The sequence below is a fragment of the Radiobacillus sp. PE A8.2 genome, assembly GCF_045635475.1.
In the GTDB taxonomy this organism is placed as follows: domain Bacteria; phylum Bacillota; class Bacilli; order Bacillales; family Amphibacillaceae; genus JBJGXI01.
In genome coordinates, this window is sequence record NZ_JBJGXI010000047.1 from 1 (window position 1) to 42,047 (window position 42,047).

The 42,047-nt window shown below is 37.2% G+C and carries 26 protein-coding genes and 1 pseudogene; 2 read left to right on the forward strand and 25 right to left on the reverse strand.

Going from position 1 to position 42,047, the window contains the following annotated elements; genetic code table 11:
• Positions 1–70: 70 nt before the first annotated feature.
• From ACI6MV_RS19890 to ACI6MV_RS19910, 5 genes are all read right to left on the reverse strand, one after another.
• The gene (locus tag ACI6MV_RS19890) at positions 71–1,465 is read right to left on the reverse strand and encodes an L-cystine transporter (RefSeq protein WP_407272070.1); all 1,395 of its coding nucleotides are present in this window, start codon (positions 1,463–1,465) and stop codon (positions 71–73) included.
• Between the two features lie 652 nt (positions 1,466–2,117).
• Positions 2,118–4,391: a glycoside hydrolase family 65 protein gene (locus tag ACI6MV_RS19895; protein WP_407272071.1), complete on the reverse strand. Its 2,274-nt coding sequence runs from the start codon at positions 4,389–4,391 to the stop codon at positions 2,118–2,120.
• 32 nt (positions 4,392–4,423) lie between these two features.
• Complete coding sequence (gene pgmB / locus ACI6MV_RS19900; protein ID WP_407272072.1) at positions 4,424–5,101, reverse strand: beta-phosphoglucomutase; 678 nt, start codon at positions 5,099–5,101, stop codon at positions 4,424–4,426.
• Positions 5,102–5,264: 163 nt separating this feature from the next.
• Positions 5,265–6,578, reverse strand: coding sequence for a sulfatase family protein (locus ACI6MV_RS19905; protein ID WP_407272073.1), 1,314 nt, complete (start codon positions 6,576–6,578; stop codon positions 5,265–5,267).
• 210 nt (positions 6,579–6,788) lie between these two features.
• Positions 6,789–7,166 carry a hypothetical protein gene (locus tag ACI6MV_RS19910; RefSeq protein ID WP_407272074.1) on the reverse strand — a complete coding sequence of 126 codons (378 nt, stop codon included), beginning with the start codon at positions 7,164–7,166 and terminating at the stop codon, positions 6,789–6,791.
• Between the two features lie 316 nt (positions 7,167–7,482).
• On the opposite strand from ACI6MV_RS19910, the gene ACI6MV_RS19915 reads away from it, so the two are divergent.
• Both ACI6MV_RS19915 and ACI6MV_RS19920 read left to right on the forward strand, forming a co-directional pair.
• The gene (locus ACI6MV_RS19915) at positions 7,483–8,223 is read left to right on the forward strand and encodes a helix-turn-helix domain-containing protein (protein ID WP_407272075.1); all 741 of its coding nucleotides are present in this window, start codon (positions 7,483–7,485) and stop codon (positions 8,221–8,223) included.
• A gap of 256 nt (positions 8,224–8,479) precedes the next feature.
• Positions 8,480–8,728 (forward strand): hypothetical protein, encoded by a 249-nt coding sequence (locus ACI6MV_RS19920; protein ID WP_407272076.1) that lies wholly within the window; start codon positions 8,480–8,482, stop codon positions 8,726–8,728.
• A gap of 403 nt (positions 8,729–9,131) precedes the next feature.
• On the opposite strand, the gene arfA is transcribed toward ACI6MV_RS19920, so the two are convergent.
• The 20 genes and pseudogenes from arfA to ACI6MV_RS20020 all read right to left on the reverse strand — a co-directional run.
• A complete protein-coding gene (gene arfA, locus ACI6MV_RS19925; RefSeq protein WP_407272077.1) occupies positions 9,132–10,643 on the reverse strand; it encodes an arabinosylfuranosidase ArfA in 1,512 nt (503 codons plus the stop codon).
• 59 nt (positions 10,644–10,702) lie between these two features.
• Positions 10,703–11,539 carry a sugar phosphate isomerase/epimerase family protein gene (locus tag ACI6MV_RS19930; RefSeq protein WP_407272078.1) on the reverse strand — a complete coding sequence of 279 codons (837 nt, stop codon included), beginning with the start codon at positions 11,537–11,539 and terminating at the stop codon, positions 10,703–10,705.
• 117 nt (positions 11,540–11,656) lie between these two features.
• Positions 11,657–14,779 (reverse strand): beta-galactosidase, LacZ type, encoded by a 3,123-nt coding sequence (gene lacZ, locus ACI6MV_RS19935; protein WP_407272079.1) that lies wholly within the window; start codon positions 14,777–14,779, stop codon positions 11,657–11,659.
• Between the two features lie 23 nt (positions 14,780–14,802).
• The gene (locus ACI6MV_RS19940; RefSeq protein ID WP_407272080.1) at positions 14,803–16,533 is read right to left on the reverse strand and encodes a hypothetical protein; all 1,731 of its coding nucleotides are present in this window, start codon (positions 16,531–16,533) and stop codon (positions 14,803–14,805) included.
• 24 nt (positions 16,534–16,557) lie between these two features.
• Positions 16,558–17,661: a glycoside hydrolase family 88/105 protein gene (locus tag ACI6MV_RS19945; RefSeq protein ID WP_407272081.1), complete on the reverse strand. Its 1,104-nt coding sequence runs from the start codon at positions 17,659–17,661 to the stop codon at positions 16,558–16,560.
• Positions 17,662–17,680: 19 nt separating this feature from the next.
• Positions 17,681–18,514: a carbohydrate ABC transporter permease gene (locus ACI6MV_RS19950; protein WP_407272082.1), complete on the reverse strand. Its 834-nt coding sequence runs from the start codon at positions 18,512–18,514 to the stop codon at positions 17,681–17,683.
• A complete protein-coding gene (locus ACI6MV_RS19955) occupies positions 18,507–19,451 on the reverse strand; it encodes a carbohydrate ABC transporter permease (protein WP_407272083.1) in 945 nt (314 codons plus the stop codon). Before ACI6MV_RS19955 ends, ACI6MV_RS19950 begins: the two co-directional genes overlap by 8 nt.
• On the reverse strand, positions 19,408–21,909 hold the full coding sequence (locus ACI6MV_RS19960; protein ID WP_407272084.1) for a hypothetical protein: 2,502 nt from the start codon (positions 21,907–21,909) through the stop codon (positions 19,408–19,410). Before ACI6MV_RS19960 ends, ACI6MV_RS19955 begins: the two co-directional genes overlap by 44 nt.
• 93 nt (positions 21,910–22,002) lie before the next feature.
• Complete coding sequence (locus ACI6MV_RS19965) at positions 22,003–23,238, reverse strand: ABC transporter substrate-binding protein (protein WP_407272085.1); 1,236 nt, start codon at positions 23,236–23,238, stop codon at positions 22,003–22,005.
• A gap of 826 nt (positions 23,239–24,064) precedes the next feature.
• On the reverse strand, positions 24,065–26,413 hold the full coding sequence (locus ACI6MV_RS19970) for a glycoside hydrolase family 95 protein (RefSeq protein ID WP_407272086.1): 2,349 nt from the start codon (positions 26,411–26,413) through the stop codon (positions 24,065–24,067).
• A gap of 149 nt (positions 26,414–26,562) precedes the next feature.
• Entirely contained in the window at positions 26,563–27,567 is a 1,005-nt protein-coding gene (locus tag ACI6MV_RS19975; RefSeq protein WP_407272087.1) for a LacI family DNA-binding transcriptional regulator, read from the reverse strand.
• 203 nt (positions 27,568–27,770) lie between these two features.
• Positions 27,771–28,667, reverse strand: coding sequence for a myo-inosose-2 dehydratase (gene iolE, locus ACI6MV_RS19980; RefSeq protein ID WP_407272094.1), 897 nt, complete (start codon positions 28,665–28,667; stop codon positions 27,771–27,773).
• Positions 28,668–28,684: 17 nt separating this feature from the next.
• Positions 28,685–30,610, reverse strand: a complete 1,926-nt coding sequence (iolD, locus tag ACI6MV_RS19985; protein ID WP_407272088.1) for a 3D-(3,5/4)-trihydroxycyclohexane-1,2-dione acylhydrolase (decyclizing) — start codon at positions 30,608–30,610, stop codon at positions 28,685–28,687.
• A 78-nt stretch (positions 30,611–30,688) separates the two neighbouring features.
• Entirely contained in the window at positions 30,689–32,137 is a 1,449-nt protein-coding gene (locus tag ACI6MV_RS19990; RefSeq protein ID WP_407272089.1) for a CoA-acylating methylmalonate-semialdehyde dehydrogenase, read from the reverse strand.
• An 11-nt stretch (positions 32,138–32,148) separates the two neighbouring features.
• A complete protein-coding gene (locus ACI6MV_RS19995; RefSeq protein WP_407272090.1) occupies positions 32,149–33,015 on the reverse strand; it encodes a class II fructose-bisphosphate aldolase in 867 nt (288 codons plus the stop codon).
• Positions 33,016–33,033: 18 nt separating this feature from the next.
• Entirely contained in the window at positions 33,034–34,035 is a 1,002-nt protein-coding gene (iolC, locus tag ACI6MV_RS20000; RefSeq protein WP_407272091.1) for a 5-dehydro-2-deoxygluconokinase, read from the reverse strand.
• A 42-nt stretch (positions 34,036–34,077) separates the two neighbouring features.
• On the reverse strand, positions 34,078–34,881 hold the full coding sequence (gene iolB / locus ACI6MV_RS20005) for a 5-deoxy-glucuronate isomerase (protein WP_407272092.1): 804 nt from the start codon (positions 34,879–34,881) through the stop codon (positions 34,078–34,080).
• A gap of 31 nt (positions 34,882–34,912) precedes the next feature.
• Positions 34,913–35,950: an inositol 2-dehydrogenase gene (gene iolG, locus ACI6MV_RS20010; protein WP_407272093.1), complete on the reverse strand. Its 1,038-nt coding sequence runs from the start codon at positions 35,948–35,950 to the stop codon at positions 34,913–34,915.
• A 551-nt stretch (positions 35,951–36,501) separates the two neighbouring features.
• Positions 36,502–39,135: an LPXTG cell wall anchor domain-containing protein gene (locus ACI6MV_RS20015; protein WP_407272095.1), complete on the reverse strand. Its 2,634-nt coding sequence runs from the start codon at positions 39,133–39,135 to the stop codon at positions 36,502–36,504.
• Positions 39,112–41,238 (reverse strand): annotated as a pseudogene (locus tag ACI6MV_RS20020) (rhamnogalacturonan lyase); the annotation flags it as partial. The gene ACI6MV_RS20015 and the pseudogene ACI6MV_RS20020, both read right to left, overlap by 24 nt.
• Between the last annotated feature and the right edge of the window lie 809 nt (positions 41,239–42,047).

Here is a 42,047-nt window from a genome sequence, read left to right on the forward strand (position 1 = left end):
TTATAAAAAGCGGCTATCCGTTCACTCATGAACGAAAAGCCGCTTTTTATTTTGATTTATTTCCGTATAGTTACATCCCGACTTCCTTTTCAATTGCGCTCGGGTTGTTAAATGTTTTAAGGTTAAGCTTTTTCATAATTCTTGACGTTAATGTTCCCGATACCATCGCATCATTTACATTCAATGCGGTACGGCCCATGTCGATTAACGGTTCAACTGAAATTAATAGACCTGCTAATGCAACTGGTAGGTTCATCGATGAAAGTACGATTAATGCAGCAAAAGTTGCTCCACCACCGACACCGGCAACACCAAATGAACTAATTCCGATGATTAAAACCAACTGTGCAATAAAACCTGGTGAAAGTGGATCAATACCTTGTGATGGTGCAATCATCACAGCTAGCATTGCAGGATAAATTCCAGCACAGCCATTTTGCCCGATTGTAGCACCAAATGAAGCAGACATGTTTGCACTGCCCTCATCTACACCTAAGCTGTTCTTTTGCGCAGAAATATTAAGTGGAATCGTACCCGCGCTTGAACGTGATGTGAAAGCAAATCCTAGTACCGGTAAAACCTTACGAAGGTACGTTAATGGATTTAAACCAAAAACTGCAATTAAAATTAAATGAATAACAAACATTGCTAATAGCGCGACATAAGATGCACCAACAAATTTTCCTAGTTCAAGAATTCCCGCAACATCTGTGCTTGCTACTGTGTTGGCCATTAATCCTAAAATACCAAAAGGTGTTAATCGTAAAATTAGCGTCACAATACGCATGACTACTGCATAAATAGCATTAACTCCAGAAACAAATTTAGCTGCATGCTCTGGTTGTTTTCTACGTACACCAAGTACTGCAACTCCAACAATGATTGAAAAGATTACGACTGCAATCGTCGATGTCGCGCGCGCACCAGTCATATCCGCGAACGGATTACTTGGAATAAAGCTTAAGATTTGCTGTGGAATAGATAAATCCTCCACCGTTCCTAACCGTTCTTCTAAAGCAATCCCTCGATCATTCTCTGCTTGCCCTGCTTCAATTTGACTAGCATCTAGATTAAATAGATTAGCAGAGATGATCCCAACAATCGCTGCAACCATCGCAGTTGTTACTAAAATACCGATGATCCATGCTGACATTTTTCCAAGCTCAGCTGATTTTTCAAGGTTAATAATCGATTGGATAATCGATACCATAATTAAAGGAATAACAATCATCATTAGTAGACTAACATAGCCACGGCCAACTATATTGTACCATTCTGTTGTTGTACTAACGATAGCAGAATCAGGTTGATAAGCAAGCTGTAGGAAGGTACCTAGTAATATACCAAGACCTAGACCAGTAAACACACGCTTACCAAAAGACACATGCTTTTTTTGCATGTAAAATAGAATGCCAATAAGTGCTAACATAATAATAATATTCAAGACAATATATAAGGTATCCATCGTGTTCCATTCCTCCTAGACTTCAATAATATTAAACCAATTCGCATAAAGCCGATTAGTTTACTCAGAATTATATTACTGCTTTCTTATAAATATGTCAAAGAATTTGTGTTAGAAGTTCTGACAAAAAGTAGTGTGCCTTGAGCACTTATTTCAATGATTGTTTGACAGAATATAAATGAATTTTCCAGCACTAATTTATCATTAAATAGTAGAGAATACTCCTGTCATTCACATTTCATGGATCGGACACAGACATACTGCAAATGGTGGGAAAGTTACCAACAGAATCAGAGTAGTATTTTGCCGCACGTGGTGGATTAGAACAAAATATACACATGGGGTAGCATGGGGAAATTAACTTAAACCCAAGTGTTGCATCGAAGCATCATTTGACAAGGGGCTTTTCCAAAGACGAACATGCGCATAGATGACTACATAGGAAATGGAAGTGTAATGTGTAAAGGGGTTATATTTATGCTACAAATCTTATTGTAATCGCTATCGTGCTGTAGCACGCAGCTATAACATCACAGATTTTTCGATTGGTAACCTTGGATTCCTATATGTTCAGATATATAGGAATCCAAGATTATATCAAATACCGGATGAATTCATCCGGCACTATATATATAGCTTTCTGTACTTTTAATTATGCAATCTTTACGTCCTGTCCCAACTCTAAGTGAATCGATTTTCCTCTGTGGGAAATAGTTAATTCTTCACCTTCTAATAATGTGTAAGTTACACCATTCTGAGACATCTTCACGCTTAGCAAGCTTCCTTGATATTTCAAATGGAATTTAAGCGAGTTCCATTCATTGGGAAGGGCAGGAAATAACGACAATCCAGTATCTTTCACTCGTAATCCAGCGAATCCATACACAAGGGCAAGCCAAGTCCCGCCCATATTAGCCATATGAAGACCATCCTTTGTGTTTCCATGGGTGTTATCTATGTCCAAGCGTGCGGTTTCGTTGAAATAACGATATGCTTTGTCATCGTATCCTAACTTAGATGCCATAATACTATACACACAATATGACAAAGATGAATCATGCGTTGTTAATTTCTCATAGTAATCATAGGAGTTCTTGATCGTTTGGAAATCCTGTTGATCCTCTAGTAAAAAATGAGCTAAAACCGTATCTGCTTGCTTACAGACTTGATAGCGATAAAGTGTTAATGGATGATAGTTAAGTAAAAGCGGGAATTTATCTTTTGGTGTATTCTCCAAATCCCATAGTTTCTTAGATAAGAAACTATCATCTTGCGCACTAATTTGATACGTTTCATCGTATGGAAGATACATTCTTTCTCCTGCATCTTTCCATTCCTTCACTTCTTGCTCTGATAGTCCAATCTTATTTACTAGAACATCTAAGCTCTCTTTATTTTTCTCGCTATATATCTGAAAGGCCTTAGCAGCCCACAACAAATTGTTCTTTGCCATCGCATTCGTATAATAATTATTATTAACAATACATGTATATTCATCCGGTCCTGTTACATCATCTATCCTAAATTGATCATCCTTCATGTGACCAGTGTCAATCCACAAGCGTGCTGTTTCGAATAATAGCTCTGCCATATATTCTTGTAAAAAAACATCATCTTTCGTAACTAAATAATATTGAATATAGCTGTATGCAATATCCGCACTAATATGATACTGGGCTGTTCCGGCTGGGAAAAAGGCCGAACTCTCCCCTCCAGTAATTGTACGCCAGGGGAATAACGCTCCTTGTGTATGACCAACTTCTCTCGCTCTTTCTTTTGCACTGTCCAACAAGGAATAACGATGAAGTAATAAGCTACGTGCCATTTCTGGATTGGTCATTAAAAAGAAAGGTAACATGTAGATTTCTGTATCCCAAAAATAATGACCTTCATAGCCTTCGCCAGATAAACCTTTTGCAGCTATGTTACTGACAGCATCTTTACCTGCAGATTGGATAAGATGGAATATATTAAAGCGAATGCCTTGTTGAAGCTGTTCATCACCATCAATTTCAATATCTGATGTTTGCCAAAAATCGTTTAAGTATTGTTTCTGAACAGTTAATAATTGATCAAAATTTTTTTCTTTTATGTTGTCTTGAATCTCTACAGCTTGTTCAAACAAGGCCTGTCCGTGCCGCAACGTATCCGTGTAAACATTGTACTTTGTAAATCTAATTGGATTTCTACCATCAACCACATATACTTCTTCAACATGACTATTTGTGGTTTGACTATCATACGTATATTGTTTCGCTTCGATTTTAGTAGACGTCACACATGCAACCTCAAGCTCAGATTTATATGTTATATTTTTCACCAAACTATAGTCATTATCTTTTTTAACGTCGATTATATTTAATCGTTTGGCATGGCCAGAGGCGACACGAGGATCATCTTTATCAACAAAGTTTGATACACCACCATTAACGTACGACACAATTCTAACTTGATCTACATGGCTTATCGGCTCTATTTTAACGTCAATAGCGAAAAGTTCTCTCGTCACAAAAGAGGTGAATCGTCTAAATTGGATATATGCTTCTTTTCCACTAGGAGATTTCCAATGAATAATACGGTCCAAAAATCCTGCATCAAGGTGTAAGTGTCGATTAAAATCAATCACTTCCCCTTCAAAAAGTGAAAAGCGGTCATCATCCAAATAAATTTCAATCGTTTGCCCGTCAATTACATTTAACAATTTCTGCTGTGTTTCAGGAAATCCATGTAATTTTTCGCCATAACTAATATCCGTGATATCGTGAAAAGCATTAATATATGTCCCACGAATTGATTGAAACGAATCGGTATAACCCTCTTCAAAGTTACCTCGAACCCCTAGATATCCATTACCTAAAGAAAGAAGGCTTTCATCAACAAGTAAGCTGGGATTATCCAAATTCTGTTTTGTTAATTTCCATGTCATAGTTAGCACCCCGTCTAAGATAATGTTCGGGTTCATCTTTCACTTACCCAATCCTGATAACGATCAATAATTTTTTGAAAATCTAACTCATTTGTACTCATCACTTTATAATCTGCACCAATTAATTGTTCTCCAACACCCACGGAAAACATTTCAGCTCCATTAATGGCCTCTACTCCAGATTGCGCATCCTCTATACCGACACAATCTGAGTACGCTACCTCCAGCGCTTCTGCAGCTGTTGTAAATGTTTCAGGATCAGGTTTACCTTTTGTCACCTTAGCAGCATCTACTAGATAATCGAAATGGTTAGTAAGTCCTAGTTGCTCTAATACTGCAGGTGCATTTTTACTTGCTGAACCCAAGGCGACCTTGATTTCATACTTTTTAATTTTATTCAGTAAAACTTCAATACCAGGTAAGATGTCATTTGAATTTATTTTATCTATTAATTTTTTAAAATGATCATTCTTCTGCGTGGCATATTTTTCTTTCTCTTGTTCCGTCATTTCAGCTAAAGAAGGGGCTAATGATAAAATTCGTTCTAGCGATTTTATTCGACTGATGCCTTTTAACTGCTCATTGAATGCTCGATCAATCGAAACACCTAATTCTTCCCCTAATTCCTTCCAAGCTAAATAGTGAAACTCTGCCGTGTCGGTAATGATGCCATCTAAATCGAATATAAATGCTCTTGGATATCTCGTCATTGGTGATGCTCCTTTAAACTGCAAAATGTCATTTTCTTAGCTTGTTGTCACAACCTACATTTAAAACATACATAATACTGAACACGTACACGTTCTGATTTTTCAATTCATAAATATAGTACAAGTATGGAAGTGGGCTCATCTACTCACACACTAGTACACCTCATTTCTTTTTATACGTATTTCCTTTTTCTTCTTCATCCTTCCATCCTGGAGCCACTTCTCCATGAACAGGACCTTGTAACAATGGATCATTCGTTTTGACCATCCATTCGTCCACTTTCGCTCGCAATTTCTTAACAACATCTGCATATCGTTCGTTATAAGCAACATTGTTTTGCTCTAGTGGATCATTTTGAAGGTCATATAGTTCTTCTTCTATATTAGCTACGTAATATTCTTCTCTCACATCTTGACCTGCTAAGCTCTCATGTATATCTAAAGGAAGATATACTTTAGGTCCATCCTCAAAATTATGAATATATTTATAATCGTTAGTGCGAACTCCACGCATCGGATGATATCTATCATGCCAAGTTAATTCACAGAAAAAGCTTTCCCGCGGTTGATATGCTTCCTTTCTTAATAATGGTAAAAAGCTATAGCCATCTATTTCTTCCGGTATATTTGCTTCTGCTAATTCCAACAAAGTTGGCATTAAATCAACATTGCAAAGGAGCTCATCCCTATTAACTCCCTCTTTAACCATTCCATTTGGAAATTTCATAATTAATGCAGTCTCTAAACCAGATTCAAGCAAAGTCCCTTTCGCTCGTGGGAATGGTATACCATGATCGGTTGTATAAATGATAATTGTATTTTCAGACAATCCTGTCTCTTTCAATTTATTCTTAATTCTTCCTATCGCACGATCCAACTCTTTTACTGAACCATGAAAATGCGCAATATCATTTCTAATCCCTTCCTTATCTGGTAAGTAGGAGGGGACTTCGATCGAATTTATTGGATCTGGCTTAAAATGATCAACAGGTAAATGGGTTTCCTCAAAACCAACTGATGCATAAAAAGGTGAATCATAATCAGCGTCAGCTTTTTCCTCTAAAAAGACTTCAAATTTTTCTGTTACACGACTAGCAGTATTGCCAGGAACTTTCACTACATGTTGATAGCCTAACTTTTCTCCATCTCGTTCGCCGTCAATCGACTCATGGAAAAATCCAAATAAGTGTGTTTCATACCCTGCTTTGCTCATTTCTGATGGAATTGTTTTAGTATCTTTTTCCATCGTGTGTCCCATGTGTGCTAATCCTAGCATTCCGTGGTTATGTCCATACTTCCCAGTTAAAATGCTAGCTCGACTTGGACTACATTGAGGTTGAGAACAAAAATAATTATCAAATCGAATGCCTTCTTCAGCTAATTCGTCTAATTCTGGGGTTGCTATCTTTTTGCCATAGGTACCTAAATATCTACCCGTATCATGAGAAATCACCATAATAATGTTTGTTTTTTTCAAAGTTATTTCCTCCATAAGTCAAACGCCTGCGTTTTAAAAGTAGTAAAAATCGATTGTCCAAACTACCTAAAGACCGGTTAATATATTTCCAGATGAAAAAAATTATATAATTGCTTTTTATTTGGAAGCAATAGGATTTTATAAGCGAGGTTTGTTCCTTAAATTAAATCACCAATTAAGTTAGGCATAAAAAACATCACTCGAGCTAAGTTAACCGTACATAACTTTGACGTAACCAGCAATGCAAACATTAACCCGATTAAATTTACTGAGATAACCGATAGAACAGTAAATTTCACTGTCATCCACATAGAAGCTAAAAACCGTTAAAGGATCTAATCCCTCCGCTTCAATATTTGTTAGAGCAGAAATAAATTTGAACTCATTCACAATATAGTCATGTCCTGTCTCACTTGTATGCAACCAGTTAATGAAATCATTAGCTGCTTGAATTTCAAGCATCACATTTTTTGAGTTAATTGCCCAGTTATTCTTCCCCACACCAACTGGCAACTTATCGTTATCCTTGAACGGTAAAGGTAACATTCCTATCTCGAAGTCTAAATCATAATCCTCGAACATTCCCATGACCAGTTTCCTTGGTGAATCGTCGCTGTATTTCCTGCAGTGAGAATGGCTAGTTACTTAAGTGGCCAATTAAGAAATATGCTTCTTGACCAAGACTAAGTCATTTATACCTTGATCATTGGGATCTTCTAAAGTATAAGAAAAATACGACGCCAGTAATATTAATACTATTTTTTTTATCTTTTTTTCTGAAATTAGTAATGGTATATGGAACCAACCTTGACTAAATCACTTTTATTTTAAAATAAAATCGCTTACAATTATATTAATATTTTTAGGTGTGTGATAATATTTTTGTTACTTAGGAGGAAATATGATGCACAATGGAACCAGAAATAAACTACATTCTCAATTTTTGAAGCTGCAATTAATTAACAAAAAAGAAGAGTATATACACCCTTCCTTTTTAATGGAAACCAGATTACAAGAAGCAATTATGCACGCTGACTTGTCTCAGGCATTAAATATTTTAGAAAGTATAAATAAAGATCAACGCCCTTCATTAGCAACTACTTCTATAGTAAGGTCATTAAAAAATTCACTGATTTGCTCCTGCACTTTATTTACAAGAGCGATCATTAATGGAGGAATAAATCCGGAGAAGGCTTTTACGTTAAGTGACGTGTATATTCTCGAAATTGAATCCCGGGAAACTGTGGAGTCTTTGAGTAATCTAGAATATGACATGCTCAAACATTTTATAGATGTTTTAGGTAATGAAGATATTTCTCCATATAGCAATACAGTCAACCAATCCGTTGCTTATATTAGCGAAAATATACTGCAAGACTTATCTCTTAAATCCATAAGTGATTATTGCTATGTGAATTCAAGTTATTTATCACACATTTTCAAGAAAGAGGTTGGATTGTCGATCGTAAAGTATATTAATAAAAAACGAGTTGAGGAAGCCAAACATCTACTGTTGCATACAACAAGTTCAATATCTGAAATAGCCTTACTATTTCGATTTTGCAACCAAAGCTATTTTACTCAACAATTCAAACTATACGAGGGTTTAACACCGAAGGAATTTAGGGATAAAAGGTTTTTATAGAAGTGCTGAAGTTGTGAAAAACTAAAAATTTCAGTTGTATTAACCCATTAACCCTTATGCAATTAGTACTCTTCTTACATAATTTTCACAATGTCTCACTGTGTTAAGTGAACGTAATTGATTGTAGATCAATTACAAGCGGATATATCGAAGCCAAGCTAGGATCATACCTTTTTTCGTTATACCCTGTACAATAATGCTATTTTGTTGTATTAGTCTGGTAAGATGACTCTACTTAAAGTTAGCTTTCAGCATAGTGAATTCAACATCTGAGATGATACTTATCCTTATATTGTATTTTATAATTGGACTTGTTGCTTCTATACTCGGCGCAGTTGCTGGCCTAGGCGGCGAGGTAATTATTAAACCTGTGCTAGATTTATTTGGACATTTTGACTTACCTACAATTGGGGTGCTGTACGCTTCAATTGTTTTATCGATGGCGACAGTGTCCTTACTTAAAATAAGGAAAGAGGATGTTAAGCTTAATAAGCCGTTAGTTTGATGATTGCTGTTGCTTCCATATTAGGCGGCATCATCGGAAAAGAAATCATAAATTTTATTGCTATATCTCTTGACATTCCAACTACGCAGCTATTATTCAATCTAATTTACTAGCCACCCTACTATCTCTGATCTATATTTATTAAAAAAAGAAGCATAAATTAAAATCTTTAGTACTAAAAAATAATTCCATATATTTTCTATAGGGTTCTTACTCGGATTTCTCTCTGCCATTAATTTAAAGTTTATGGTTAGTAATTGATATTATTATGTAACATATAATATCTACAAAACAGCATAAAAAGCTAACTCCCAAAAATCGTATGCACAACGACCTTTTTGAGTTAGCTTTTTTCAATTTCACATAAGTTACTTGATTTAAGCGTTCCATCCACAATATCTCATTAGATTTTTTTCAAACGAATAACGTTCCAAGATTTAGTCTTTAATGTGGCTTCAAGTACGCCGTCTTGTAATTTTGATTCGCCTTTACTGTGCGGAGCAACTTTTTGTTTCTTTGCAGTATTCGTTGCTTTTAGATCCTCATTTTGTAATACGATGTGTTCTACAATCTGATATCCTTCAAAGCTTCTTACATCTGCATGTAAGAAAATATCTTCATCTAAATTTTTGTTAACCATAAAGATAGTAACTTCTTCGGTTTCTTCATTGTAGACAGCTGCACTATCAACGAATGGTACATCTGTATATTCTCTACTATCATATTTCGGTGAAGAAACAATCGGTTTAATCGCAACTCCTCTACCAAATACAGAAGCATGCATATATGGATAAAATATCGTTTGTTTCCATGAGCGTCCATTGTTTTCTGTCATGATTGGCGCAATAACATTTACAAGTTGTGCAAGGCATGCCATTTTCACACGATCTGCATGGTTCAACAGTGTAATTAACATACTTCCTACTAATAACGCATCCTCAAAGTTGTAAACATCTTCTAATTGCGGCGGTGCAACAGTCCAAGCTTCAATCTCTTTATCAGATTCATGCGAATGGTACCAAACATTCCATTCATCAAAGCTAAGCATCATCGTCTTTTTACTTCTATGCTTCGCCTTAATATAATCACATGTTGCTTTAACAGATTTTATAAAATGATCCATTTCCATATTTTTGGCTAAGAAATTGGCAGGATCATCCTCCTTATTGCCAAAGTATTGGTGAAGCGAAATGTAATCTGCTTCATCATATGCGATATCAAGTACGGTTGCATCATACTCAGGGAATGTTGCCATACTTGAGCTAGAGCTACCACACGCGACTAGCTCAATTGTTGGATCTACGAGTTTCATTGCTTTGGCCGTTTCCTTAGCAATTCTGCCATATTCATAAGCTGTTTTGTGACCTACTTGCCAAGGTCCATCCATCTCATTACCAAGGCACCATGTCTTAATATTATGAGGCTGTTCATATCCGTGCGATTTACGAAGGTCACTATAATAGGTACCACCTGAATGGTTGGTGTATTCTAATAGATTCCTAGCCGCATCAATTCCTCTAGTTCCTAAGTTAACAGCCATCATTACATCTGCATTTACTTTTTTAGCCCAATCAGCAAATTCGTTCGTACCTATTTCATTTGTTTCAATTGTGCGCCATGCCAATTCTAGTCTTTTCGGGCGATCTTCCTTCGGGCCAACACCGTCTTCCCAATTATAAGCAGACACCATATTCCCACCAGGGTAACGTACGATTGGTACTTGGAGTTCTTTTACTAGATCGATAACATCTTCTCGAAATCCTTGTTCATCTGCTAGTGGGTGTTGTGGGTCATAGATACCGCCATATACGGCTCTTCCCAGGTGCTCGATAAATGAACCATATATACGCTCATCTACTTTGCCGATTTTGTTATTCTTTTCTAAGGTCATTTTTGCTTTTAATTGGTTTCCCATATTTAACACTCCTTTTTAATTAAAGTGATGCTAATAACGACACGTTAGGTCTAGATTGGTTAAGCGTTTTTATATTTTTCCTTCAAGTATGCTATTGCCCCATTAATATAAGGCTCTTTTGTTTCTTCTAATATGATATTAATGTGCGGTTTATTAGCTTTTATATAGTTAAATATCACATCATAGTTTAATAATCCTTGGCCAACGGGTGCTTCTTTTACTTGTTCCCCATCAATGATAAAATCTTTAGCGTGCAAAATAATGATTCTATCACCAAAGAGCTCGTATGCCTCTTGAATTACTTGTTCTTGATGAACATAGTTTTCTTTCGTTAAATAATTGGTAGGATCGAATATTACTTGTAGATTGTTAGAATCTATATCATCTAATAGACGCTTCATCATTTTCGGAGAATAGATCGGGTGATTTACTCCTCCTTCAATTCCAACAATTACGCCGAATTTTTCCGCTTCTGTCACAAGTTCTCTAACGCTTTTCACTACTTCTTGATAAGGCTCTTCATTAAAGTTATCTTCTGTATAGACAGTCTCAGCATTTACATTACCTGTTTCCGTACCAACAACACTGCAGTTAAAATCCCGAGCATAGCGAATGTGTTCTTTAAAGCCGTTTAATAATTCTTGTCTTTCTGCCAAGTCTGGATGAATCATATTGATATAGCAACCTAATAGTGCGATATCAACATTTTGATTGTTAAATGTTTTAGCTATTGTCTTGGCAAAACCAGGAGTTAAACTGCCTAAACCTATCTTGGTATCTTTAACAGATTTTCTTAGAACAAGTTGAACAGAGTTAAGACCTTTACTAGCTATCTCATTTGCGAGATCCTCCAATGTATCCATTTCTAGATCGTGCCCACGAATTCCTACATTCATCTTACCATCCTCCAAAATTATTTTACATGTGATCACTTACATACAGAAGAACACCTTTATGATTAATGAAATAGGTGTTCTTCTATTGTTAAATCATGAAGCAAAATATAAATTGGCTTATTCCTCATCAGATGCTTTCTTGACTCTTTCCATTTGCGATGTTTGATTGATCGAAAACGGAATAAGTTGGATTTGAAAATCAAACGGCTGTAAAAGTAATTCATACTTCGGCAATACATCTGGTCCACAGCTCGCACTTCCAACCCCATGGTGTTGATAATCTAGATGGACAAAGAGTTCATCCCTTTTTTGAAGTTCATACGTATGCTGTGCTTGAGCAAAATCTTCAACCGCATAGCGATGTGCACTGAAATTGAATGCTGGCTTTCCTTTTGATAACAAACCAATTCCTTGTTCATTAACAAATGATACCCATCGCACATCGGTCCGGTTACCATTTTCTTGTGGATACACATATTCCGTATACAGTTCATCTACGATTTTTTCATAAACTCCAAGTCGATTAGCCTGTTTGCTATCGATATACGATTCACCTGGGCCTCTACCGTACCATTTCACTTGTTCCATCGTTTTAGGCAACCTCATTTCCAGCCCAATGCGTGGAACAGTTCGAGGTGTATCGCCAATAGGTGTGCCTACAACAGCTATTTTTACTTCACCATCGGTATATATTTTATATGTGATTTGAAGGTCGATTCCCCATGCTAATATTGGCGGTGCTACTCTTTTGCTAACAATAACAGTTGCACTAGATTTGTCTGCAGCCAATTCCCAATTAACCGCCTCTACCCTTTCAGTTAACCAAAGTAAGCCATACTTCTTCCATTCTGGTTCAGATCTATGATCATTATCAATCATCGCTCGCCAAAGCTGTAATTGAGGACCAACATGAATGAGTTCCGTTCCTTGATAACTCCACTGTTCCAGATCTCCAGAGAAACTATTAAAAACAACCTCGAAGTTAAATCCTAAAATAGTAACGTTGTTCTTCTCTGTTGTAACTGCTAATGGACTCACATGTTTCGGTTGCTCACTTTGTGTTTTTTCAACCTTTTGCGGTAATTCGAACTGAGCCCAAGCTATTTCATGGCCACATTTGGCCCAATTTGTGTTCACATTTAACGTAAATTCTAAGTTAAGCCAATAATCTGTTCCTTCTGTTAGTTGTTCCGGAAGCTGATAAGGGATTGTCATCTCTATCGTTTCACCAGCTGTGAAATTTACAAGAGGAAACGTTCCTTGATCAATAATTTCTCCATCTGCTTCGACATTCCACGATGCAGCCAAATGGTCCAAGCAAATAAAATCATACTTATTCGTAATCTTTACAATCCCTTTTTCAAGGTCGACTGCCTCAACTTGAACAGGTTCAATTACTTTTTTATGTTCAAAATATGCTGGTGAAGGGATCCGATTTGGCTTGACTAAACCATCCAATACAAAATTATAATCATTCGGTTCGTCTCCGAAATCACCACCATAAGCAAAATATTCTTCACCATCAGGCGTATATTGTCTTAGACCATGGTCACACCATTCCCAAACAAATCCACCTTGTATTCGATCGTATTTATAGATTACATCCCAGTATTCTTTAAATGCACCTGGTCCATTACCCATCGCATGCTCATACTCACATAAAATAAGCGGCTTCGAGTGGTTCGTTTTTTCTCCTAGAAGTTTTAGTTCCTCTATTCCTGTATACATGGTGGAGAACACATCAGAAGACCTAGGTTCCCTTTCTGATTTTTCTGTATAAAATATTTCCTTCGTTTCACCTTCATAGTGAACCAATCTACCGGGGTCGCGCTGTTTTGCCCATTTATACATCGCATCATGGTTTCTACCATAACCTGACTCGTTTCCTAAAGACCACATGATGATTGATGGATGGTTTTTGTCTCTTTCTAGCATTCTTTCAATTCTGTCTATGTAAGCTTTCTCCCACGCTGGTGAATCACTCAACTGATGTAAATTTCCTGCTGAGCCAAAGCCGTGTGTTTCAAGGTCTGCTTCATCGATCACATACAAGCCTAATTCATCGCATAAATCATAAAAACGCGGATCGTTTGGATAATGTGCTGTTCTTACTGCATTAATATTACTTTGCTTCATCATGACAAGGTCTTTCTTCATGTGCTCTACGGAAACAGCATGACCTAAATCGGGATGACTATCATGACGGTTTACACCTTTAAACTTAATAGCCACACCATTAATAAGTACAAGCCCGTCCTTCAGTTGTATAGAGCGGAAACCAATCTTTTGAGCAAAAACTTCCATATTGTTTCCGTTTTGATCCTTTACTGTTATGATTAGATGGTACAAATAAGGGTCTTCAGCAGACCATAGGTGTGGATTACGAATAAATTCATTAATTATTAGTCGTTCTTCATGCTTATCCAACTTTGCTTGTACCGTACCAGTTGTGACAACCTGTTTAGCATTATCAAGCAATACGTAAGATACGTTTATATTAGAATTGCTTTGCTTGGAAAAATTAACAACATCTAAATCAACCTTTACCATAGCATCTTGTAAGTTATCATCTAATTCCGGTTTAATGAAGAAATCGCGTGTATGAATAGCTGGCCTGGTGAGTAAATAAACATCTCGAAAAATGCCGCTTAACCACCACATATCTTGGTCTTCAAGATATGATGCTTTGGACCATTTGTAGACACGTACAGCTATCGTGTTTTTACCTTGCTTCACGAAAGGTGTAATGTTAAATTCTGCCGGAATCCTACTTCCTTCACTATAGCCAACTTCTTCCCCATTGACCCATACATGAAAAGCACCGTCAACACCTTCAAACCTTAGGAATAATTGCTCATCTGCTTGATCATCCAAGTAGAATTCACGTTTATAAGAACCTATTGGGTTAGCAGTTGGCACATAAGGTGGATCGACTGGAAACGGATAATGAATATTCGTATAATGCGGCTTATCATAGCCTTGAAATTGCCAGTTACTTGGTACGTTAATCGTATCCCATTCACTCACATCAAAGTTATCCTGTCCAAAGGAATTTGGTGCAAGGTGCGAGTTTTCCGCATAATGGAATTTCCATACGCCATTCAATAAAGTAAACTGTTCCGCATTACCGCGATCATAAGTAAGTGCAGCTGATTCTGTTCTAAACGGGAGAAAATAAGCCCTACTTTTCTCCCGATTACGTTGCAAGACGTCCAGATTTTCAATATCCTTGATACGCATCATAACCCTCCTACATGTGATCTTTATTTAATACGAATATGAAATAGTTTTTCGGTAGGAGATACCAGGTTAACCTTTACTGCCTGCACATTGGCTACCTTTTTAACTTCACCTATATCCTCGATCCAGTGCGCATGCTCCCCACTGTCAATCTGGATATAGTTTTCACCTGCTTGATATGTTAGTTCATCTTTTTTCCAAAAACATGTCTTTTCATTGACGCTATTTATGTTATTGCCCTGAACAATACCCTCGCTATCAAACAGGAATTCCACTTGCAAAAATACATCTTCTCGTTCGTCTGATTTCAGATGGAGCTTCCACTCACCATCACTAGACTTGTGTATATCGACTACTACTTCGAATGACTGATTGTGCGTTGTTTTTCTATGCTGATGTGGGAGCAAATACCAAATGCTTGTATCTTCTCTATGCGATAAGAACTGCTTAGGTATTGGTCCCTTATATCCTTTTTCCATCCGCTTCTTTAATCGATAACCATTGTCCCGTTTTTCAAGTGTGTCAAATTCAATTATTCCAGGTGAAAAACTACTATACAATCGTATCCCTAATAGCTTTGCATCACCTTTTCTAAGCGAGAAAACGGACGCATTTTTACTCATTATGGTTGCACTTTCATCCTCTTCTCGATAACGGACAATTGGTGCTCCAAAAGATTCATGCATACTACTATGTTCGATTTTGGATTCATGACCAACTAGGTCCATCTTGGATAAATTGTTAGCTACTGGAAAATCACGATTGATCATTACTTCATAATGCATTGGTAATGTTGTATTTTTAAACTGTTGTTCTTTTATAAACGGAAACAGAAGATATCCGATCATAATGTGATTATTCACAGGGCCCATGTCTGTTATGTTTTCAGCAGCTAAATCGGCAATTGCTGCATAATCTGGATTCTTGTCATGATAAGCCATTAAACGACAGACCAAATAATATTGAGATAAGTCAAATGAACTTCCAAAGTCTTGACGACCAGAATAATCTGTTACAACTTCCCCATCGGGATGAACAAGGTATTTCATCATGTCGAGGTTTTTTCTAACATACTCTAGTAATTCTGGTTTATTTAGTAGTTGCGCCGTATGATAAAGAAAAATATCACTGACCGTATTGTAAATACCGTTGCTTCTTTCGGTCCATTCACCGTCTTCTGTTATATCAATTCCTTCTAATAACCATTCCTCTGCTCTATCTAATAAATCATCATCTTTAAAGATAGTATATAGTTGACCTAAGGCGGAAGATAATACCCAACGATGATTCGGAGTATGACATCCACCAGTTAACATTGCTGGGATAGCCCTTTCAAGAAAAGACCTTAGCTTACTCGTTAATAGATTAGCACCAAGAGCCCTATCCTTGTTCAGCAAATGATAAAGATGACAAAATCCATTTACTAGAAACCCAGTATCAGGTGGAGAATGATAATTAGTCCAACCCGGAGAAATAGTTCCGTCCTCATGTTGTTGATCGAGCATATAATCCAATGCTTTATCTATTCTCTTTGCTAATTGCTCTTGATGATAATAGCTAGAATCTGGGTTAACATAGGAACAAACCCAACTAGCAAGTACACTTCCTGTACCGGTATGACTCGGGCTAGGGATTCCGGTTTTGAAGAAAATTACCCCTCCAAAATATCGACTATTAACATCATTGATTTGTTTTTCAAAAAAAGATTCTGTTATATTGTCGTTTATCTCTACCATTTCTTTATACAAGTTCATCACCACTTTTGTTCGAAGTCATTTTTAAATGTGATAAAGTGATTCTGTTAATAGAACCATCGTTAACGCTTGACCGTAAGCCATCGGAGCAATAATAATATTTTTGTAATCTTGCTTTGTTTTCCCAATCGGCGTACCACCAGAAACTCCAAGAACAGTTCCGTCTTCTGAAATATGATCTATTACTGCTTCCACAGCTGTTTTACAAGCAGGTAAATAATCGCTTTCAGGCAATATACCAATTCTGATCGCTTTTAATATACCTGCTGTTATCGCTGCAGACCCAGAAACCTCCAAGTAACTTTCTTTATCATCAATTAAAGTGTGCCACAATCCGTTTGCAGATTGTAAGCTTATTAATGCATCAACCTGCGCTCGATATGTTTGAACTAAATAATCGTAAACACCATGGTCAAGATGGTCCCTCATAATTTCCAAATATTCGGGTAGACCGATCGTGAACCAGCTATTTCCCCGACACCATAAAGCTTCACTAAAATTATCGCGATTGTTGAAGCTCCAGCCATGGTAAAACAGCCTTTCCTTCTTTTCATATAGATATTTAATATGTGTTAGTAACTGATAGACAGATTCCTCTCTCCATGCTAGCACATCATATTTAACACCCATCTTTGCACTAAATAACACCGTCATAAATATCGTATCTAACCAAATTTCACTATCGTGGAGCTTTAAATCATTTTTTGTCTTTCCTGTTGTAACGTGTTGAAACCCATTTTCCTCTGTACGAGGAAGTTCGTTCATGATCCAATGCATCCAGTCCTTACAAAACTTCTCGTTTTCATCTAAATTCATCAGAGTAAGTAGTGCTGCAGTAGTATTTATGTTACGTGCTGGTAAACCTCGTTCTTTTTGCGTATCCATCCAAGTTTTCATATATGCATCATATCTCTGGTCACCAAAATAATGTTGTAGTTTACTCAACCCTAACAATCCAACACCTTGTGGCCAATCCCATTCTTCCATACCAAAATCACGAGCAAAATAACCTATTTTTTCACCATCATCACCTAGCTCGCTATAACGCTCCTCATTATCTGGTCGTTTCAAATCGATTAATTGATTGGCAACTAATTCTATTTTTTCAAGCAATTCATTTTTATTCAACAGGAACCCTCCAACGTAGTTATCCTTTTAGACCTGATGTTGCACTTGTATCCATAATATAGCGTTGGAATACGATAAATAAAATGATCATTGGTACTAAAGTAATAATAGATGAAGATAAAATTAATACCCAATCAATGTTATCTGCACCAACTAAGCTTCTTAATGCAATTTGAACGGTATATTTTTCAGGATCATTTAAAACGATAAGTGGCCAAATATAGTCATTCCATCTCCATTGAAAAGAGAAGATTGCTAGTGTGATAATAATTGGCTTTGCAATTGGTAGCATAAGTTGTAAGAATATTTTACCTTCACTAGCACCATCTATACGTGCCGATTCTATTAAATCATCTGGAACTGTCATAAAATACTGACGGAACATAAATACACCTGTTGCTGTATTAATGGATGGGATAATTAAACCAGCAAGACTATCGTACAATCCAAGATTCAAAATAACAGAGAACGTTGGGTTCATAATTACCTCTGTTGGTAGCATCGTTGTTGCTAGCATACAGATAAAGAACACGAATAGCCATTTGTATCGGTATTTTGCTAATGCATAACCACATGATGCACTTGCAATTACCGTTAATACTGTTGTCAAAACAGCAACGATCAAAGTGTTAAGAAAATATTTCATAAAATCCATTGCAGCCCAAGCATATTCAAAATTACCCAATGTCGGATTATTTGGCAAAATGTTTAATGGATAGGTAAATAATTCATTACCTGGCTTCAGTGAACTTAGCAATAGCCAAACAATAGGAAAGAGATAAACTAAAGCTATCACAAAAAGCGCAATGGTTAACATTGTTGTCGAAAAACGATCGGTAAGCTTACTATTCATCGACTCTTCCCCCTTTAGAGAATCTAAATTGAAGTAGTGAGAATACAAGTAAAATTACAAACAGAACCATTGATGCAGCACTTGCATATCCTACTTTCAATTGGTTGAAACCTGTTTCGTAGATATATTGCACAGCAAACAAAGTATCAGTTCCAGGTCCACCATTGGTAAGGGTTTGGACCATTGGGAATTCTTTCATTAGATTAAATGTAGAAAGTAAAATTACTAAGAAAGATGTAGAGCGAATCGATGGCAACGTAATATTCCAAAACTTTTGCCATCCCGTAGCACCGTCAACGTCTGCAGCTTCATAAAGAGATTTCGGAATACTTATTAAAGCACCGATAAAAATTAACATATTGAACGCTGTACCAGCCCATGCGGTTGCAAATAACACGACCACAAAAGCAAAGTTACCGTTTGAGAACCATGGTACTGGGTTTCCACCAACCGTTTGAATAACGAAGTTGATAAAACCAAAGCTTTCACCAAACATCCATCTCCACAATACACCGACTACGATTGGAGATACTAACCAAGGAAAGAAGAAAATCGTTTTAGCTATTGTTTTCCCTTTCGTATGCTTGCTAGTTAATAACACCGAAACTAGTAAAGATGAACAGTAAACAAGTGGTACTCCTAGTAGTGTATATAGGAATGTACGAGACATCGCTTTATAAAAGCTTGGATCTTGAAATAACTCAATATAGTTTGCAAGACCAATAAAAGTAGCAGTATTGCCATTGTATTCTGTAAACGAATAGTAGAAACCTAATATCGCTGGCCAAGCAAAAAATAGTAAAAATAAGATAAGGTTTGCTAAAATAAACAAAAATGCCCATTTCTGTAAATTATCTTTTTTCTTTTTCTTAGGTTTTATCTCTCTTGCGTACTCATAGTCTTTCGATTGTACTTGAGAGTTCGTAGTCTCCTTCATATAAAACACCCTTTCCGTTTAACATCAGGTTTCCGTCTTTCGTCATTTTAAAGCTACCATGCTGGAAATCTTGATAAGACCATTCCTCTTGCTTTTCTTCGGATACTACCGATGATAAAATACGGTTTTGAAATGCTTGAAATGAACCTATTTCTTCTTTAGAGGAGCATCTTACAACTACTAAATTCCGATCACCATATGACCTAACCTCTCGATATGCAATCGCTTTTTCCTTTTGATACTTGTATCCATTATGAAAATAGAAAGCTAGGTAACTATTATTTTTTCTAGCAAAGAACCATTTATCCTTATCTACGATTTCATCCAGTTTCCAAAATGGAATATAAGCATGAATAAAAGGAACAATCGCTTCGTCGAGTCGATATTCAATCAACATGCAATTTTTATACTGTCTAATGTTTGGGCAAACACCGTTTCCAGCCCAAAAGCTTGGACGATTTTCCCCACTATAGACCCGCTCCCCTGGATTGTTCATCCAAAATTGCGTATTATCTTTCCCAAGTGAAACGTTCATCAGGTGCTGCTGATGCCCTTTCTTAAAGGTATTAAAGTTAATTGCCGAGGCACAGGCATAATAATTGGTTTTAAAACTATACGTGTATACCTTTTTAATACCTTGCACATATTCTGTAAGAACAGCTTTTTCATCTTCTATTTCAAGGTAATGATCGAAATTGGGTGGCTCATAATCGGATAAGCAAAATAACACGGTTGACCTTATCGAGCGATTTAGATTGCCCTTTTTCCAAGCAATGAAAGCAAGGTTTGAAACTTCACCTAGTTCCATTGCTTTCAAATCGTGTTCATATACCCTTCCATAGGTAGATGACATTGTTTTACCATAGAGATTTGCAGCTAGTATTTCAAAGGTAAAATCGAGTGCTTTTTTAGATAAATCTCTAATTTGTTGATCTGGCGCTGCTTCGTAAAGGCTAAGAAAGCCAATCAGATCAATAGGTAAATAGGTAGTGGAATTCCATTCAGAAAAGCCATACTTAAAGAAAATGTCAAACCATTCTTCAAGGCGTTCTTTACCCATTTGGTACTGTTCTTCACCAGATCTATCACTAACAACAAATGAATTTTCTGAATATAGATATCCGGCAAAATACTGTGATACATGAAACAGAAACGCATGATTTTCACTGAAATACCACATAACATCATTACCAGGCTCATCAATCCAGTATCTAAAATTCAATGCTAAATCCTTTATTTCAGTCATTAAATCTTCAGGTATCAATGATTTATATTTGATCGCGTATGCAAGAATTGGTGCTAACCTAAAATCAGCGCAGTCTCCTTTTTCTTCAATAACCCTAAAGCCGCTTCTGATTAAATCTTTTGTTTTTTCATCAACTTCTCCATACAACGCGGTTCTAGCAATTCCACGGTTAAAATCTTTAACTGGTATCTCTGAAAGAAAGTCTAAAACCTCTTTTTTTCTTTTTACAAGAATATCAGACACTTGCAATTCGTCTTCATTTGCATTGTTAATTGTCACAACAAAGCGGCGGTAAATAATTAATCCATCATCAACCTTTAATCCAATATCAAAATGGGTAATGCCCCTAACCCCAAATTCTTCTATATGACCAATACTAATTCTATTTTTATCTAGTTGGTCATCTATGTTCACAGTAAATTGTGAAGGTTTTATCCCCGTATTACTTTCATTTATCTCTTGTTCTACAAAAACAGGATTCAGTAATTCGTTTTGATTTACTTTTACATATAAATAATCATAATCGTTCATTAGCATGTTCGCCAACTGGATATTTATAAATCCATCTGTAAATAAATCTTTTTCTAAAAACATGTTGTCTAATAATTGCTCTACTTCTGTGATCTTAGCTGTCGAGTAGCGAACTGGAATAAATCCTTGTAACGGTTTCGTTCCTTTATACTGAAGACTAAAGTAATAATTGACATCACGTTCTGCCAATTCATCAAAATAGACAATAATTTCATTCTCACCTTTTTCAAGTGATAAATGAATAATTTCTGCTGATGGTAGATTTCTCGTATATGGAGTATAAGATACTTGGTGTGCGTTATTTACCCATATCTCTACACCACCACAAGTCATGATTTGAAAAGGAACTTTTTCAGGATCATCCACAACAATATATGTTTTAGCAAAAGTACTTAATGTATGTGGTGTTTGAATAAACGCTGAAAATTCCACACGAGGGTTCTCAAATGGAAAATAAATCTGATCAAACTTTATTTCAGAAGGAACTTTTTTTTGATTTTTCCTTTTTTCAAGAAATTCCTTTCGAACAGGATATTCAATTTGGACATATTCTTCTGTTAAATTTACAGTTTGAGAAAACGTAGCAGGTTCAGAATTAAATGCTTCAAATTTGGTTTTAGATAATAACCACCTATTTACATATTCATCATTATGGGTAGTGTAGAAGAGATTGTTATACACGCAATAGACCTTCTTTCTTTTAATGACTAGTTTATAGGTATCTTTTTAAAAAAGATAGCGGCCATGCAAGATGGCCGCATATTGAAGATTCACCTATTCGATATACGCATCATTGAAGATACCAATTATGTTTTCAACTGTTTCATCAAGCGTAATCTCATCATTTAACAATCTAACTACTGGACCCTTAATTGGGTTGTCAGCACTTCTTTCAGATGTAAGCTGTTTCTTAACAAGTGTTCCTCTTTGAAAGCCAGCAACAGGATCTGATGCAGCGATTTCATTTCTATAAACTTCGTAAGCTTCAGGTGCATAGTCATATTCAACTTCTGCCGTGTCTGTAACAGGTAGGTATCCACCTAATGTAGCAAGCTCTTCATAATTTTCTTTTTGGTATAACCAATCGATAAAAGCTTTCGCTTCTTCTTCTTGACCTGAACCATCAAATGCAGCTAGGTAGTTTCCACCTAAGTTTGTTGCTCTTACTTCTTCGTATGGCATATAAACAGATTTCCACTCGAAATCAGTAATGTTTTTAGCGAAATCTGTAATTTGCCACGAACCAGACATATAAGCTGCAACTAGCCCACTCTTGAACATAGATGAAGCATCTTCACCAGAAGTCCAAACCGATTCAGGCATGATTGTATTATCATTTAATTCATCAAATTTTTGAATAGCATCTTTGGTAGCTGTGTTCGTAGTAAAAGTTCCATCTTCTTCATAGAAACCTTTGCTGCCATGTTGGTATAAGAATGCAGCAAGACGGTGTTCTGAACCATCCATTACCATTCCGTATTTAGCGTCTGTTTTTGCTAATACAGTTTCTAATCCAGCAATAAATTCATCCCATGTCCAAATATCTTCTTCACTTGTCGGATAAGCAACTCCCGCTTGTTCAAATAAATCTGTATTAATGAACATACCAACAGCTGTAAGATCTAATGGTGGAGCAACTAGTTTTCCATCAACTGATACACCTAATTCAGCATTAACGTTATTATCCTCAGCGATTTCTGTTAAATCTAGTAATTTACCATCCCATACAGGATTGAATCCAGTAACACGAGCTAGTGCAGGTGCGTCATTAGAACGAAGCATATTAGTTATTTTTGTAGACATATCCGAATATGGAATATCAATCACTTCTACTTCAACACCAGTTTCTTCTGTATACTTTTCAGACATTGTTGTTAATGCTGAGCCTTCTACTGTATCTCCTGATACATAAAACTGTAGCGGGTCATTACTGCCAGCACTTGAACCCGAACACGCAGCAAGGACTACAGAGAATGCTAAGAACGTAATTAAGACTATGATTTTTTTCATTTCAACCTCTCCCTTTTAAGCTTATTATGACCTTTAATTCCATCTATAATGAAAGGGCTTACTATTTATAACTAAATTTAATTCTCTTTTGAAGAGAATAAGTACTAGTCAACTATTATGTCATAAGCCCTCATTATACTATCTCAAAACAGTATAAATGGTGATATAAATTAATAATTGTTAAAGCAAACTATCAACAAACCATTTAATCACTCCTATTCACTCTCCTTCGGTTAAGCGCTTTCTCTATATTATGTATTTTAACATATTCTCATTCTAAAACAAGAGTTTTTTGAATATTTATTTGGTTAAGTTCTTAAAGCGTTGTAAACCCTATCACGATTATTTAAGAACAAAAAACGAAAAAGAGAAAGCCCTTAATCAATAGAAGCAAAATAGCGTTATATTAGGGGGAACTGCATTTTTATTTTTTCTTCATTCTTGTGTCATAAACCAATATCAAAACTAGTCACAAATCTGCTAACCCTTGATAGTGAAACTTAAATACATAAAGCGCAGAGCGCACTTAGAAACGTAGCGACTGGAGCGAATCGACCGAGATAAAGGAATCATGCTCTGCATAAGGAGGGGTATGTCGACGTTGGACGCCAAGTCCGCTTTTATTCGACCTTAAAACTTGAATCGATGATGACTTATCGTAAGACGATTCGTGAAGTCGCCTAGTTTCTGGCGCTTGGACTTCCTTATCTATATAAAAGAACCAGGCATAACCCTGCCCGGCCCTTCCATAGTTAGGAAACTTCTGAATATTTGTAATCCCAACCATGTACCCCCTCTGGTATTTTTCTATCTACTTTTAAAACTTTTAATAAGATGTCAGTACATATCTTTTTCCTTTTTCAGTTTCAAACTTATATCTCCCTGGCTCAGATTCGTGCAATTCAATCCAGTCGACCCCATCTTCTTTAACAATAAATTTTCTATTAATCGTGCAATCTTCTCCTGTTAGTGAAAGTAACTCGATCTTAGAAACTTCGGCATCGATCCAATCAATATTCACTTCAAATCCGCCTCTCGCTCTTAAACCTTTAACCTTTCCATTTGTCCAAGCTGTAGGCAGTGCTGGTAAAAAGTGTAGAAAGCCCTCATGAGATTGTAATAACATTTCTGCTATCCCAGCGGTTACACCAAAGTTACCATCTATTTGAAAAGGAGGATGGGCATCGAATAAATTAGGGTAAACACCACCAACTTGAGACTTTTCATTATTTTCATCCACCAACTTTAATAAGTTGGTGATTAATTCTAGAGATTGATGACCATCTCTAAAACGCGCCCATAGTCCAACTTTCCAGCCTAAACTCCACCCAGTGCCGCCGTTCCCCCTTCGTTCAAGTGATTTTCTCGCAGCTTCATAAAATTTCGGAGAACTTATGTTAGTAAGCTGCCTTCCAGGAAATACACCAAATAAATGAGAAATATGACGATGATATCTATCTTCATCATCAAAGTCTTTATACCATTCTTGTAAATTCCCATATTTACCAATTTGCATTGGATATAATGCATTTCTTACTTCACGTAGCTTTTGAGAGAATGTATGATCGATTTGTAATATTTCTAGTGCCTCTATACAATTGGTAAAGAGGTCCCAAATGATAGCCATATCCATAGTAGATGCTTTACTAACCGCAGTCTTCTCATCTTTATACACAAATCTATGTTCAGGCGATGTTGAAGGATTAGTAACAAAATATCCATTTTCATCTTTCACCAACCAATCAAGACAAAATAATGCTGCATCTCTCATTACTGGATATGCTTTATCCTGTAGAAAATCCTTATCCTTACTGAAAGCGTAATGCTCCCATAAATGTTGACATAACCACGCTCCACCTAATGGCCAAAATGCCCAAACTGGATCACCATGCCCATAATCTCCGGCTGGTGCTGTTTGGCCCCAAATATCCGTATTATGATGGGCGACCCAACCGTTAGCTCCATAATTTTCCTTGGCAGTTAATTTTCCGTTTTCAGATAGCCGCCCTATGAAATTCAGAAATGGCTCATGACATTCTGATAAATTTGTAGTCTCCGCTGGCCAATAATTCATTTCTGCATTGATGTTTAACGTGAAATTGCTACTCCATGGTGGCCTTGTATTCGCATTCCATATTCCTTGCAAATTGGCTGGTTGCGAACCTGGTCGTGAGCTGGTGATCATTAAATACCGTCCATATTGAAATACCAATTCAACTAAACCTGGGTCTGATGAACCATATGTTACGACACGTTGGTCTGTTGCCATATCCTTTGGAGCTTGATCTTCTCCTAATTCTAAATACACTCGATGGAACAGGGATTGATAGTCATCAATATGCCTCTGCCTTAGTTCTTCATAAGAGCTATTCATCGCTCGGTCTAAACAACGTTTCGTTGCATGAGACGGATCCTTGTCATGTTCGTAGAAGCTTGTAGATGCTGTAAAATAAAACGTAACACTGGTCGCTCCTAATACATGGATACCATTATGATCAACAGTCAATGAACCAGAATCATGCACGACTCCTAACCTTCCTTCAAAAATCATTGCTTTGGTTTCATCCTCGTTTCCGTAACGAATGGGGTGCTCTGTTTTGTAGTAGTTAGGATCGACATGTTCTGGAGCCTCGCCCGACATAACCAGACTCTGTTCTTCAGCTTTCGTGTTATATCTTAACATGCTTTTTAACTGCGCACTTACATGTATTAAACCTGGATAATTTGTTTTCAAATGAACCACAGCGATTTGATCCGGATAGGAAACAAACATCTCACGCGAGAATTTTGCTTGTCCTATTCTGTAGTTTACATAGCTTATTCCATCATTTAAATCAAGACTTCTACTATAATCATCCGCAACATCACCATGTTCAAAATTCAGAAATAAATCACCTAAGGGTAAGTATGATTGTGTATAAGGCCCCATCATTTTTTTGGCAATATTGTCTGCTTCTACATAATTTCCCTTATTTACTTGACGACGTATTTCAGCAAGAAAATGCTTGGATTCTTGATTATTCCAATCTCTTGGAAAACCAGACCATAATGTTTCCTCATTTAACTGGAGGTGTTCTTCAGCTATTCCTCCGAAAACCATCGCACCAAGTTTACTATTCCCAATTGGTAATGCCTCCGTCCAGTATACAGCTGGTTTCTTATATTGTAATTTCAATTAAATTCCACCTTCTCAATGTTGATCGTTATTAAAGAAATTATGTTTTGAAATGTTTATGTGTATATAAGAAATACCACAGTATCAGGGACTGTGGTATTTCTTATTGCTTTCTAAAAAAGTGGTGTGTATTTGTAAAGAGATAACTCTCAGCTATCTATCACTTTACCAGTAGTTTCCCTTACTATAAGCTTGGGCTTATATAAAATTCTTTCTTTAGAACTTATCTTTCCTTTAATTGTTTCGATAATAACATCCACTACCCTGTTTCCCATATCCTCGATTGGCTGTGCAATAGTTGTTAAAGCGGGTGCCGTAGTTTTGGCCAATATTGTGTCATCAAATCCGACGAGCGATAAGCGATCTGGAACAGAAATTCCCTTTTCCTTCGCACCTTGAAGTACACCAATTGCCAACAAGTCATTACACGCAAATATCGCCGTAGTTTGTTGCTCCCGCTTCAGTATCTCATCGAAACACTTTTTCCCATTAGCTACAGATGCATTCGTTCTAATAATATTATCTTCACTGAATACCATGTCGTGTGCTTCATGCGCCTCACGATAGCCATATAGCCTCATCTTACTACTCGGGGTATTCTCGGCAATGATGATAACATTTTTATGCCCCAAAGAAAAAAGGTGTGACGTAGCCTCAAAACCACCAGTGAAATCATCAACAGAAACAGAGGTTACCCCTAGCGCTGCATCATGCTGTGTTAACATTACCAGCGGCACATCATTTTTCACCAACTGTTTCAATATATTCCTATCATTAAACGATGAAGCAACAATTAATCCATCCACTTGCTTCCTTTGCAATAATTCTAAATACTTCCGTTCTTTTACCTCATTTTCGTCTGTACTACACATAATAACACTCATCCCTTGTTCATGGGCACGATCCTCAATAGTACGAGCTATTTCAGAGAAAAAAGGGTTGGAGATATCCGGTACTAACAATCCTAAGGTTTCTGTTGCTTTTCCCATTAATGCTGAAGCCATTACACTTGGATGGTAGTTTAACTCTTTCATAACTTCCAACACTTTGTGTCGAGTAACATCTCTCATTTTACCCGTATTATTAATGACCTTAGAAACTGTAGCTATAGATACTCCTGCTTTTGCCGCAACATCATAAATAGTAACTTTCATTACCTATGCCTACTCTCTATCCGATAATACAATTATGCCGTTCACTTGTTTATTCCCTAGTAAAACACATATAAATTAAAGGAGTATACGCATTGTTCCGATACTAGGTTAAAAATGACAATTATTAATAATTATACCACGGACAACAAATGATATCTCCTCAAGTGATTACAAAATCCCTTTAAATTCGCGAAATACTCTCTCTATACACCAGCTTTTTCTTTTATATAATTACGTGCTATACAAGCATATTCAAACGGATTCGCTTTTGCTGGGTCCTGTTCTGCTTCTACTAATAACCAACCTTCGTAATCTGATTTTGATAACACGTCAAAGATTGGTTGGAAATCAATCGATCCGTCCCCCGGAACCGTAAATACGCCTTCTTTTACACCTTTCAAGAAGCTCCATTGGTTAGTTTTCACTTTTGTTGCCACATCATCACGAACATCTTTTAAATGCACATGCTTGATACGAGGTAAATGCTTAGTTATAACTGCTAAAGGGTCTTCTCCTGAAAAGTGAAGGTGTCCTGTATCATATAGAAGGAATACTAAATTATCGTCTGTCATCTTCATTAAACGATCAACCTCATCAGTAGTTTGAATTCCTGTCCCCATATGATGGTGATAGACGAGTTTCATATCTCTGTCTCTGGCTAGTTGACCGAGTTTATTAAGACCACTAGCTAATTTCTCCCAATCACTATTTGAAAAGATAGGCTTACTTTCAAATAGTGGTGTGTCTTGTTTACCTTGAATACTATGCCCCTGCTCAGAAACAACGACTATCTTAGCACCCATTTCATATAGAAAATCACGGTGTTCGATAAAAGCAGCTTCCGTTTCATCGTATGATTTCGTTGTCAAATGAGCACTAAACCAAGCACTAGCTATTGCCATCCCTCTTAGATTTAGCGCTTTCTTTAGCACCGATGTGTCTCTCGGATATTTATTGCCAACTTCTGTTCCAGTGAATCCAGCAAGTGCCATTTCGCTAATACATTGTTCAAAGGTATTTTCACCGCCAAGCTCAGGAAGATCATCATTGGTCCATCCAATTGGTGCAATTCCAAGTTTTACACTATTTTCTTTAAACATAAACATACCTCACTTCCTTAATATTTCCTTGCTTGTTTTAGCTGTTCTTGTCGTTCACGATACGTATCTTTAATCGTGTGTTTTTGTGACACTTCAGCCACTCCAACGTTCCACCAAGCATCATAACCATGTGTCATCGTTTTTGGTAACACCTTAATATCGAGCAAAGTAGAAACTGTTTGTTTTTTTGCATCTAATAATGCTTCTCTGAGCTCATCCACGTTTGTCACTGTATATGTTTTCAAGCCATATCCTGCAGCACTTTGTGCATAAGAGATCGGTATAATATCCCCTGACAATTGGTTGGTGTTGCGATCTCGCTTTCTAAATTCCGTTCCGAAGCTACCCATCCCGTTTTCCATTTGCAAGTTGTTAATGCATCCGAAACCAGCATTATCGAATAACATAACATTGATTTTTTTCTGCTCTTGGATACTTGTAATTAGCTCCGAATGTAGCATTAAATAACTACCATCCCCAACCATTGCATACACTTCTTGATCTGGAGCAGCCATCTTTACACCTAAAGCACCAGAGATTTCATAGCCCATACAAGAATATCCATATTCCATGTGATACGTATTAGGTTTTCGATTCACCCACATCCGTTGCAAGTCCCCTGGCAGACTACCTGATGAACCAACAACAATGGCATCTTCATCAATGATACGGTTTATTTCCCCAATTACTTCAGTTTGGGTTAAATAAGACTGAAGCACATCCTTATATTCTGCCAACTGCTCATCTAGATGTCCCGCTATTTCAGGAGTGAAGTTGTCAGCGGTGAAGTTCGTTTTATACAAACGAGCTAGCTCAATCTCCCATTCTTTTTTAGCGGTAGCGATTTCATTTTCATATGCCGTTTGATAATTGATCACTTCTAACTGTTGATCAAGTTGCTCAATTGCTACTTTGGCATCTGCTACAATCTTGTTTGCATCAAGCTTTTCTGCATCAAACACCGATTTATTAATCGAAATGAATTCGACATCTTGATGCTTGAATAGTTGCTTAGATGATGTCGTAAAATCAGTAAACCGCGTTCCGATTCCAATAATTAGATCTGCATTATTAGCAATTTTATTTGCTGCGGAGTTTCCAGTGACGCCAACTCCCCCTATGTTAAGTGGGTGTGTACTTTCGACTGCACTTTTTCCAGCTTGGGTTTCAGCGAATGGAATATTATATTTGTTTGCGAAGTTAGCTAAAGCCTCGCCCGCCTCACTATAGCGAACACCGCCACCGCAAATTATTAACGGCTTTTTCTTCCGCTTCATTACTTCGAATGCCTGTTTTATTTCATAGTCATCAGGCTTTCTTTTTTCAAAACGATGCACACGCTTTTCAAAGAAGTATTCAGGATAATCATAAGCTTCACCTTGTACATCTTGCGGAAGCGCAATCGTAACTGCACCAGTATCTGCTTGATTTGTTAACACACGCATTGCGCTAATCATCGCACTCATTAATTGTTCCGGACGTGTTACCCGGTCCCAATATTTACTTACAGCTTTAAATGAATCGTTTGTGGAAATCGATAAGTTATGCGTCTGCTCGATTTGTTGCAAGACCGGATCAGGTTGTCGTGATGCAAAGGTATCACCAGGTAGCAATAGCAAAGGAATGTTATTCGCTGTTGCTGTTGCTGCAGCTGTAACCATATTTGCTGAGCCCGGCCCTACAGATGAGGTACAAGCTATTAATTGTTTATGATGGTTTTGTTTAGCAAAAGCTGTCGCCGCATGAGCCATTCCTTGTTCGTTTCGTCCTTGATAAACTTCAAGAGCCCCACTATCTTCTTCTAAAGCTTGACCCATACCCAGTACATTTCCGTGACCGAAAATGGTAAATACACCTTTAAAAAGGCGTCGTTCTTCTCCATCCACCTCTATAAATTGTTGGTTGAGAAATTTAATTAACGCCTGTGCTGTAGTTAATTTCATCTTTTTCACTCCAAAATTCAGAATTTAAATCACATGTTAAAGATTGCCGGATAGATAAGATCCATCCGGCAAAGAATGTTACACCCAGCGTGCTGTAACAACTTTCTTTCTCGTATAAAATTCCACACCATCTTTCCCGTTTGCGTGAAGATCTCCGTAAAAAGAATCTTTCCAGCCTGAGAATGGGAAAAATGCCATCGGTGCTGGCACCCCAATATTCACACCTAGCATACCTGCATCAATTTTTTCACGGAAATCTCTTACACTACCACCGTCTTTCGTGAAAATACAAGCACCATTAGCAAAGCGAGATTTGTTAGTTAGCTCAATTCCCTCATCCAAATCCTTGACACGTGTAATAGACAGTACTGGCGCGAATATTTCATCTCGCCAAATTTTCATTTCACTAGTTACTTCATCAAAAATAGTAGGCCCTACAAAGTAACCTTTATCGTTATTTTCTTGATCTTCACGTCCATCACGTACTAGACGAGCACCTTCCTCAATACCTTTTTCAATATATTGAAGAGTCTTTTCTTTATGTTGATCACGAATAACTGGTCCAAGGAAAACACTGTCATCTAGTCCATTACCAATTTTAATTTCGTTTGTCTTTTCCATTAGTAGATTAATAAATTCATCTGCTATCGAATCCTGTACAGCTACGACAGAGCAAGCCATACAACGTTCACCAGCAGAACCAAATGCAGCGTTCAATATTTGTGTTGCAGCATTATCTAAATTGGCATCATCAAGAACAATCGAGTGATTTTTTGCACCTGCTAACGCTTGAACACGTTTTAAGTTCTCTGTTCCTCGTTTGTACACATATTCTGCAACAGGTTGAGAGCCAACAAATGAGATTGCTTTCACTTGCTTATGATCTAACAACCCGTTCACAACATCATGCGCACCATGGACAACATTGAATACACCCTTCGGTAATCCAGCTTCATCTAACAATTCTGCTAAACGATTAGCTAGTAATGGCGTTCTTTCTGAAGGTTTCAGCACAAAAGTATTACCAGTTACAATTGCCATTGGGAACATCCAACAAGGCACCATACCTGGGAAGTTAAACGGTGTAATTCCACCAATAACACCGATTGGATAGCGATAAACACCTGACTCTAGCCCCGTTGCAATAGAAGGAAGCGATGAGCCCATCATTAATGTAGGAGCGCCTGATGCAAATTCCACGCATTCGATAGCACGAAGCATTTCTCCGTGTGCTTCTTTTAAGTTTTTACCATTTTCTTTTGTAATAATTGCAGATAATTCATCCCAATTTTCTACTAATAGCTGCTGATATTTAAATAGAATTCGAGCACGTTTGGGAACCGCCACTTCTTTCCATGTTTCAAATGCATTTGCTGCAGCTTCTACCGCACGATCTAAATCTTCCTTAGTTGAAATCGGTACATTTGCTAATGCTTCACCAGTTGCTGGATTATAAACGATTTCTGTTGTATCTGTTTGTGCATCGACCCATTCGCCATTTATAAAGTTCTTTAGAGTATTCGTCATCTTTTTTCCCCCTAATTAATTAGTTGGTATCTTTCTGTCTTAAATTTGTCGAGATTTAAAAGCTTCATTTTGTGAATCGCTTCTCGTTTAACTGCCTGCATAGGTTTTTCAAATAATTCAATTCTGTCAAAAGCTTGCGGTTTCGCATTGAATTCATTTCTAAGTGTTTTCCCGAAACTCATTCTTATTGCTGTACCAATATTCACCTTGCCAAATTGCATTCCCGCTATTCTTCGGAGATCTTCATCTGGAAGACCAGTTGACCCGTGCATTACTAACGGCACCTTAACCAATGATTGAATCTCTTCAATGCGGTCGTATTGTATTTCAGCTGATTGATTCTCCATCCGGTGCACTGTGCCAACAGCAACAGCTAATGCATCAACACCTGTTCTTTCCGCAAATTCCTTCGCTTCAGATGGATCCGTCAATTGCCCACTAATTCCAAGGCTAGGGTCACTATATCCTACCGAGCCAATTTCTGCTTCAATAGGGATATCAAAAGCATGCGCTAATTTTACGATTTCCTTTGTTGTCGCTACATTTTCCTCAAACGGTAAACTAGAGCCATCATACATTACCGAGCTGTAGCCATTTCTGATTGCTTGTGCAACAGTCTCATAGTCTTTCCCATGATCTAAGTGAACAACTACCGGAACATTAGCTCTTTCAGCTATTCCGACTAACAATGGACCTAATATTTCAATAGGCATATGGCTGATTGCTACTTTATTCGTCGCTATAATAACTGGTGCGTTCATTTCCTCAGCAGCATCAATGATTGATTTAGCATCCTCATAACCGAAAACATTAAAGGCCGGAACTGCATAGCCTCCTGCTATGGTGCCTTGTAAAACATCATTTAATTTAACTAACATAGGATATCCTCCAACAGATTAGATTTCTTGCGGCACTGCTGTTTTTAAGAATTCGTCAATTTCATTTTTCGTCGGCATGGCATCGGAGCAGCTATGCTTAGAAATTACAATCGACGCTGACGCACTACCAAATTCCATTGCTTTCTCCAGGTCCCAATTGTTCATCAACCCGTAAATGAAAGCTGATGCATAAGAGTCCCCAGCCCCAAATGTTTTCAACACTTTTGTTTTAAAAGCGCCTCCTCTTTGGGATTGGCCGTCTTTTGAATAAGCGATAGAGCCTTTAGAGCCATGTTTGATTACAACAATCTCAGCAGCATAGTCAAACCATTTTTGAGCTGTAACCTGATCACTTTTACTATCATTGCGCTCAAATTGCTCCATCATATCAAACTCTTCTCTTGTTCCGATAATCACATCACATTTTTCAGCAGCTAGGTTATAATAGGTAGCTGTTTCTTTATCGCTTTTCCATGTGTAAGGGCGATAATCCAGATCAAAAATGACTACCACCTCATGCTTGCGAGCGTATTCTAACGCTAAGAAAACAGCTTCTCTTGAAGGGCTCGCTGCTAAAGCAGTTCCAGAAACTAATAATACCTTCGATTGTTTAATATAATCTTCAGATACGTTTGAAGTATCTAGCTTTAAATCAGCTACATTATCTCGATACATTAAAATACTGCAATCCTCTGGGCTCTTTATTTCCGTGAATGCCAATCCAGTTACAGCACCTGTATCATCAACAGAAATTCCAGATGTATCAATATTGTTTTTACTTAAATAAGTCTGAATGAACCGTCCCATTTGATCGTCTGAAACTTTGCCAATAAACCCACTTTTCAAACCAAGTCTTGCAGATCCTATCGTAATATTCGCTGGAGATCCACCAACGTATTTAGTGAAAGAAGTAGTCTCTTCCATCGGGCGATTAAACTGATCTGCGTTTAAATCAATACATAGTCTTCCGATACCGATTAAATCTATTGGACGATTTTCCTTAAAATTTAATGTGTACACTGTATCCCTTCCTTTCCGTACTTAAGCGCTTAATCCTTGACTTTATTTATTAAAAAGCCATTCATGATCTGTATCGTTATGAAACTTCCATGTTCGCACTGGTCCTGCCATCACATTCAAATAATACAATTCATATCCTGGAACACAAGACACTGGGTGATAACCTTCTGGGACAAGCACTACACTTCCGTCTTCGATACTTATTGCTTCATCTAGGCTTCGATCATCATTATATACACGTTGAAACGCAAACCCTTGTTTCGGGTTAATCTTATGGTAGTACGTCTCCTCTAAATAAGACTCATGTGGTAAATTATCTTGATCATGCTTATGTGGGGGATAACTGGATGTATTTCCATCAGGTGTATATACTTCTACAACGAGCAAGCTATCTGCTTCCTTTTGCTCTGGTAGGATATTATGGATTTTTCTACTCATCTTACCCGACCCACGGTCTTCTTGACCTACATCCTCTGGACTAATCAACCTGGCCTCGTATGTCCCTTTACCCGGTGCCTGACATACTGCTAATTCAACGTCTGTACTAGCTTCTACATAGTAGCTATCTTGGTTTGGAACATATATTGAATAAGGAGGTATTTTTTCAAATACACTCATTCTTTTTCCGATTTCATCAAACTGTTTATGTTTCGTTTTAACATTAGCCTTGCCGCTTAGAAGCACTACACAGACCTCGTTGTTCAACGTTTCCTTTTGAAGCGTTTCTCCACTTTTTAACGTGTATACCTCAAAGCCAACATAATCCCATCCCGCTGATTCAGGACTTACATGCAAAATACGCCCTTCATCATTTCTTTCTTCTTGTTTAACAAGTAATTTTGACATCGTAACCCTCCCGAAATTTCTGTTGAATTCTCTATTTTGTTACTCCCATTTTGACATCGTTTTCAATTTCAGATAAAAGCACAGGGCGATTTTCTTTCCATGATAACCTTGCAGCAAGTGCCAATCGTTGTGCCTCAAGACCATCTTCCCCCGTACACAATAACGGTGTTCCGTCTATAATTGACGCTGCAAAATGATTGATTTCAGTTACAAAAGCATCTTTGTATCGATCCAAGAAGAAATACTTAGGATGATCGATTGTTACGGTTTCTTTCGTTGAAATTTGGACATTTGTCTTTTGCTCGTTATCCACGGTTACAACACCTTTATCACCAAATGCTTCAATTCGCTGATCATAGCCATATACCGCTTGACGACTGTTGTCGATTACAGCGAGTGAACCATCTTCGAAAGTGAGGTTAATAATAGCTGTGTCAACATCTTCATTTCTCGCAAACTTTTCATCTATTAAGTTAGCGGTTGCAACGAATACTTGTTTTACCTCACTAGATGCAAGATACCTCACCATATCAAAATCATGGATCGTCATATCCATAAACATGCCGCCAGAACGTTTAATATATTCCTCAGGTGGCGTCTCCGGATCGCGTGATGTTATTTTAATAATATGCGGCTGACCTATTTTGCCAGCTTTAATCATGTCTCTCAAGTGTTTAAAATGTTTATCATATCTACGGTTAAAACCGATTTGCATTTTCACGCCTGCATCTTTTACTATTTGCAATACTTCATTAGTCTCATTTATATTGAAGCTGATTGGCTTTTCGCAAAAAATGTGCTTTCCTGCCACAGCAGCCTTTTTTATAAAATGACAATGCGTATCTGTTGAGGTACAAATAAATACAGCATCAATCTCCGGGTCATTAAATAAGGCCTCCGTGTCTGTTGTAATCACAGGTACACAGTCTGAAAACCGAGTGCCTGCAAGATGACTGACATCAATATCAGCTAAAGCTTTTAAAGTCATTTTTGCTGAGCTAATAATATTGTCGGCATGAAGTTGACCAATTCTTCCTGCACCAACAATTCCGACTGTAAGGTTACTCATTTCCATTCTCCTCTTAAGTTAGTAATCTTTCAAAAAAACAAATAATCTCTATATATACCATTATTTAATATTGAGAAATACGCTTTTCTTTATAAATGAGGGAAAGCGCTTAACTAATTAAATAGTAATATTTCATGCGCTTTAAGTCAATAGTTTTATCTTCAAAAAAGAAAAATAAGGTAAGAAGAAATTCGGAATTTAATCAAATGCCGCTTAATCATATATGAAATTATGCTTTTTTCTTTTTATACAATCTTGATAATTGGAAAGGCAGTTTTCAAATAAATCGTTGTTGTGCACAACAACTAGAATGCGACGTTTGAGCGAGTGCTGGGCTATTCCTTTCTCACTGGATGGGCTATTTTCACATAGTTAAATACAATTTTCTAGTTCAGATCGATTATGTCAGTGGAGGCAAGTATAGTCGAGGCAGGCTGCGATTGGGATTTAAATATGGAGATATGGGGTCGATGAGCTGTTACATGGTCACCAATGAAATTGTTGCTCCTCCCCTTTTTTTCATTGGAAAGGAGCAACATTAATAAATAAATTTATTCTTTTAACCTTTTGCTTCTTAATACAAAGAAGAAACTAGCACCTATGATCAGCATTACAACACCAATGAATAACAATGTGAACATCGATGATGAAGTATCTGGAAGTTCATCATTTTCGTCTGATTTGTCATCTTTGGAATCTGAATCAACTTCTTTTAAACCACTTATCGCGGCTTCTAATTCGGTAAGTTGTTTCTCCAACATTTTTTCTGAATTAATCGTATCCAAAGATGCTTCTGCTTGTTCGATTGCAGCCTGTAACGCAGCAAACGAATCTGATGTGTAGGTTTGATCTACATTGGAATACGCTTTTGCAGTTGTAATTAATTCTTCTAATTCTGTTACATCTACTTTCTGTTCGTCAGGATTTTGTGATGCTATTTCAAACACACCATAAATACTAAAATGGGAAACTTTAACGACTACTTCTCCACTACTCTCGTCATACGAAATTGGTGTAATTTGCTCTTGTTTTTCACCATTACTTCCAATTAGCTCGACTTTTAAATCCTCCCAGTTCGTTACTTTTGCGGGATCTACAACAAACGTTAGCGTAATTGGCACATTGAAATCGCTTATAGGTTCTTCATCTGCTGTTATCGAGAAATCATATAGATCACTTAATGCCTCTGGATTGCTTTCAATAACCTTCTTACTTACTTCACCAAAGGTAAATGTTATATCTGTATCTTTTAATAATAGCGATATTGGAATAATCGCTTTCACTACACCATTAGTCAGTTGTATAGATGATCCTTCTGGTAACTGATCAAGAACTTCTTTTTTAATTGTGATAGTTTTAGTAGCATAATTGAATTCATATACACCGTCTCCATTAAGCACTAAATCTTCTAAACTAGCCACAACGGAAGGATCATAATTATCCCTTTCCTCTAAAGCATCAATCGCTGCTTTCAGTGCCGCTATTGCTTCAGTTAACGCCTCCTCTGAATCAATTGTGTTAAGCGCGCTCTCTGCTGTTGCGATTGCATCTTGTAATGCTGTAAAGGATGCTTCTGTATAGTATTCATCCTCATTTGTGTATGCTTTCGCTGTACTTATTAATTCTTCTAGCGTTGTTATATCTAAATCTACCTCTTCTAAACCATCAATCGCTGATTTTAATGCCGCTACCGCCTCTGCTAACGCTTCCTCTGTATCGATTGTGTCAACAGCGTTTTCTGCTGTTGTGATCGCATCTTGCAATGCAGTGAACGATGCTTCTGTATAGGTTTCATCTTCATTTGTATAAGATTTCGCTACGGTTATTAATTCTTCTAGTGCTGTCACATCAATTTCTGATTCTTCCAATCCGTTAATCGCTACTTGTAATGCTACTACCCCCTCAGCTAACGCTTCCTCTGAATCAATCGTTGCTAGCGCACTTTCCGCTGTTGCAATTGCATCTTGTAATGCTGTAAACGATGCTTCTGTATAGGTTTGATTGTCATTTGTGTACGCTTTTGCCATTACGATTAGATCTTCTAATTCTGATACATCTATCGCCTTATGCGCATAGATTTCAAGGCCATTAATTCGCCCATTTTCTCCAAGTTCTACATTTAATTGTCCATCTGTTACGGTTACTGTCACTTCTAATTCTGCAAATTCACCAGACCTGGAGGATATACTTCCTACATCTTCTCCTTCAATTACAAAACTAGATCGATTCGATGCTATACCGTCACCTGCGATAATTTTCAAATCATAGGTGCCGTTGCGTAGGTCTACCATAAACTGATAGTCTCCACCAATTACAAAATCTCTTCTTACATCATCAGAAACACCACGATCTCGGTTTGCAACTTCTTGATCAAGTCCATAACCTGTCTCACTATCATAAACCATTGTACTAGATACTTGATTCCAATCATATTTTACTGGGCTAGTATCTGAACCAAAGTCATATTTAACATTAAAATCTTCTACAGCAACAACTTCAACAGCATTAATTCGTGCCCATTCACCTGCAAACTCAATATTCAGCTGGCCGTCTTCTACTGTTACCGTGTCGGTGTACTCGACAAATTCCCCACCAGATGTGCCTTTACCACCTCTGCTTTCGCCACCTTCTAAAATGTAGGTAGTTGTATTACTGTTCCACTCAGAACCAGAGATGATTTTAACATCATAGTCACCATTTGCAAGGTCTACAGCAAATTCCTTTTGATATGCTAAGATGAAGTCTCTTCTTAAATCATCTCCTTCTTGATCCCTGAATCCATCTGATCCACCTATGAATCCATAACCTATTTCTTCTGTGTATTCTGTTGTATGCGCTATACGCTCATAGCCATTTGCTAATGTGCTAGTTTCAGAACCAAAGTCAAAGTGGAATCCAGGACCTAAATCAACGATTTCTATTAAATCATCAATCGCTTTTTGTAATGATTCTAAAATACTGTAAAGTTGATATTCATATTTAATAGTATCTTTTGCTGCTTCCGCTTCTGTAATTGCATCTTGTAATGTTTGATAAGTAGTCTCTGTATACGTTTCAAATTCATTTGAAATAGATTTTGCTGTTTCTATTAGAGCTCCTAATTCAGCAGTATCAATTTCTGGTCCTTGCTCTTCGACATATGGCAATTCTCCAGTGTTAGCTACCGAAATATTACCCCAATCCACATCTATTCCAAAATAGTAACTTGGATAGGATGGTTGATTATAACCTGTTTGTTGCCAAGAAATCCCCGTTCGATATTGTATATCATGCATTAATGTATGCAATTTGCGATCTGTTATCTCCGAATTCGTATAGATACGAATGGCAGAATTATCATCTGTTCTTAGCAGCAATTCTTCACGCCAATCACCGAATACATCTGCAACTAATGAAGGATTTCCTTTTGTACCATTGTTCGTCGATGTACCTTCTGTAGTTAGTACTGTTCCGTTCTCCCAATCATAAACCTCAGACCCAGTCACAATCTGCGTGGTCATATCTGTTGCCCATTTTATATTCATATTTGTTCCAGGATTACTTGTGCCAAGAAATTGACCGTCCGCAGAACGTAATTGTGTTGCCCATGTTTCATAACCTCTTTGCCCACGAACAACATCACCGATCATGCCCCGGCCAGTGTCACTTCCGGTATATTCTCCGTATATAACCTCTCCTGTTTCCGCATCACGCAATGCATATCCATAAGGAACAGAGCTGCCCCCTTCAAAAACAGAGAAGATTTCAAGACCAGGTCTATCCGGATCAATGTCAGCTACATGAAGTGCATCCCCATGCCCAAGTTTAGCTTCAGCTCCAGGGTTTGCACTTCCTTCTGGTAATATATCAGTTGTACTGTACAACAACGAGCCATCATCATCAATTGTTGCAGCCCCATAGATGATTTCTTGTTTTCCATCACCATCTACATCTGCTGTACTTAATTGGTGGTTTCCTTGACCAGCCAATGCAGCGAACGCTTCATTCTCAGCTTCACCTGAACTACTATTAAAAGGATTACTTAATGCTGTCCAGCCGGTGTCTACAGACCATTCTTCTGTAATATGATCGCCGTTAAAGCCATAGGCAGTTAGTGCTGCTCTTGTATAATATCCTCGAGCAAAAACCGCTGAAGGATTTTCTCCATCAAGATAAGCTACACCAGCTAAGAAACGATCCACACGATTCCCAGGCTCAATCCTATCCCACGCATAATCTCCCCATCTTAACCCGTCATCGAAACGTTCTGGTGTATAATCTACCGTGTCCATTTCAGCACCGGTTTCACCGTTAAAGACAGTCAGATATTCAGGTCCTTCTAGAATAAAACCTTCAAAAGTACGTAATTCGTTTCGATCACTTCTGCTAGGTGCATAAACATCAATAAAGTGATCAGCCAAACTTTCCGCATCATCCTTTGATAAAGGATATTCATATTGCTCATCTACCCCAAATGCTTCTTCCAAGGTCTCTGGCCACTCACCAGACTTCACCTCATCATACTCGTGCCATTCCATGAACATACTGACAACATGTTCATAGTAATCATCAGCACTCATACGAAGATCACTTTGATGATTATAACCAGCATCCATATCTTCTTGTGGCATGGTAATATATGCTTCAGATGCAATATTACCTTCATCATCAAAATGCAATACCTTTGTACCCGGAGCAGTTTTAAACATCAACTCTGATTTTCCGTTACCATCAAAATCATATACTAAAAACTGCGTGTAATGCGCTCCAGCTCGAATATTTACACCAAGATCAATACGATATAAAAGCTCACCATCAAATGTATACGCGTCAATATACGTATTACCTGTATAACCTTTTTGGGATACGTCTTTTGCATTGGATGGGTCCCATTTGACAATGTACTCATATTGCCCATCACCATTAACATCACCTACACTCATATCATTAGCACTATACGTGTACGCTTCACCAGCTGGAGTTATCCCACCCTCTGGTGTTTGAAGTGGTAAATCATAGTACGTCTCACTCCAAGGAGTAACTGTTTTACTTTCATCACCAGTTTCTACACCATCATAGATAGCGCTTACATAATATTCAGATGTACTCGTTCCTTCAACGTCTAAATAGTTTGTGCTTTTGGTCACAATATCGATTAATTGACCATCGCGATAGACATTGAAGTTTGTGCCTCTTAATCCATAATCAGAATAAGCTGTTACTTCATCTGCTAAAAGTCTCCAGCTTAGAAATATTCCTTCGTCTGTTGGAGTAGCAATTAATCCACGATCAAGATCTTCTAACTGTACATCAAATCCTTCTGCTGCGTTTACTTTCCTAGTTAACCCATTGTTCGGGAATAACGAAAATAACATCACTACAATCATAAAAATTGGCAGTTTCTTCGACATAAGTTACCTCCTACAATTTTTGATCTTTTGCATTTTGCGAATAAATAAGCTCCTACCACAATCTTCTATCACCTCCAAGTATGATTAGTTTTATATGTAACAATATAGTAGATATATTGTTATTAACTAACGGGATAAAATAAAGCGCTTCCATTTAGTGGTGTTTAATACACGTACTCAAACACTTTTATCGAATAAGATCTTTTGAGTTATTGACTCGAGTTGAGGAGTTTTTCTTCCATACTTTCTAATAAAGAACAATTTAAATGAGTAGATGCTTGGAGAGTTTATTAAGTGAGAAGATCACTTCGTATCTATTAATCTATGTTCGTAAATAGAATCACTATGTATATGTTAATTGCACATTAATTTGGAGTCAATGAAGTAACTGATTTTTAAACAAAAATATCGGAAATTTATTTATGCAACAAATGATGATATCCTCTAGATATTTAACTTCACTATATTAGCCTCGTTTTGCTCTTTAAGTGGAATATAGCATAAATAATGTAATATTTCCCAGGAAATACTCGGATAATTTTGTTTTTTGTCGAGAGCTTTTATAATACAATCTTTCAATCCGAGGAATCTCAATACACTGCCATCCTGTATCACTAAATTATCGACTATCCGGAAAATGCAAGTATACATTTGAATGTTTTTCCGGAAACTAATTCTCAATACCATGCACTTTATGTATTCAAATA

What these genes read in the sequence shown, in the direction of transcription:
- ACI6MV_RS19910 (WP_407272074.1), bottom strand. Translation starts at nt 7,166, where the DNA reads ATGGGAATGTTCGAGGATTATGATTTAGACTTCGAGATAGGAATGTTA.
- ACI6MV_RS19890 (WP_407272070.1), bottom strand. Translation starts at nt 1,465, where the DNA reads ATGGATACCTTATATATTGTCTTGAATATTATTATTATGTTAGCACTT.
- ACI6MV_RS19990 (WP_407272089.1), bottom strand. Translation starts at nt 32,137, where the DNA reads ATGACGAATACTCTAAAGAACTTTATAAATGGCGAATGGGTCGATGCA.
- iolE (WP_407272094.1), bottom strand. Translation starts at nt 28,667, where the DNA reads ATGTTTAAAGAAAATAGTGTAAAACTTGGAATTGCACCAATTGGATGG.
- lacZ (WP_407272079.1), bottom strand. Translation starts at nt 14,779, where the DNA reads ATGCGTATCAAGGATATTGAAAATCTGGACGTCTTGCAACGTAATCGG.
- iolG (WP_407272093.1), bottom strand. Translation starts at nt 35,950, where the DNA reads ATGAGTAACCTTACAGTCGGAATTGTTGGTGCAGGAAGAATTGGTCAA.
- ACI6MV_RS19940 (WP_407272080.1), bottom strand. Translation starts at nt 16,533, where the DNA reads ATGAACTTGTATAAAGAAATGGTAGAGATAAACGACAATATAACAGAA.
- iolB (WP_407272092.1), bottom strand. Translation starts at nt 34,881, where the DNA reads ATGTCAAAATTACTTGTTAAACAAGAAGAAAGAAATGATGAAGGGCGT.
- ACI6MV_RS19930 (WP_407272078.1), bottom strand. Translation starts at nt 11,539, where the DNA reads ATGAATGTAGGAATTCGTGGGCACGATCTAGAAATGGATACATTGGAG.
- ACI6MV_RS19950 (WP_407272082.1), bottom strand. Translation starts at nt 18,514, where the DNA reads ATGAATAGTAAGCTTACCGATCGTTTTTCGACAACAATGTTAACCATT.
- ACI6MV_RS19965 (WP_407272085.1), bottom strand. Translation starts at nt 23,238, where the DNA reads ATGAAAAAAATCATAGTCTTAATTACGTTCTTAGCATTCTCTGTAGTC.
- pgmB (WP_407272072.1), bottom strand. Translation starts at nt 5,101, where the DNA reads ATGACGAGATATCCAAGAGCATTTATATTCGATTTAGATGGCATCATT.
- ACI6MV_RS19975 (WP_407272087.1), bottom strand. Translation starts at nt 27,567, where the DNA reads ATGAAAGTTACTATTTATGATGTTGCGGCAAAAGCAGGAGTATCTATA.
- iolD (WP_407272088.1), bottom strand. Translation starts at nt 30,610, where the DNA reads ATGAAATTAACTACAGCACAGGCGTTAATTAAATTTCTCAACCAACAA.
- ACI6MV_RS19955 (WP_407272083.1), bottom strand. Translation starts at nt 19,451, where the DNA reads ATGAAGGAGACTACGAACTCTCAAGTACAATCGAAAGACTATGAGTAC.
- ACI6MV_RS19915 (WP_407272075.1), top strand. Translation starts at nt 7,483, where the DNA reads ATGCACAATGGAACCAGAAATAAACTACATTCTCAATTTTTGAAGCTG.
- arfA (WP_407272077.1), bottom strand. Translation starts at nt 10,643, where the DNA reads ATGGGAAACCAATTAAAAGCAAAAATGACCTTAGAAAAGAATAACAAA.
- ACI6MV_RS19895 (WP_407272071.1), bottom strand. Translation starts at nt 4,391, where the DNA reads ATGACATGGAAATTAACAAAACAGAATTTGGATAATCCCAGCTTACTT.
- ACI6MV_RS19995 (WP_407272090.1), bottom strand. Translation starts at nt 33,015, where the DNA reads ATGTTAGTTAAATTAAATGATGTTTTACAAGGCACCATAGCAGGAGGC.